We start from the raw sequence: 57052 nt of genomic DNA, 5'->3' as shown, positions 1-57052 counted from the left end.
TGAGGTGCGGGCGCCGATCGAAGAGCTGAAGAAGCGCGGCATCCTGGTCGACCGGGACGAGGACGGCTATCTGCTGCAGATCTTCACGGCCCCGGTGCAGGACCGGCCGACCGTCTTCTTCGAGCTGATCGAACGGCACGGCTCCCTCGGCTTCGGCAAGGGCAACTTCAAGGCCCTCTTCGAAGCCATCGAGCGGGAGCAGGAGCGACGCGGCAATCTGTAACACTTGAGGGTTATTCACGACCGACCTCGAGCCCCACTCAGCCGCAGGTCGACCGCTTCCTTGCCACCGTCGTGAATAATCCTCATTACCTGGTCGCCGCACTCAGAAACCGCCCAGGCCCAGGTCGCTAAGGTTCTTCCATGAGTTCGCTGCCCGCCGGTTGGTACAAGGACCCGGCCGACCCCGACACCCAGCGCTACTGGGACGGTGAAGGCTGGCTCGGCAAGGCCATCCCGGCCGACGCGACGCCGCCCGACGGCCCGCCGCCGGTCGAGGAGGAGCCCCCGCCGGCCGCAGCTGCTCCGACTTCCGTGCCGCCGCCTGGATCGCCGACCGCAGCGGGCCCGCCCCCAGTGGGCCCGCCGCCCGGTTGGCAGCAGCCCCAGGCCGGCCCGCCCCCCGGTTCGCAGCCTGGTTGGCAGCAGCCGGCCGCGGGTCAGCAGCCGGGCTGGCCGCCCGCGGGTCAGCAGCCCGGATGGCAGCAGCCTCCGGGCGGGCAGCAGCCTCCGCCGCCCGGATGGCAGCAGGTGCCGCCGCAAGGGTGGCCTCAGCAACCCGGTCCGCCGCCCCCCGGTTGGCAGCCGCCGCCGGGGTGGCAGCCACCGCCCGGGTGGGAGCGGATGCCACCCGGCATGCGCGCCTCGATGTACCCCGTACAGGCCCGCCCGCACGGCTACGCGCTGGCCGGGCTCGGCCCGCGGCTGGTCGCCCGGCTGCTCGACATCCTGGCCGTGCTGCTGCTCAACGTGGTGGTCAACGGCTGGTTCGCCTACCAGTGGGCGAAAGAGTTCGTGCCGATGTACCGCGCCACCCTCGACGAGATGGCCAACGGCGGCAGCGCCTTCGACGTGCAGGCCTCGGGCCGGATGGACGGCCTGCTCTGGGCCATGCTGATCGTGGCGACCCTGCTGTGGCTGGCCTACGAGGCGCCCGCCATCGCCGGCAGCGGGCAGACCCTCGGCAAGAAGGTCATGCGCATCAAGGTCGTGGCGGTCGAGAACACCGAGCCGCTCGGCTTCGGCCGCGCGTTCGGCCGCTGGGCGCGGCTCGGCCTCTGGACACCGGCCTGGGGCTGCGCCGGCATCGGCTTCGTGCTCCAGCTGATCGACTGCATCTCGCCGGTCTTCGACCAGCAGCTGCGGCAGGCGTTCCACGACAAGACGGCCCGTACGGTCGTGATCGCCCTGCCACCCCACGACCGCCAACCGGTCGACGCCACCACGGGCGGCTCCAACGGCGCCCCTACCAACTGATTTGAGGGACGATGACCCGCCTCACTCGCGCTGACCTCGACGGCCTGCCCGCGTACGTGCCCGGTCGTAATCTCGCCGATCTGACCCGGGAGCTCGGCATCGCCGAGGCGGTCAAGCTGGCCAGCAACGAGGTTCCGTACGGCCCCCTGCCCGGCGTGCCCGAGGCGGTGACCGAGGCGATGCTGAACGTGCACCGCTACCCCGACATGGGTGTGGTGGCGCTGCGCGACAAGCTGGCCGAGCGCCTGGGCGTGGCCGCCGACCGGATCGTGACCGGCTGCGGCTCGGTGGCCCTGGCCGAGATCCTGGTCAAGGCGACCTGCCTGCCCGGCGACGAGATCGTCTACGCCTGGCGGTCCTTCGAGGCGTACCCGATCATCTCGGCCGGTGTCGGCGCGACCAGCGTCCGCGTGCCCAACACCCCAGGGCACGCCCACGACCTGCCCGCGATGGCCGAGGCGATCACCGACCGGACCCGGCTCGTCTTCGTCTGCAACCCGAACAACCCGACCGGCAGCGCGGTGCCGAAGGCGGAGCTCGACCGTTTCCTGGCCGCCGTGCCCTCGGACGTGCTGGTGGTGCTCGACGAGGCGTACCGCGAACTGGTCACCGACCCGCAGGTGCCGGACGGCGTCGACACGTACGGCGACCGCCACAACATCGTCGTGCTGCGCACGATGTCCAAGGCGTGGGGCCTGGCCGGCCTGCGCATGGGCTACCTGGTCGCGCAGCCCGAGGTGGCCACGGCCATCCGCAAGGTCCTGACGCCCTTCTCCACCAGCCTGGTGGCTCAGGTGGCGGCGCTCGCCGCGCTCGATCAGGAGGCGGAGGTACGCCGCCGGTGCGCGCTCGTCGTCGCCGAGCGTGAGCGGGTGACCGAGGCGCTGCGCAAGCTCTCCGTCGACGTGCCGGCCAGCCAGGCCAACTTCGTGTGGTTGCCGCTGGGTGACCGCTCGGCCGCCTTCGGCCAGGCTTGCGAGAGCCGCGGCGTCATCGTCCGCCCCTTCCAGCCCGACGGCGTCCGCGTCACCATCGGCACCCCCGAGGAGAACGACCTCTTCCTGGCCGCCGCCGAAGCCGCCCTCGAAGCCTGACCCGCCCGGCGGCGTGCCCCCAGCCATGGCCGCTCCCCACCGCGGCGCCGCGCCTCACCGCGGCGCCGCTCTCCATCTCGGCGCCGCGCCTCACTGTGGCGCCGCTCCCCACCCTGACGCCGCCCCGCCCGCGGTCGGCTGTGTCGGGGAGGTGGCCGCGGCTGCGTTGGTCCGCCGGTCAGGCGGCGAGTTGGGCCTCGACGCGGTGGTGGTCTTCTTCGCTCAGGCGGGCGGGGAAGACCTCACGGCCAAGGGTGGCCACCAGCAGGACGGCGACGACGGCCAGGGCCGAGGTGACCAGGGGCAGCACGCCCAGGTGGCCGGCCCGGACCAGGCGTTCGCCGAGGAAGGCGCCGCCGCCGATGCCGATCTGGAACGCGACCACGTAGACGGCGGAGGCGGCGTCGCGGGCCCGGGGCGCAACCCGCAGCGGCGCGCTGGCCAGGAAGACCGGCAGCGTGGTGAACGCGCCGCCCCACAGCAGCGCCGCGAGCACGGTCGGCACCACCCCGAGCACCGGGGCGAGCAGCCCCGCCGAGACGGCCAGCACGATCAGCAGCCCGGCCACGATCTGACCCGGCCGCCGGTCCGAGTGCCGGCCCAGCAGGAAGTTCGCGAGCAGCCCGACCGCGCCGTAGCCCAGCAGCAGCGCGCTGAGGGCGACACCCTCGAGGCCGGCGTCTCGCCGCACGAGCGGCGCGATGTACGTGTACGCCGCGAAGTGCCCGATCACGACCACCGCGGTGATCAGGCAGAGCATGGCGACCCTGCGGTCCCGGATGATCGACACGGCCGCCCGCAGCTGCGCCCGGGGCCGCACGTTCAGGTCATGCGGCAGGGGCTGCAGCTTCGGCAACACCCGCAGGAGCAGCAGTACGCAGACCGCGCCACCGACGGCCATCGCGCCGGTCGCCACCCGCCAGCCGAGCCACTGGCCGAGCGCCGTACCGAGTGGCACGCCGAGCACGATGGCCAGCGAGTTGCCGACGAAGACCAGCGCCGTGGCCCGCCCGGCCTGCCCCGGCGGCGCCAGACGCGCGACGACCGGACCGTTCACCGACCAGAAGACGCCGTGCGCGAGCGCGCAGATCAGCCGCGACAGCGTCAGCACCAGAAAGGTCGGCGCGAACGCGGCCGCCGCCTGCGACACCACGAAGATCGCCACGGTCACCGCGATCACCGTGTGCCGGGGCACCCGCATGGTGAGCGCCGTCAGCGGAATCGTGCTCAGCGCGGCCACCACGGCGTAGCTGGTCAGCAGCAGACCGACGTCGGCCTCGCTGACCGAGAGCCCGTCGGCGATCTGCGGTAACAACCCGACCGGCAGCGTCTCCGCGGTCACGTAGAAGAAGGCGGAAGCCCCGATGACGGCCAGCGCCGGACGATTCATACTCACCGCCGCAGAATAAACTCTGGAAACGAGCAAAAGAAGGGATCCTTTGCTGTGACGACGCGCTCAGCCGAGCTGCTCCGGGTCGCCCACACCACGCCCGGCGTCACCCGGGCCGCCGCCGCCCGCCTGCTCGGCATCGGCACCGGCGCCACCACCGAGCTCGTCGCCCGCCTGGCCCAGGCCCACCTGCTGGCCGAGGCCCCCGCCGCCCCCAGCGGCGCCCGCGGCCGCCCCACCACCGTCCTGGTGCCCCACCCCGAAGGTCCTTTGGTCCTGGCCGCCGAGATCACCCACGAGTCCTGGCGCATCGACGTCGTCGAACTCGGCGGCACCACCCTGACCTCCCGCTCGGCCCACCACGAAGACCCGTCCTGGCCCGCCGTGGCCGCCGCCATCAACGCCGCCATCACCGAACTGCAAAAGGCCTACCCCTCCCGCGTCCGGGCCATGGGCGTCTCCGTCCCCGGCACCGTCTCCCGCACCCTCCACCTCGACGCCGCCAACCTCGGCTGGCACGACGTCGACCTCACCGCCCTCCGCCCCGCGCTGATCGACGCCCTCGCCTCCTCCACATCCCGCCGCGCCGCCGCCGGCCCCCTCACCCCTTCGACGCCCGGGCTGTCCGGTGGCGTCCGCGCGCGCACATCGGGCGCTCCTGAAGCGCCCGGCTCCTCGAGTGCGATCGGTGCGCGCACATCGGGCGCTCCTCAAGCACCCGGCTCCTCGAGCGCGATCGGTGCGCGCTCATCCGGCGCTCCTCAGGCGCCCGGCTCGTCCCGCACGATCGGCACCCGCGTCTCCGGCGCCCCCCATGCCACCGATGGCGGCGTCACGAGCGCCCCACACTCAGCCGGCCGAACCCCGCTTGTCTTCGTAGCCGGCAACGACGCCAGCCTGGCCGCCGCGGCCGAGTCGGCCCGGGGTGCGGCCGCCGGCGCGCAGGTCGCTCTGCACCTGCGCATCGAGGGCGGCCTCGGCGGCGCCGTCGTCGACCACGGCCACCTGATGATCGGCGCGCAGGGTGCCTCGGGCGAGTTCGGCCACATGCCCTTCGGCGACCCGGCGATCACCTGCCCCTGCGGCGCCCAGGGCTGCTGGGGCACCGCCGTCGACGGCACCGCCCTGGCCCGCCACCTGGGCCACCCACCCCCGCGCGACCCGGTGACCTACGCCCGCCGCATCATCGCCTCCGCCACCCGCCCCGAACCGGTCGAGCAGGAGGCCCGGGTCGGGGAAGTTCGGGCTGAACGCGATGCCGTGCGGGTGGTTGCTGCGGCGCTGGGAAGGGGCATAGCGGGGCTGGTCAACGCGCTTGACGCTGACCTGGTGACCCTCGGCGGGGTGGGGCCTGATCTGCTGGCCGCGGCGGAAGAGGAGATCCAGACCTCCTATCGGGCTGGGCTGATGGCCATCCGGCGGGACGACCCGCCGCCGATCCGGCCGGCGGCGCTGGGATCGGACGGGCCGATCGCCGGCGCGGCCGAGGAAGCCTGGGCCAGCCTCATCCCGCACCTCGCCTGACGGAGCCGCCTCGCTCAGAACGCCATCACCCGTCTCACCCGGTAGAGGCAAGGCGGAACCAACCGGCACCGCTGGGGCAATCAGCACGGCCGGGGCAATCGGCACAGCTAAGGCTGTCGGCCCGGCCGAGGCAATCGGCACAGCTGAGGCTGTCGGCCCGGCTGAGGCAACCGGCCCGGCTGAGGCTGTCGGCCCGGCTGAGGCAACCGGCACCGCTGAGGTAACCGGCACCGCTGAGGCAATCGGCGCGGGAGAGTCAGCTGGGTGCTGAATCAGGCGGGTGGGCTGAGCCGGGCGGGCGCTGGGTCGGGTGGGCGCGGCTGACTCGGGTCGGCACGGCCGAATGAGGTGCTGTGGCCTGGGCGGGAGGTGCTTGATCGTCGCGAGCGGGGGGAGCGGCTTCGAGGAAGGAAGGATGCTTCATGGCAGGAAGCCTGGCATGGCTCGGTCCGGTCGCGCCGAAGTAATTTGCTGCCTGTGGATAACTCGGAGCCGGCCCGATTTGTCCGGGCGCGGGGCCATCGCCGAAGGGCGTGACGAGCCCGAGCTTGGACGAATAGGCCTAGGCGGAGGAGGGCCGCCGCAGCGACGGCCAGCCGCGCCCGGGCGGCCGGCGTGGGCTTCGCCTGGGCGCGGCTGGCGTGGGCTTGGGTCGCCGCCGACGACCGGTCCGGCTAGGTGGCGGCCGACGGCTGGTCCGGCTGGCTGGCGGCCGACGGCTGGTCCGGCTGGGTCGCAGCCGACTGCGGATTCGGCTGGGTCGCAGCCGACGGCTGGTCCGGCCGGGTGGCGGCTGACGGGCTGTCCCGCTGGGGAGGCCGCGGTGGCCGGTGGCGGCTTCGGTGGGGTCAGCTGGGGCCGCAGTAGCCGGCGACGGGGCTCAGCCACTCGGTGAACTGCGGTTCGATGGTGGCGTTCAGGTCCTTCAGGGACTTGATTTTGGTGATGTATTTGCGGTCGACGGCGCTGGCGTCGACCTTGGCCGCCGAGGTCTGGCCGGCGGCCATGAACTCGGGGTCTTCCGCGGTGGCGGTGTCGGTGCGGATTTTCGCGGCGACGGCCTTCAGTTTGGCGGTGGCGGCGTCCTCGGCCCTCTTGGCCTCGGCGGGCTGCTTCGCCTCCTTGTAGGTGATCATTTTGCCCATCGCGGCGCCGAAGTCCTTGAGCTCGACCGAGTACAGCTTCTGCAGGTTGCCGCAGACCAGCTCGGTGTTGGCCGAGTAGTCCGGCTCGGGCGAGGCGCTGGGGGAGGCGCTCGGCGCGGGTGCGGCCGCCTCTCCCTCATCGGGGCTGTTCGCGTCGCAGGCGGCGCCGGTCAGCAGGGTGCCGGCGGCGATCACGGCCAGGAGGGCGCGTCGCATGAGGGGTGATCCTTCTCGTCCGGGGGTCGGTGGGCCCCGCCGACGTTACGTTCCGCTCGGCGCATCGTCCAACCGTCGGTGATCACCGAGATACCTACAGCCCGCCCGCGGCCGCCGTCGCGGGCGGGCTGTGCGGTCCCCCGTCGGGGCACTGCACGCCGCCGTACCGGGCTGGGGCGATGCGTTACATCCCCGGTACGGCGGCGAACCTCAGACTGCCGGTAGGCGCTCTTGTTTCGCTGTCGTCCCGCTCTCGACAGCCCGGTTAGGCTCGGTGCCTCGAGGAGGAGGGCGGGGGGACGGGCAATGCGGTACCGCATTCTCGGGCCACTGACCGTCACCGTGGACGGGCAGGACGTCACCATCACGGCTGGCCGTGATCGCATCGTGCTGGCCATGCTGCTGCTTCACCCTGGTCGGGTGGTGAGCGCCGGGGCGCTGGCCGACGCCGTGTGGGGCGCCGATCCGCCGGCCACGGCCCGCGGCCAGTTGCAGACCTGCGTCTCCCGCCTGCGCCGGATGCTGCCGGCCGGCACCATCCGGACCGATCCGGCCGGTTACCGCGTCGAGCTCGGGCCGGACGAGCTGGATCTCGCCGTTTTCGACCGTCTGGTGAGCGCGGCCCGGGCGGCCGGCGACGCGGCGGCGTACCGCCAAGCCCTTGATCTTTGGCGTGGCCCGGCGCTGGCCGGGGCCGAGAGTGAGGCCGTCCGCAGCGCGGGTCTGGTGCTGGACGAACGACGGGCGGCCGTCACCGAGGAGTGGGCCGAGCTGGAGCTGGCCGCCGGTCACGACCGGGAGATGGTCGGTGTGCTGACCGCGCTGGTCGAGCGCTACCCGCTGCGGGAAGGGCTGCGCGGGCAGCTCATGACGGCGCTGTACCGGGCGGGCCGGCCGGCCGACGCCCTGGCCGAGTTCCGGCGGGCCCGGCAGGTGCTGCGCGATGATCTCGGGCTCGAGCCCGGCGCCGAGCTGCAGCAGCTGCACAAGTCGATCCTGGCGGGCGATCGGCCGGGCACGGCGAAGGCGGTCCGGTGGCTGCCGCGTACGGTCGGCGACTTCACCGGCCGGGCCGCCACGGTGAGCCGGCTGGTGGCCGCGATCGAGGGCGAGGCGGGTGACCGGCCGGTCGTCGCGGTCGTCGACGGCATGGCCGGCAGCGGCAAGACGACGCTCGCCCTGCATGTGGCGGCCCTGCTCGGCGACCGCTATCCCGACGCGCATCTCTTCGTCGACCTGCGCGGGCACAGCGCCGAGCGGCCGCTCGAGCCGGCCGAGGCGCTGCTCGTGCTGCTGCGCCAGCTCGGGGTGGACGCCGGGCGGATCCCGCCCGAGCTGGTCGACCGGATCGGCCTGTGGCGCACCGAGGTGGCCAAACGCCGGGTGCTGGTGCTCTTCGACAACGCCGCCGCCAGCGCCCAGCTGGCCGAGCTGCTGCCGGCCACGCCGGGCAGCCTGGCCCTGGTCACCAGCCGGCGGCGGCTGGTCGGCCTGGACGGCGTGCACCCGGAGTCGCTGGAGGTGCTTCCGCACGCCGAGGCGGTGGCCCTGCTGGCGCGGATCGTCGGGGACCGGGTCGGCGCGGAGCCGGCGGCGGCGGCCGAGGTGGCCCGGCGCTGCGGTGGTCTGCCGCTGGCCCTGCGGATCGCCGGGGCCCGGCTGGCGCACCGCCCGCGCTGGCGGGTGGCGGATCTGGTGCGCCGGCTGTGCGAGTCGGCTCTGCCCGAGCTGGCGGCCGAGGATCGGTCGGTGGCCAGCGCTTTCGCGGTTTCTTACAGCCAGCTGCCGTACGGGGTCAAAGCAGTCTTCCGCCTCCTGGGGCTCTGTCCGGGCACCGAGTTCGACGCGCTCACCGCGGCCGCGCTGACCGGGCTCGCCCGGCCCGCCGTCCAGGACGTGCTCGACGATCTGGTCGACGTCCACCTGATCGACGAGCCCGAGCCGGGTGTCTCCCGGATGCACGATCTGCTGCGCGAGTTCGCGGCGGCGCTGGCGGCCGAACTCCCGGCCGCCGACCGGGTCGAGGCTTTACGCGGGCTGCTCGACCAGCAGTTGCACGCGGCCACGGCGACCAACCTCCGGGCGTACCGCCAAGGGGTGGAAAGGGACATCGGCCTGCTCACGCCGCTGCGGCCGGATCTGCTGGCGGCGCTGACCGATCCGGGCGCCCGTCTCGACCGGGAGCGACCCCAGCTCGGGAGGTACGTGGCGGCCGCGGCCGCCGTCCCGGAGCTGGCCGGTTACGCCTGGCGGTTGCCGCGCGCCGCCTGGCGTCACCTTTATATGGGCGCCTACCTGGACGACGTCTTCAGCCTGCACGAGCAGGCCCGCGTGATGCTCGAGGACGGCGACGACCATGCCGCCACCGCCACCATGCTGAATTATCTGGCCTCGGTGCACTGCCGCCGCTCCCGCAACGACGACGCGATCCCGCTGCTGGAGCGGTCCATCGCCCTGCGCCGGAAGGGAGGTGACCGCGATGCTTTGGCCCAGGCCATGTCGAACCTGGCCGTGGTCTACCACGAGATCGGGCGATGGGAGAAGAGCATCGAGCTGGCCCGGGAGGTACGCCGGCTGACCGCGGCCCGGCACGGCCGCGACGAGATCAACACGCTGGCCAACAACTACCGGCGACTCGGCCGGTACCGGGAGGCGCTGCGGTGCTACCGGTTGCGCCTGCTGGCGCAGATCGAGAACGACGATCCCACCCGGATCGGGGCCAGCCTGGTCTACATCGCCGTGGTCAAGCATCAGCTCGGTGACGTGAGCACGGCTGCGGCCATCCGCCAGGTCCGGGCGGCCCTGCGGCTGATCCAGCGGGCTGGCTATCTGCACGGCGAGGCCGACGCGCGGGACCAGCTGGCCCTGCTGCTGGCCGCCGACGGGCGGCTCGACGAGGCGGTCGCCGTGCACCGGCTGGCCGTCGAGACGGCCGAGCAGGTGCGCAACAAGGAGCAGGAGTCCCGGTTCTGCCTCGGCCTGGGCGCGACGTTGCGGCGGGCCGGCGACGGCGCGGGCGCCCGGGCCATGGTCGAACGATCGCTGCGGCTGGCCCGGCAGGCCCGGATGCCCTACCGGATCGCCGTGGCCCAGGCCGCCTTGGGCGAGTGCCTGGCCGGCGAGGACCCGGTCGAGGCCCGGCGGCTGCTCGGCCTGGCCCGCGCCGAGCTGGCCGTCCTCAAAGCGGCCGAGCTGCCCGCCGTCGAGAAGCTGATCGCGCGACTCGGTGGCGAGGATCATCTGCGCACCGGCGCTGTGGGAGAGACGATAAGGGCGTGACTACTGACGAGAGCGGTTACCGGGTCGAGAAGGACACGATGGGCGAGGTCCGGGTGCCGGCCGACGCCCTGTGGCGGGCGCAGACGCAGCGGGCGGTGGAGAACTTCCCCATCTCCGGCCGCGGGCTGGAGCCGGCCCACATCAAGGCACTGGCCCAGATCAAGGGTGCGGCGGCGCAGGTCAACGCGGCGCTGGGCGTGCTCGAGGAGGATCTGGCCAAGGCCATCGCGACGGCCGCGGCCCACGTGGCCGAGGGCGGCTACGACGACCAGTTCCCGATCGACGTCTTCCAGACCGGGTCGGGCACCTCGTCCAACATGAACGCCAACGAGGTCATCGCCACCCTCGCGTCGCGCGAGCTGGGCCGCGCGGTGCACCCGAACGACCACGTCAACGCGTCGCAGTCGAGCAACGACGTCTTCCCGTCCTCGATCCACCTGGCCGCCACCGAGGCCGTGACCGCGACCCTGATCCCGGCCCTGGAGCACCTGCACACGGCCTTGCGGGCCAAGGCCGAGGACTGGGACGACGTGGTCAAGAGCGGCCGCACCCACCTCATGGACGCCACGCCGGTCACCCTGGGCCAGGAATTCTCCGGCTACGCCCAGCAGGTGGCCAACGGCATCGAACGGTTGCGGTCGACGCTGCCGCGTCTGGCCGAGCTTCCGCTCGGAGGCACAGCGGTCGGTACGGGGGTGAACACCCCGCCCGGCTTCGCGCCCAAGGTGATCGACCGCCTGCGCGAGATCACCGGCCTGCCGCTGAGCGAGGCGCGCGACCACTTCGAGGCCCAGGGCGCCCGCGACGGCCTGGTCGAGGCGTCGGGCCAGCTCCGGACGATCGCCGTCGGGCTCTACAAGATCGTCAACGACATCCGCTGGATGGGCTCGGGCCCGCGGGCCGGCCTGCGCGAGCTGCGCCTGCCCGACCTGCAGCCGGGCTCGTCGATCATGCCGGGCAAGGTCAACCCCGTGGTGCCCGAGGCCGTACGCCAGGTCGCCGCGCAGGTGATCGGCAACGACGCGACCGTCGCCTTCGCCGGCACCCAGGGCGACTTCGAGCTCAACGTGATGCTGCCGGTGATGGCCCGCAACATCCTCGAGTCCATCCGCCTGCTGGCCAACGCGTCCCGTCTGCTGGCCGACCGCTGCATCGACGGCCTTCTCCCCAACACCGACGTCGCGCTGGCCTACGCCGAGGGATCGCCCTCGATCGTCACCCCGCTCAACCGTTTCCTGGGATACGACGAGGCCGCCGCGATCGCCAAGCAGGCGCTGGCCACGAACCAGTCGATCCGCGACGTCGTGATCGAGCGCGGCCACCTCAAGTCCGGCAAACTGACCGAGGAGCAGCTGGACACCGCCCTCGACGTCCTGCGGATGACCCGCCCGTAGCGCGTTGTGGACAACCTGTGGATAACCGCCCCGTCCGGTCCCTCGGGCGGGGCGGGAATCGGCTTGGCGGGGCCGGTACCCTTGTCAGGTGAGTTTGCGCTTGTATGACACCGCGACCCGATCCGTCCGGGATTTCGTCCCGAAGACGCCCGGTCAGGTCGGGATCTACCTGTGTGGTCTCACCGTGCAGTCGGTGCCGCACATCGGTCACCTGCGCTCGGCCGTCAACTACGACGTCCTGCGCCGCTGGCTGCTGCACACCAACTACGAGGTCACCTTCGTCCGCAACGTCACCGACGTGGACGACAAGATCCTCGACAAGGCGCAGGCCCAGGGCCGGCCGTTCTGGTCGATCGCCTTCGCCAACAAGCTGGTGCTCGACGCCAACTACCGCGACCTCAACGTGCTCCCGCCGACCTACGAGCCACTGGCCACCGCGCACATCCCCGAGATGCACGAGCTCATCTCGACCTTGATCGAGCGCGACCGGGCCTACCCGGCGCCCGGCGGCAACGGCGACGTCTACTTCGACATCACCTCGTACAAGGAGTACGGCGCGCTCTCCGGCCAGAACCCGGACGACATGCGCCCGCCGTCCGACGGCGGCGAGCCCGACAAACGCGACTACCGCGACTTCGCCCTCTGGAAGGGCGTCAAGGCCGACGAGCCGTCCGACGCGTCGTGGCCGTCGCCGTGGGGCCGCGGCCGTCCCGGCTGGCACATCGAGTGCTCGGCGATGGCGCGGCGCTACCTCGGCGACGAGTTCGACATCCACGGCGGCGGCGTCGACCTGACCTTCCCCCACCACGAGAACGAGATCGCCCAGTCCCGCTCGGCCGGCCTGCCGTTCGCGCGCTACTGGGTGCACCACGCGCTGCTCAACCTCGGCGAGGCCAAGATGAGCAAGTCGCTGGGCAATGTGATCGACCTCGACGCCGTCCGGGCGATGGGCATCCGCGAGGTCGAGGTGCGCTACTACCTCGCCTCGCCGCACTACCGCTCGCGCATCGACTACTCGGACGACGCTCTGCGGGAGGCTGCCACCGCGTACCGCCGGATCGAGGGTTTCGTGCAGCGCGCGGCCGAGATCGTCGGCCCCGGCCGGCCGAAGGACGTGCCCCCGGCCTTCGCCGCGGCCATGAACGACGACCTCAACACGTCGGCCGCGCTGGCCGTCGTGCACGATTGCATCCGGGAGGGCAACAACGCCCTCACGGCCAACGACGAAGCCGGCATCCGCGGGGCGCTCACCGCCGTCCGCGCGATGCTGGGTGTGCTCGGCCTCGACCCGCTCGACGAGAAATGGACCGGTGGCGCCGCGCAGAGCGACCTCAAGCCGGTCGTCGACGCGCTGGTCAAGCTGGCGCTCGAGCAGCGCGCGCAGGCCCGGGCAAGGAAGGACTGGGCGGCCGCCGACTCGGTGCGCGACCAGCTCAAGAACGCGGGAATTCAGGTGGAGGACACTCCGGCCGGGCCGCGATGGACGGTAGGAGAGCACTGATGCCGGGAAACTCCCAGAACGCGAGCAAGCGGGCCACCGCCAAAAAGGGCGCCGCGGTCGGGTCGGGCGGTAAGAACCGCTCCGGCCTCAAGGGCAAGGGCCGCACCCTGCCCGCCGACGAACGGCCGTGGCACAAGGGCTACTCGGGCACCGAGAAACTCCCCGACAAGACCGCCCGCAAGCAGGAGAAAGAGCGCCGGGCAGCGGCCGCCGAGGGCCGCGCGCCCAAGATCGGCATCCCCGGCACGAAGGACACCACCTGGGGCCGGGGCGGCGGTCGCGGCGTGCCCCAACGCGGCAAGTTCACCCCGCGCGGTGGCCCCCGGGTCGCCCCCGGCCGGCGCTCCAACCCCACCAAGGAAGGCCCCGAGCTGCTGCTCGGCCGCAACCCGGTGGTCGAGGCGCTGCGGGCCGCGGTGCCGGCCACGGCGCTCTACGTCGCCCAGGGCATCGACATCGACGAGCGGGTCACCGAGATCGTCCGCACCGCCGGCGACCGCGGCATCCCGATCCTCGAGATCGGCCGCAACGAACTCGACCGGATGACCGGCGGCGTCCTCCACCAAGGCATCGGCCTGCAGGTCCCGCCGTTCGCCTACGAGAACTTCGACGACCTGGTCGCCGCCGCCCTCGAACAGCCGGCCCCGCTGCTGGTCGCCCTCGACGGCATTACCGACCCGCGCAACCTGGGCGCGGTCATCCGATCCGTGGCGGCCTTCGGCGGCCACGGCGTCTTCATGACCGAGCGTCGCGCGGCCGGCATCACCGCGACCGCCTGGCGCACCAGCGCCGGCGCGGCCGCCCGCGTGCCGGTCTCGCAGGTGGTCAACCTGACCCGCGCCATCAAGGCCGCGCAGAAGGAAGGCTTCACCGCGATCGGCCTCGACGCCGACGGCGAGACAGACCTCTACCAGCTCGAAGCGGCCGTCGGCCCGCTGCTCGTGGTCGTCGGATCGGAAGGCCGCGGCCTGTCCCGCCTCGTCGGCGAGACCTGCGACCTGCGCGTCAGCATCCCGATGGCCTCGGACGTGGAGTCGCTGAACGCCAGCGTGGCCGCCGCAGTGACCTTGGCCGAGGTGACCCGGCGCCGCTCCTACGGCCAGTGACAGGCCGTTAGTCTTCATGGACCCACCCGCCCGTGATCACGGGCGGGTGGTCGTCTTTGGCGGGCACGTTCACCTTCAGCGCGTAGGAGCGGGTGCCGCCAGAGTCGTTGTTCAAAGGGGCGGCGGCTGCTGGAGTGGGGACCATGACCAGGGCGGTCACCGCGGCGTACAACTTGATCTTCACGGAGTGATCAACGAGGGGGAGGATCTTGGGGCGTTGTCCCGGGATCTTGGGGCGCTGCTCCGGAGCACGGTCGTGCGGATCGGGAAGACCCGTCAGGCACCGGTCGTGCGGATGGGGAAGACCCTGGGGCGCTGCCCCAGACCCCGGTCATCGCTGCTGGGATCGGAGTGAGGGGCGGAAGGGCGGGGCTTGGGTGATCCCGTTGCGGCGCCGAGCGAGGGAATCGCGCTTGGGTGGGGTGCGCAACCACACCCCGGTTGCACACCCCACCCAAGCGCGATCAACCCCACACGTCGTCGCAACGGGATCACCCAAGCCAGAACCAACCAGGTCGTGGGCGCTGCCCCACCTGAGAAATGCGGGCGCCACCCGGCCCAGAAGACGCGGGTGCCGCTCCGCCTAGCCGGCCGCGCACTCGCGCCTCCGACTGACCCGCTTGCGCGCCACGCGCCCTTCCTCCGCTGCCCACTCCGAGAGCCGCAGACGCTGCCAAGTCCCAACGCGCCCGGCGGATGTAGGGCCACTGCCTGACCTCCCACCGCCTGGTGGTGGAGGTGGCGGCGCTGCTTGGCGTTGGTCGCGCCTTGGTGGGCGGGGCGGCGCTGCTTGGCGTTGGTCGCGCCTTGGTGGGCGGGGCGGCGCTGCTTGGCGTCGGTCCCGCCCTGGTGGATGTGGCGGCGCTGCCTGGCGTCGGTCCCGCCCTGGTGGATGTGGCGGCGCTGCCTGGCGTCGGTCCCGCCCTGGTGGATGTGGCGACGCTGCCTGGCGTCGGTCCCGCCTGGCGGACCTGTGATCGCCGAAGGCGCCAGATCCGCCCCCACCCCACCGCGAGCGGCCCCCTCACCGCAACCACCGCACCGTGGGGGTCTGGGGGCTCGGCCCCCAGGTAGATACGCGAGATGGCAAGGCGTGCGCTTCTTGCAAGCAGACTCCTCCGCCAGCGAGCCCCCGGTCGGGATCGAACCGACGACCTCCCGTTTACAAGACGGGTGCTCTGGCCATCTGAGCTACAGGGGCGGGTGGTGCGGGGCCCAGCATATCTGCTGTGGGCTTATGGGCCGCCCTTGGCATGACGTGTAAAAAGCTTTACGTTTACGGGGCTGTTTCCACTCGGATCGTCCGGCACGTTCCTGCCGGTGGAAAGGAAGTCGCTGCACCATGGCTACGGTTACCTATGACAAGGCCTCTCGTATTTACCCGGGGGCTGAGCGTCCCGCGGTGAACGAGTTGGATCTCGAGATCGGTGACGGGGAGTTCCTCGTTCTGGTCGGCCCTTCCGGTTGTGGCAAGTCGACCTCGCTGCGCATGCTGGCGGGGCTCGAGGATGTCGACCGGGGTCGGATCCTCATCGAGGGCAAGGACGTCACGAATCTTCCTCCGAAGTCGCGCGACATCGCGATGGTCTTCCAGAACTACGCTCTGTACCCGCACATGTCGGTGTACGAGAACATGGCCTTCGCGCTGAAGCTGCGGAAGACCTCGAAGGCGGAGATCGACCGCCGGGTCAAGGAGGCCGCGGCTCTCCTGCAGCTCGACGAGTACCTGTCCCGCAAGCCGAAGGCGCTTTCCGGTGGTCAGCGCCAGCGTGTCGCCATGGGCCGCGCGATCGTGCGTGAGCCGCAGGTGTTCCTCATGGACGAGCCGTTGTCGAACCTTGACGCCAAGCTGCGTGTCCAGACGCGTTCGCAGATCGCCACGCTGCAGGCCAAGCTGGGCGTCACCACCGTGTATGTGACGCACGACCAGGTCGAGGCCATGACGATGGGTCACCGGGTGGCTGTCATGCTCGACGGTGTGCTGCAGCAGGTGGACACCCCGCGTGCGCTGTACGACACGCCCGGCAACGTCTTCGTGGCCGGCTTCATGGGCTCCCCGGCCATGAACATCAAGACTGTTCCGCTGACTGAGGCCGGTGGCCACTTCGGCACGCTGGCGGTTCCGCTGACCCGCGAGCAGACCGCGGCCGCGCAGAGCGGCGGCGGCAAGGTCACGATCGGTTTCCGTCCGGAGGCGGCTGACCTGGTGTCGGAGAACGATGGCGGCTTCCCGATCGTCGTCGACCTGGTCGAGGACCTCGGCTCGGACGCCAACGTGTACGGCCACGCCGAGCTGGAGGGTGGTTCGGAGCGCTTCACGGTCCGTACCGACCGGCGCCACATGCCCAACATGGGTGAGACGGTGTACGTGAAGCCGCAGACGAACGCTCTGCACGTGTTCAACGCTGAGTCCGGCGTCCGCATCTGACGTCCTGACCCAGCTGAGAGGCGGCCCCCGGTGGGGGGCCGCCTTTTTCATTCGGCGAAACGGGTCACGATGAAGTCTTTGTCGGCGACGCAGGCCAGCACCGACGTGTTCCAGGCGCACGTGCTGGTGCGCACGCCTTGCAGCGGGCCCAGCTGCACCGGGTCGTCGCCCAGGTGGCGGCCGGCCACGGCCGGGTCGTCGACGTAGCCGACGAGGGGCTTGCTGAACTCGAGGATGTTGGCGGCGTCGAGGCGTACGGCATCGAACTTGCCCGTGCCGACCTGCTCGCCCGCCGCGTCGATCAGGGTGGTTTCGGGGGTGGTGGAGCGGGCCAGGACAGCCTCGCCGACCGGGACGAGGGTCTCGGCCTTGGCCGCCTTGCGGGACCAGAGCTTCCCACCCTTGGCCACGTCGAGCGCGATCACGGTGGCGTTCTCGTCGCCGTAGCCGGTCGATTCGATGGCGCAGACCCGGTCGTCGCCGCAGGGCGTGAGGCCGCCCAGCTTGGCGGTGGCGGTCGGGGCGGTGTACGTGACGTCGGGCTCGCCGAGCTGGTCGAGCTGGTAGGTGACGATCCGGTCGGCGTCCTCGTCCTCGCGGACGATCAGGCGGCCGTTGTGGGCGACCACGTCGTCGTCGGTGTCGGCCACGTTGGCCCGGGAGGCGATGATCTTGCCGGAGTTCGCGTTCAGGACCCGGACCGAGTGGTCGGGGGTGATCTGGACCAGGCGCGGGTCGTCGCCCGGGTCGGCGTCGAAGGGCCGGCCGGTCAGGCCGGCCGGGCCGTCCAGATCGGCCGGGGTGGTGACCAGGTGGACGGCGGTGGGCGAGGTGGACTCGCCGGGGTCGGGCTGGGCCCAGGCCTCGCTGCCGTCGTCGAGCTTCAGGCCGAGCAAGCGGCGGCCTTGCCGGTCCGCGACGATGGCGCGGTCCCCGGCGAAGTAGACGACATCGTCGCGGCCGAGGGTGCGCTGCCAGCGTTTGTCGCCCCGGCCGGCGTCGAGGATGACCAGTTCGCTGGTGCCTTTGCTGGAGTCGGTGTCGCTGAACAGGGCGACGCCGTCGGGGAGGGCGACCATCTCCTGCCAGCGTTGGGCGACGCCGGTCTCCCGGTGGCTCCAGGCGGCGGATTTTTCTCCGGCGTCCAGTGCAACGACTCCGAGGTCTCCGTTGTCGTAGTTGGTGCTGGCGAAATAGACCCGGTCGCCTCGGACGGCGGCGTCGGACCAGGCCGAGCCGATCTCGACGACGGGCGGCACGTGCTGCAGCTCGGAGAGGGGGTGGTAGTCGAGAGAGGGGTGGCGCGGCCAGAGGGTCCAGGCGAGGGCGCTGCCGCCGGCCAGCAGGAGGGCCAGGGCGGCGGCACCGGCGATGGTCCACGTTCGGCGGCGGCTCTTGGCGGCGGGATCGGGGGAGGCTGCGGGTGGTGGCGTGGGCGGCTGCCAGGGCGCTTCGGGAGCCGGCTCGGGGGAGCCGGGCGCCGCGGCCGAGGACGTCGGTGAGCCCGGCTGCGTGCCCGCCGGCGAACCGGGTGCCGGGGCCGACGAGGTGGGCGAGCCGGGCGCGAGGTGGCCGGCGGCGATCGCAGCGGCTTCTCCGGCGGCCCACGGGTCGACGGCCTCGACGTACTCGCGCTCGTCCGTTTTGTCGGCCGCAGAGAGAGGGCTGGCCCAGGGAGAAGGGGCGGCTTGGGCGGAGGGTCCTGAGTGGGCGGAGCCTGCGGGTGAGGGGGAGGAAGGCGAGCCGGCTGGGGAGGGCGCGGTGGCGGGGTCGGTTGGCGACGTGGCGTGGGTGTCGGTGAGCGGGGGTGGGGTGGCTGTGGTGGGGGCGTGGCGGAGGGTGGCGCCCTCGGCTACGGGGAGTTCGGGTTGTTCGAGGACGGTGGGGGCGATGCCGAGCTCGCTGTGCAGCAGGCGGGCGACCAGGGGGACGCGGGACGAGCCGCCGACCAGGAAGAGGCCGGCCAGGTCGGCGGGGGTGAGGCCGGCGGCGGCGATCACGGTGGCGGCTTCGGCGACGGCGCGGCGGATCAGCGGGTCGGCGGCGGCCTCGAGCTCGTCGCGGGTCAGGTGGACGGCCTGCTCGACGCCGGGGACCGGGACGGGGGCGAAGGAGCTGCGGGACAGCATCTCCTTGGCGCCGCGGACGTCCTCCCAGAACTGGCGGCGCGCGCGCCACTGGGCCAGGGTGACCGGCTCGGTCAGCGCCTGCCAGGCGGCGGGCTCGGCGCCGCTGAGCGACTTGCCGAGATGCTCGACCAGGGCCGCGTCGATGTCGAGGCGGCCCAGGTCGTCGGCGCCGCCGGAGGCCGCCACGGCGAACGTGGTGGCGTCGCGGCGGACGACGGCTATGTCCAGGGTGCCGGCGCCGAAGTCGAAGACGGCCAGGGCGGACTTGTCGGGCAGGGGGCGGCGCAGGACCTCGGCGAAGTAGCGGGCGGCGGCGACCGGCTCAGGGACCAGGGCTGTGTCGGACGGCTGACCGAGGGTGTCCGGAGGCCAGCCGGCCTTGTCGAGGGCGTGGGTCAGCACGGCCCGGCGGCGGGCGCCCCAGGCGGCGGGGTAGGTGATCACGGCCGGGGGCAGGAAGCCGGCGGTGGCCACGGCCTCGCGGGCGACCGCTTCGAGCAGGGCGGCCAGGAGATCGGCGACGCCGACGGTGGCGCCGTCGCCGAGCATCACCGTGTCCTGGTCGACGTGGCGTTTCGGGTGCGGCTCGAGGCGGCCGGGGTCGGCCTGGCCGAGGCGCAGCGCGTCGGCGCCGACGTGCAGGCGGCCGGTGGGGTCGAGGAAGACCGCCGAGGGCAGCAGCGGGCGGCCGTCGAACAGCAGCGGCCGGGTGCGCCCGTCGGGCCGGCGCAGCATCGCCACCGTGTGCGAGGTGCCGAGATCCACACCGAGCACGTAGCCGTCGGTCATGCGCGTCATGCTACGACCTGGGTACGACGCGATCAGCCACCTATGGTGGTCGCCATGCGCATCGAACGGGTCGAGAAAGCCGAGGCGGTCGAGGCCGCAGCCGGCTTGTTCGACGGGCCGCCGCTGCCGGCCGCGACCGAGCGTTTCCTCGCGTCGCCGGGCCATCACCTGCTTCTGGCCTACGACGACGAAGGCGTACCGGTCGGGATGGTCTCAGGGGTCGAGATGACCCACCCGGACAAGGGGACCGAGATGTTCATCTACGAGCTGGGTGTGACCGAGGGCGCCCGCCGTCACGGAGTGGCCACCCGCCTGGTCGAAGAGCTGGCGGGGATCGCCCGCCGCAACGGCTGCTACGGCATGTGGGTCGGCACGGAGCCGGGGAACGTCGCCGCCCGCGCCACGTACCGGCGGGCCGGCGCCTCCGAGGAGGCGCCGTTCACGCTTCTCAACTGGGATTTCATAGACGGAGAGCACGCATGACGAGCCCGACCCGCACCTTCCTGACGCCGATGCGCGCGCGTTCGGCCGACGAGCCGCACCGCGTCTCGACGCCGCTGGAGCTCTTCTTCGATCTCTGCTTCGTGGTCGCGGTGGCCCAGGCCGCCCTGCCGCTGCACCACAGCATCGCCGAGCACCACGTGGGCCATGGCCTTTACGGCTACCTGACCGTGTTCTTCGCGATCTGGTGGGCGTGGATGAACTTCACCTGGTTCGCGTCGGCCTACGACACCGACGACGACGTCTACCGGATCACCACGCTGGTCCAGATCGCCGGCGCGCTGGTGCTGGCGGCCGGCGTCGAGGCGGCCTTCGAGCGCACCGACTTCCTGCTGATCACCATCGGGTACGTCATCATGCGGCTGGCCCTGGTGTCGCAGTGGCTGCGCGCGGCCCGGTCCGACCCGCAGCGCCGGGCGACCGCGTACCGGTATGCGATCGGCGTGACCGCGGTGCAGGTGCTGTGGCTGCTGCGCCTGCTGATCCCGCACGACTCGCCGTGGATCGCGCCCGCCTTCATCGCGCTGGCGTTGCTGGAGCTGGCCGTGCCGGTGTGGGCCGAGGCGGCGCCGGGCGGCCCGACGACCTACCACCCGCATCACATCTCGGAGCGGTACGGCCTGTTCACCATCATCGTGCTGGGTGAGGCGGTGCTGTCGGCGACGGTGGCGTTCCAGAGCGCCTTCGAGGAGGGCGAGGGCAAGTACCAGACCGAGCTGATCAGCTTGGCCGTCTCCGGGATCGTGATCGTCTTCGCGTTGTGGTGGCTCTACTTCGACCGGTCGGCCCACAACCTGATCACACGGCTGCGCACGTCGCTGATGTGGGGTTACGGCCACTACTTCATCTTCGCGGCGGCGGCCGCGGTCGGGGCCGGTCTCGGGGTGAACGTCGACTACGTGACCCATCACGCGGAGATCTCACGGACGATGGCCGGGTACGCGATCGCGGTGCCGGTCGCGGTCTACCTGCTCTTCGTCTACCTGCTGCACATCCGGCCGCACCTGAGCGGCCCGCTGCTGCTGATCTTCCCGGTCTTCGGGGTCCTGTGCCTGCTGACGCCGCTGGTCGCGGGCTCGATCGAGATCCTGGCCGGGCTGCTGGTGGTGCTGGTCGCGGTCAACTCGGTGCTGGGCCGGCGCCGCCCGGACCGGATCGGCTGAGCCCGCGCAGCACGATGTCGAGACCGCCGGCGAACTCGCGGTCGGCCGAGACCGCCCGGGCCGCCCGGGCGGTCTCGGCCATCATCGGGAAGTCGCTCTGGGCCGCGATGACCTCGGTGCCGGGGCCGGCCAGCGCGCCCAGTTGGCCTTGAAGCAGGGCGCCGTTGAGGTAGCCGACCAGGCCGCGCAGGGCGATCACCCGGTTGGCCCCGGTGAAGCCGGCCGCGGCCAGCACGGTCACCACCGACTCGGACCAGCGCAGCAGGATGCGGCTGCGCTGCCGGTTGGCGATCAGCAGCGGGATCGCCTGCGGATGGGGGCCGACCTGGTCGCGTACGCGCAGGGCCAAGGTCTTGATCTGGTCCGTCCAGTGCGGATCGCCGGGTGGTGACGTGTCCAGGTCGCGCAGGCACCAGTCGGTGACGAGCAGCTCGAGCTCGGCGCGGTCGGCGACGTAGCGGTAGAGCGCCATGGTGCTCATGCCGAGCTCGGTGGCGACGGCGCGCATGGTCAGCCCGGGCAGGCCGTCGCGGTCGATGACGGCGAGCGCGGCCGCGGCCAGGCGGTCGGGGTGCAGGGAACGGGCACGGGGCACGGGTTGACAGCGTACGCGGTACGCCTACACGCTTAAGCGTACGACGTACGCCTACGAGGGAGCCGTCATGCGCGAATTGATCGCCGTCGACGGGGCGGCGGTGACCGTCCCCGACCCCGAGCGCCTCATCCACCTGCAGTTCCGGCGTTTTGCCGGCTGCCCGATCTGCAATCTGCACCTTCGGTCGATCGTCCAGCGGCACGCCGAGATCGAGGCGGCCGGGATCCGTGAAGTTGTCGTGTTCCATTCGCCGGCCGAGGAGCTACGGGAGTACGACCTGCCGTTCGCCGTGATCCCCGATCCGGAGAAGAGGCTTTATGCCGAGTACGGGGTGCAAGCGTCGCCGCGGTCGCTGCTGCATCCGCGGGCGTGGGGGCCGGTGATCCGGGCGGTCGCCCGGAGCAGCGTGATGATCGGCCGGCGAAGGGAGGCCGGGCCGGCTGGGAGGCAGCGGCAGGGGCGGCTCGGGCTGCCGGCCGATTTCCTGATCGCGCCGGGCGGGCGCACGGTGGCGAGCAAGTTCGGGCATCACGCCTACGACCAATGGTCGGTCGACGAGGTGCTGCGGCTGGCCGCCGGGTCGGGCAATTGGCTTCGCATGGGCTGATTTCGATGGGACCCATAGTGGGTGTTTTCGCTGGTAACCGCATGGAAATCTGGACGTTTCCATGCGTCGAACGGAATGTCACGGCCTCGTCACGACGTCATCGACCGTAGTGACTTCTATGGAGATCGATCGGAAGATTCGGGAGATGCGCTCAGTCGACCCCCGCTGAGCGCCTTCCTTCCGGAGGACCCGTACGTGAGACAACAATCCACATGGGGCCGTCGAACGTTCATCTCGGTGCTGGCGGCCGGCCTGGCCACCGGCGCGGCGACGATGACCGGCTCGCTCCCGGCCGCGGCGGAACCCGGCGCGGGCCTGCTGCCCGCCGCTGAGCAGAAGGCGTCCGACACGCCCAAGGAGTCGCCGGCCGACACGCTCGGCTCGCACGACGCCGAGTTGCTGGCCCAGGCCGAGGCGGCCAAGAAGAAGAACGTCACGGTCATCATCGCGGCCGAGCAGGGCAAATCGGCCGAGGTCGCCGCGAAGATCAAGAGCCTGGGCGGCGTCGTCGCGCAGCGCTTCGACGAGATCGGCTACGTGCTGGCCTCGGTGCCGACCAGCAAGGTGGTCGCCGCCGCGAAGCTCGCCGGCATCCAGGCGGTCGACCTGGACGAGACGATCAAGCTGCCGGAGACCGACCTGTCGGCCAAGCAGTCGTCGAAGCCGTCGGCCACTCTCGCGCCGCCCGGGCCCAAGACGCCCGCCGCGAACCCGTACCTGCCGACCGACGAGACCGGCTCGGTGGACTTCAAGAAGAAGAACCCGAAGTACGACGGCCGCGGCATCACGATCGGCATCATGGACTCCGGTGTGGACCTCGCGCACCCGGCCCTGCAGAAGACCACCACCGGCGAGCGTAAAATCGTCGACTGGGTCACCGCCACCGATCCGCTGCTGGAGGGTGACGGCTCGTGGCGGGCCATGCTGACCGCGGTCGCCGGCCCCAGCTTCACGTACGCGGGCGCGACCTGGAAGGCGCCGGCGGGCAACTACCGCGTCAACCGTTTCAGTGAGTCGATCACGGCCGCCAGCGACGCGGCGGGCGACGTCAACCGCGACGGTGACACCAACGACACGTGGGGTGTGCTCTACAACCCCGAGACGCACGACATCCGCGTCGACGTGAACCAGAACTTCGACTTCACCGACGACGCCGTGATGCGGCCGTACAAGGAGAAGTACGACGTCGGGTACTTCGGCCAGGACAACCCGGCCACCGCGGTCGTCGAGCGCATGCCGTTCGTCGTCGAGTACCGCGAGGACGTCGACCTCGAGCCGGCCGGCTACCCGGCGGGCACCGTCGGCGACTTCGTCAACATCGGCATTCCGGAGAGCCTGCACGCCTCGCACGTGGCCGGCATCGCCGCGGGCAACGACCTGTTCGGCAACAAGGACTTCGACGGGCAGGCGCCCGGCGCGAAGATCGTGTCGTCGCGGGCCTGCTCGTGGGGCGGCGGCTGCACCGCGGCCGCGCTGACCACCGGCATGGCCGATCTGGTGATCAACCGGCACGTCGACGTGATCAACATGTCGATCGGCGGTCTGCCGGCGCTGAACGACGGCAACAACGCGCGGGCCCAGCTCTACAACGACCTGATCCGCAAGTACGGCGTGCAGATGTTCATCTCGGCCGGCAACAGCGGCCCGGGTGTCAACACGATCGGCGACCCGTCCGTGGCGACCGACGTGGTCAGCGTCGCGGCGAGCATCACCAAGGAGACCTGGCTCGCCAACTACGGCGCCACCACGCGCAAGAGCCAGCAGCTCATCCCGTTCTCGTCGCGCGGCCCGCGTGAGGACGGCGGTTTCAAGCCGAACATCGCGGCCCCGGGCTCGGCCATCTCGCTGAACCCGACCTGGGAGACCGTGGCCGGCCTGGCCACCGTCCCGTACACGCTGCCGATCGGCTACTCGATGCAGAACGGCACCTCGATGGCCTCCCCGCAGGCCGCCGGTGGCGCCGCGCTGCTGCTCTCGGCGGCCAAGCAGAACGGCATCAAGGTCACCCCGGCCCAGCTGCGCCGCTCGATCTACTCGACCGCCGACGCCGTCCCCGGCGAGCAGGTCAACGAGCAGGGCTACGGCCAGCTCGACGTGCCCAGCGCGTGGAACACGCTGAAGCGCAAGCCGGTCACCCGCGACTACACGTCGTCGGCGCCGGTCTGCACCCCGCTCGACGACCTGCTGGCCACCGACGGCCAGGGCGTGGGCATCTACAACCGGTGCGCGGCCTCGGCCGGCGGCTTCAAGGCCGGTCAGACCAAGGTCGTCAACGTCAAGCTCACCCGTACGTCGGGCCCGAGCTACCCGGTGCTGCACAAGCTGTCGTTCAAGGGTGACCGGGCCAACTTCTTCACGACCCCGCTGGTGGCGCTGCCGCTGAAGAAGACGGTCACCGTGCCGGTCGTGGTGCGCGCCAACAGCGGCGTCACCAGCGCCCTGCTGCAGGTGGACGACCCGAGCACCCCGGTGATCGACTTCGAGGTGCTGAACACGGTCGTCACCGGCGTCGAGTCGGTCAAGCCGGCCTACGTCAACACCTTCAAGGGCGCGGTCGACCGCAGCTCGACGACGTCGTTCTACATCAACGTGCCCGTCGGCACGAAGGCGCTGCAGGTCGACCTGTCCGGCCTGACCGCCGGCTCGCAGACCCGCTGGATCGGCATCAACCCGTACGGCGTTCCGGTCGAGGACACGGCGTCGACGGCCTGCTACAGCAACTACAGCGACGAGGCGGCCTGCAAGCCGAGCGAGCGGGCGTACGAGAACCCGATCCCCGGCATCTGGGAGCTCGAGGTCGAGTCCCGGCGGACCACGCCGGTGCTCAGCAACCCGTTCACGCTGACCGCCAAGGTGCAGGGTGTCACGGTGACGCCCGAGACCACGACGCTGTCGAACGTGACGGTGGGCGCGGCCAACCCGGTCACCTGGACCGTGAAGAACAACTTCGGCCCGGTGACGGTCACGCCGCAGGGCGGCTCGCTCGGCAGCGCCAACCGGCAGCGGCCGACGATCGCCGACGGCGCGAGCCAGGAGTTCACCTTCACGCTGCCGGCCGGTTCGACGGCGCTGAACGTGGCGATCGGCAACCCGGCCGACGCCGCGGCCGACCTCGACCTGAGCCTCTACCGGGGGGAGACCCTCGTCGGCTCGGACGCGGACGGCGACTCGGAGGAGTCGATCTCGCTGGCCAACCCGGCCGCGGGCGACTACCGGGTCGTGGTGGACGGCTACTCGGTGCCCGCGGGCTCGACGGCCTACGACTACCTGGACGTCTACTACAGCCCCGCGCTGGGCTCGGTCACCGTGCCGGGCACGGCGGTCACCCTGGCCAACGGGGCCAGCACCACGGTCAGCGGCACGGTCACCGTGGCCGCGGCGCCCGCGCAGGGGCGGCAGCTCTTCGGTGACCTGGCCATCGTGACGAACGAGGGCGCGGTCGTCGGCCGGGCCACGGTCGTCGTGGGGTCGGTCGCCGGCTAGCACGGCAACGTAGAAGGCCCGTCCCTCGTCGAGGGGCGGGCCTTCTCGTCGTCTATCGGTACTGCTTGTCGATCCCGGCGATCGGCCGGCCCTCGGCCGAGAACGGCCGGTGCTCGTCGATCGGCTCCTCGTGCAGGCGCGGGTCCTCGGGCGCGGCGGCGGGCTTGAGCTTGCCGGGTTTCGGCGCCGCGGTCGCGGCCGGGATGACGGCCATGCCGCCGGCCGGGAGGCCGCTGGTGTCCGGGGTGTCCGGGTGGGTGCTGCGGGCCGACCGGGCGATCGGCCGGTCGAGAGCCGGCGCCGGCTGGCCGTCCGGCATCAGCAGGCCGCCGACCACCGGCAGGCCGCCGGAGTTGCCCAGCAGCGGCAGGTTGCGGATCGGCAGCTGCCGCAGCGGGAGCTGCTGCAGGGGGAGGCCCTGCCCGGTCGGAGGCACGTCCCGCAGCGGCTTCTCGAGCACCTGACCGTTGCGGGTGCGCTGCAGCGTGCCGCCGACCACGTCGGCCGCGGGGAGCTGCGGCTTGGGCTCGTTGGCGGCGTTGCCGGGCAGCAGCGGGTTGAGGTCCGGCGTGCTGGTCCGCGGCGCCTTGAACTGCAGGACCGGGTTGTCGGTGACCGGGTTGCCGTTGAGCGAGCTGTAGCGCAGCGGATTCTCCACATTGACGCCGTTGCTCTGACCGAGCAGGTCGGCGAGTCGCTCGTCGAGCTGCTGCTCGGCGGTGCCGGTGCCGGTGCCCGGCAGCAGATCGGCCTGGGCGGGAGTGGCCCCGAACAGGAAGATTCCTCCGGCGAGCACTGCTCCGGCGACGATGGACTTGCGCACTGAACTCCTCCTGGCGACTGGGGGATATTGACCAATAGCCCTAATTCGGACTAAAGGCTCGGATGGGGCAACGAGCGGCCCCGGCGGCGGGTTCCGGCTGACTACGATCGCGACGTGGCAACCGATCAAGGCAGGTCCCTCATGGCGCGGCTGCGCGACCGCACGGGTGACACCCGCCCGCACCTGGTCGTGTGCGGATCGGACGCCCTGGTCTACACGCTGGCCGAGGAGCTCGCGGGGTCCGGGCACCGGATCCGGCTCACCGTGATCACCCCGCCCGAGCTCAAGACGTCGGTGCCCGACCTGACGGTGTTACGGGCGCGGGGCGTACGGGTAATCACCGCGACCCGGCTCGACGAGCGCACCTTCCGCGACGCCGGGCTGGCCGGCGCCCAGGCGCTGGCCCTGGTGATGCCGGACGACATGGTCAACCTGCACGCGGCCCTGTGCGCGCGGGCCGTCGAGGGCGACCTGCGGCTGGTCATCCGCATGTTCAACACCGGCCTGGCCTACGGCGTGCGGCGGCTGTTCGCCGATTGCGCGGTGCTCTCCGACGCCACGATGGCCGCCCCCGCCTTCGTCGCCGCCGCGCTGGGCGAGGCCGCGCCGACCCACTTCCGGCATGCGGCGCGCACGATGAGCGTCGCCCAGCGGGAGGACGTGCCGGAGCGGGCGGTCGTGCTGACGCTGGCCACCTCGGACGGCAACGGGAAGATGACCGTGCTGCCGCCCGAGGGCGAGCCCAAACCCGCCGATCTGGTCCTGGCCGAGGCCGGTCGCCGGCCGGCCGCGCAGACCGTGACGGCCCGCCGGCTGGCCCGGGAGGGGCGGCGCCGGCGGCCGTGGCTGTCGATCGGACGGGCGATCCGGGTCGGGCTGAGCCGCAAGCTCGGCATCGCCGTGCTGATCGCGCTCGGGCTGACCGTGGTCTCGGGGGCGTTCCTGACCCATTTCACCGGCGTGCAGGGGTTCTGGCGGGCGATCTACGTGACGCTGCTGACCATGGTCGGGTCCTCCGATGTGGAGGAGAACAACGCTCCCACCGCTCAGGCCGCCCAGCTCGTGCTGACCCTGGCCGGGGTGGCGCTGCTGCCGCTGGTCACCGCGGCCGTGGTGGACGGCGTGGTCCGGACCCGCCTGGCCCTCAACCGCGGCGAGATTCTCAAGGTCCACACGGGACACATCGTGCTGGTCGGGCTGGGCAATGTCGGCACCCGGGTGCTGCGTCAGCTGATCGATCTGGGGCTGGACGTGGTGGCGATCGACCGCAATCCGGAGGCGCGCGGGGTGAAGGTGGCCGAACAGCTCGGCGTCCCGGTCATCGTCGGCGACGCGTCGCTGGAGGAGACGCTGCGCTCGGCCTCGATCGCGAGTTGCCAGGCCCTGGTCGTGGTCTCCACCGACGACGCGGTCAACCTGCAGGCGGCCCTGCACGCGCGGCAGGCCCGCGACGGCATCCGGGTCGTGTTGCGGCTGTTCGACGACGATTTCGCGCGTCGGGTGCAGGACGCGTTCAACATCGACATCTCGCGCAGCGTGTCGCGGCTCTGCGCGCCGGCGTTCGCCGCGGCGATGCTGGAGCGCGAGGTGCTGGCCACCATCCCGGTCGAGCGGCACGCGCTGCTGGTGGCCGCGGTCAAGGTGATGCCCGGCTCGGAGCTGGACGGCGCGGTTCTTCAGGACGCCGACCGCCCGGAGAGCGCCCGGGTGATAGGGATGACCGCGGCCGGCTCCGAATGGGTCGACTGGGAGCCGGACGCCCGCCGCGTGCTCGCCGGCGGCGACGAGCTCGTGGTGGTGGCCCGCCGGGCCGGTCTGCGGGTGCTGCTCGGGCAGGCCGCGCGGCCGCTGGCGGGCGAGTCAGAGACCGGCGGCCAGTGAGCTGACCTCGACACCGAGCACGGCCTGCTCGTCAGGTTTCTTGGCCAGGATGTCCTTGAGGTAGGACTGGACGGCGGCGGCCATGCCGACGTCGCGCCCGGCCTGCTCGGAGAGCAGCCACTTGTGCTGGATGACCTGGGTGAAGATCTCCTGCGGCTCCAGCTTGCGGCGCTGGTCGGGTGGCACGGCCCGGACCACCGGCTCGAAGACCTCGGTGAGCCAGCGGTGCGCGGCCTGCTGCTCGTCGGTCAGCAGGCTTTCCGCGCGGTAGGTGTCGAGGTCGTTGAGCAGTTGGCGGGCCTGATTCTCCTCGGCGTCGAGGCCGGTCAGGCGCAGCAGGCGGCGGGTGTGGTAGCCGGCGTCGACCACCTTGGGACGGACCCGGTAGCCACCGTCCGTGGTGGACATGGCGACCTCGGCCACGTCGAAGCCGAGCTCGTTGAGCCGGCGGATGCGGCCCTCGATGTCGTGCCGGGCGTCGTCCCGCGGCACTTTCTGCTCATAGGTCACTTCGTGCCACAGCCGTTCGTAGCGGGCCACGATGTCGTCGACCACGGACTCGGGGTCGATCGACTCGTGCAGCAGCTCGGCCGCTTCCAGATCGAGGAGCTCGCCGAAGATGTTCAGCCGCAGGATCTCGACGTCCTCGCTGCGCTGGCCCTCGGACAGCTTCGGGTAGAGGTTGCCGGTCTCGGCGTCGACCAGGTAGGCCGCGAAGGCGCCGGCGTCGCGCCGGAAGAGCGTGTTGGACAGCGAGCAGTCGCCCCAGGAGAAGCCGGTGAGGTGCATCCGCACCACCAGCGCGGCCAGGGCGTCGAGCAGGCGGTTGAGCGTGTTCGGCCGCAGGACGTGCGAGAACAGCGCACGGTAGGGCAGCGAGAACTGCAGGTGCCGGGTGATCAGCACGCTTTCCAGGGGCTCGCCGGTGGCGGCGTCCTCCCGGTCGGTGACGATGCCGACCGCCTCGACGGACGGGAAGTCGATGCGCTCGAGCGCGCGCAGCAGGTCGTACTCCTTCTCGGCGATCCGCTCGCGGGTCTCCTTCAACGCGTAGACCACGTCGTTGAGTTTGACGAAGCGCACGATGTGCCGCGAGATGCCCTGGGGCAGGGCGACCAGGTGATCCGCGGGCCACTCCTCCAGCGGAATGCCCCACGGCAGCTCCAGCAGCGCTGGGTCGACGACGGCGGAGGTGATTCGCACCGAACCAGTGTGCACGGTCTCCCCGCCACGTCGCTGCCGCAGGTGGCTCGTTACACACATGCGAGAACGCCTGATTAGCACATATGTCCCTGATATGACGTGAATGGCGGGTTGACTTAAATGCGACGTAAGGCAGGCATGGCCGTCGCGGCCTGCGCGGCCCTGACCCTGGCCGGCGCGGCCGGCGCCACCGCCTGGCGGGCCGGGGAGACCGACGGACGACCCGTCGGCACCTGGCAGAAGGCGACCGACCCGGTGGAGCGTACGCCCGTCGCAGCGGAACAAGCGGCACCCAGCGCGCCCACCGGCGGGTCTTCCGAGGCGCCGGCCCCGGCCGTCATCGCCCCGCAAACGGCGGCGGAGCCGGCAGCCGAGACGACGGAGAAGAAAGCGGCCGAAGAACAGGCGCTGCCGGATCAGGAGGGGCGGCACGAGTCGGCCACCGTGACCGGCGAGGGCGGCCGGCAGAAGGTCGGCGAGCTGGTCAACGTCCGCAAGCTGCTCGGCTACCTGGGCGGCAAGCCGAAGAAGGAGACGTTCCGCTACCCGGGGGCCTCCTATGTGAAGCTGCACTTCTCGCGGATGGAGATGCTGCCCGGCGACTACGTGACCGTCTCCAACGCCGACGGCACCGAGTCCTACCGGTACGACGCGCCCGAGCTGGCCGAGCACGACAGTGACCGCTGGGCCATGTCGGTCACCGGTGACACCGCGGTGCTGGAGATGCACCGGGGGCCGGCCGACCCGCTGCGGCTGGGCGATCTGCTCGGCACGCTGGGCGTCGACGTGGACCGGGTGGCCCGCGGGTTCAGCCGATCCGAGCAGCAGAAGCAGCCCGAGAAGCAGCTCGAGGCGCCCGGCGCGACCGGCAAGGAGGAATCGGTCTGCGGCGGCGACACCTCGGCCGACGCGGTCTGCTACCGATCGTCCGACCCGGTCGCCTACACCAAGTCGAAGGCGATCGCCCGGCTCCTGATCAACGGGACCGAACTGTGCACCGGCTGGCGGATCGGCGCCCAGAACCGCATGCTCACCAACAACCACTGCTTCACCAGCACGGCCGAGGCGAACGACACCGAGGTCTGGTTCAACTACCAGTGCGCGCAGTGCGGCGGCTACGACGTCTACAAGCCGACCAAGGTGTGGGGCGCCGGCGTGCTCACGACCGACAAGGTCTACGACTACACGCTCTTCTCGGTCTCGAACTTCGCGGCCGTGCAGAAGTTCGGCTACCTCACTCTCGACACGGCGAGACCGGTCAAGAACCAGGAGCTGTACGTGCCGCAGCACCCGGCCGGGGAGCCGACGCGGATCGCCGGCTCGCTGGGCGAGAAGGCCGGCAACTGCTCGGTGGTCAACCCCGGGTACACGGGTTATGCCACCCAGTCGGATGTGGCGTACTACTGCGACACCGAGGGTGGGTCGTCCGGATCGCCGGTGCTGTCGCGCAAGACGAACAAGGTCGTGGCCCTGCACCACTTCGGCGGCTGCCCCAACTCGGGCGTCCGCGGTGACCTGCTGGCCGCGAAGCTGGGCAAGTACCTCTAGTTTTGAGGGCGTGCGCAGACCCAAGACCTGGTGGCCCGACCTCGCCTTCGTGGCGGGGTTCGTCGCGCTCACCGTCGCCTTGATCAACGGCCACCTGCTGACCCTCGACCAGCGGGTGGCCGAGTGGGCGTTCGCGCATCAACCGGGCCCGGTCTACTGGACGGCCCGGGTGCTGAACTACTTCGGGCAGGGCGGCCAGGTGCTGATGCCGGTCGCGCTGATCCTGACCGGGGTGCTGCTGGGGCGGAGCCGGTCGGTGCGGGCGGCGCTGCCGTTCGTGGCCGGGTTCGTGCTGACGTACGTGACGATCGGGCCGCTCAAGATCTGGGCCGACCGGGCCGCGCCGCGCTTCGACGGGCCGGAGAAGACGGTCATGCACAATCCGTACGCGTCCGGGGCCGAGGCGATGAGTTATCCGTCCGGGCATCTCGGGAATTCGCTGGTCTGGTACGCGGTGCTGGCTTTTCTGATCGCGGCGCTGCTACGCCGGCCGCTGAGCCGGCGGGAAACGATCTTGATCAGGGTGGTCCCGGTGGCGATCGTCTTCTGTACGACCGTTTACACCGGGTTCCACTGGCTGACCGACTCGGTGGCCGGGTTGCTGCTCGGCGTGGTGCTGGCGCGGCTTCTTGAAAGGATCAGGTGGGACGCCATCTGGTTGCCGCGCCTCGGGGGCTGGGAGCGGCCGCTAGATCCACACCCCGCGCCGCATGACGCGCTTAAGCGTTAAGTCCGGATTTAGAACGACGAGGTCGGCGCTGAGGCCGGCTTCCAGGGCGCCGGTCCGGTCGGCGAGGCCGAGGACGCGGGCCGGGGTGGTGCTGGCCATCATGACGGCGTCCTCGAGCGCGATGCCGGCCGCGACCGCGTTGCGCAGCGCCACGTCCATGGTCAGGGTGCTGCCGGCGATCGAGTCGTTGCGGGTCAGCCGGGCCACCCCGTCGGCCACCGTCACCTCCTGGCCGCCCAGGTCGTAGAGGCCGTCGGCCATGCCGGCGGCGTCCATCGCGTCGGTGATCAGCGCGGCCTTGTCCGGGCCGGCGGTCCGGGCCGCGAAGGCGAGCATCCCCGGGTGCAGGTGGATGTTGTCGGCGATCAGCTCGCACACCACCGGCGACGACAGCAGTCCGACCACCGGGCCGGGCTCGCGGTGGTGCGGCGGCCGCATGCCGTTGAACAGGTGCGTGCCCACGGTGGCGCCGGCCTGGACACTGGCGAGGGTCTGCTCGTACGTGGCGTCGGTGTGCCCGACCGCGACCGCGACGCCGTTCTCACGCAGGAAGCCGATCGCGGCCAGGGCGCCCGGAAGCTCGGGGGCGATCGTCACCAGGCGTACGGCCTCGGTCTTGGTCAGATCTTGCAGTTCGTCGATCGACGGGTCCCGCAGGAACGCCGGGTTCTGCGCGCCGCAGCGCACCCCCGAGAGGTACGGGCCCTCGTAGTGCACGCCCGCGATGACGCCGTCGGAGATCAACGGAAGGTAGGCCGCCGTGGCGTCGCGCATCAACTCGAACGGGGAGCTGACCAGGCTGGCCAGCATGGTGGTGGTGCCGTGACCGAGGTGAAAGGCGGCCGCGGCCCGGGCCGAATCGGCGTCGCCGGTGGTGAACGTGTGCCCGCCGCCGCCGTGGCAGTGCAGGTCGACGAAGCCGGGCACGATCACGTCGTCGCTCTCGGTCGTAGCCGCGCCGACCTCGAGGATCGTCGGGCCGTCGACCTCGACGTAGCCCTCGACTACGGCGCCGGGACGGACGATGCGGCCGCTGATGCGGGTCACGATTGCTCCCAATGGCTCAGGGACTCCAGGTGGTCCAGGGCGAGCAGGGCCGCACCGAGACAGCCGGCCTCGTCGCCGAGCTCCGCCCGCACGATCTCAGGGGCCCGGTGGAAGGTGATCCGCGCGGTGAAGGCTTCGCGCAACGGGGTGAGCAGCGCCTCGCCCGCCTCGGCGAGCCCGCCGCCGAGCACGAGCACGTCGACGTCGTACAGGGCTTGGGCGATGACCAGGCCGTCGGCCAGCACGTCGACCGCCTCACGCCAGACCGTGCGGGCCAGTTCGTCGGTATCGAGCCGGTTGACCACGTCGAACGCTGTGGCGCCGGGCTCGCCGGCCAGCTCCGCATAGCGACGGCCGACCGCCCGGGCCGACGTGTAGGCCTCCAGGCAGCCGGCCTGGCCGCAGGCGCACGCGGTGCCACCGGGGCGGACCACGATGTGGCCGAGCTCGCCGGCCGCGCCGTGCGCGCCGCCGTAGCCGGCGCCGTCGACGACCAGGGCGGCCGCGATGCCGGTGCCGATGGCCACGAAGAGCACGTGGCCGCGACCCTGCCCGGCCCCGACCCGGGCCTCGGCGATGCCACCGACGCGGACGTCGTGACCCAGGGCGGCCGGCAGGCCCAGACGTTTTTGCAGCGGCTCGACCACGGGGACGTCGCGGAAGCCGATGTTGGAGGACCAGACGGCGACGCCGTTGGCCTCGTCGACCACGCCCGGGACGGCGATGCCGGTGGCGATCGGGGTCAGGTCGCTGGCCCGGGCCGTCGCCGCGAGCCCGTCGGCGATGTCGACGATGTTGTCGAGGACGGCTTGCGGGCCGCGCTCGGCCAGAGTGGGGTGGCGCTCGGAGTGGTGGACCGTGCCGTCGGTGCCGACCAGCGCGCACTTCATGCCGGTGCCCCCGACATCGAGGGCGACGACTACGTCGGTCATCGCGTGCGTTCCATGATCGACTTCACGCCAGGATCACGGAGCGGGTCAGGTTGCGGGGGCGGTCGGGGTCGAGGCCCTGGCTGGTGGCGAGCAGGACGGCCACACGCTGGGCGACGACCAGGTCGGCCATCGGGTCGAGCGGGGCCCGGCCGCCGCACCAGCTGCCCAGCGCGGCGTAGCCGCCGTGGTGGCGGCTGTGCACGAAGGAGGCGCCGGTGGCCTCCACGTCGTCGGCCAGACCGGCCGGGATCTCGCCGAAGGCCCAGACCACGCGGCGCGGGGCCGCGATGGCGATCGGGCCGTGCCGGTAGTCCATCGCCGGGTAGGCCTCGGCCCAGTAGCCGGCGGCCTCGCGGCACTTGAGGGCGGCCTCCTCGGCCAGGCCGACGGTCCAGCCGCGGCCCAGGAAGGTGATCTGCTCGGCCAGGGCCGGGTGCACCGGCAGGGGCAGGCGGATCGCGACCTCGGCGTCGGCCGCGACCGGGTCCATGTCCTCGCCGAGGTGGGCCCGGAGCAGGGCCAGGGCGCTGGTGGCGAAGCGGGTCTGCACGACCGACTGCTCGTCGGCGAAGTCGAGCAGGATCGCGTTTTTCTCCTGGGCCACCGCTTGGCGGCCGTCCGCCGTGATCACCGTGACGTTGTCCCGGCCCTTGATCAGGTCGAGGACCTCGGTCGTCGTGCCCGAGCGGGTGATGGCGACAATTCGGTCGTACTTGCGGCCTGGCGGGAACTCGGACGCCTGGAACGCGTCGGTCTCGCCGTGGCCGGCCCGCTCGCGCAACGACGCGTACGCCTTGGCCATGAACCACGACGTGCCGCAACCGACGACGGCGACCCGCTCGCCGCTGCGCGGGAGCCCCGGGGCGTCGGCCCGCTCGGCGGCCTTGCGCCAGCACTCGGGCTGACTCGCGATCTCCACCTTGACGTAGCTCATGGGACACCCTTCACACCGTTGTCGCTGCGCATATGCGCTCGGTTGCAGGCACTTTCGAGCGCCATTCTGCGTGGAGGGCCGCCCTGGACGCAACCGTTGTTTGGCTGACCACCTGACGTACCGCGCAGGCGTGAGGTTTGCTTCCCGGGCTTTCGCTCACTAATGTGCACACTCTTATCATGGAACGCTCATCGGGGAGTCTCGGTGGACCGGTACGCGCGGTGGAATGCCCTACTCGAGTTACTCGCCGAGAGCGGCCGGGTCAGCGTGGAGGACGCGGCTGAACGCCTGGACGTCTCCCAGGCCACCATCCGGCGCGACTTCGACCAGCTCGCCCAGCAACAGATGATCACCCGCACTCGGGGCGGGGCCGTGGCCAACGGCGTCTCCTACGACCTGCCGCTGCGCTACAAGAGCGCCAAGCATTCCGCCGAGAAGCAGCGCATCGGCGAGGCGGCGGCCCGGCTGGTCACGCCGGGCGCGGTGGTCGGGCTCAACGGCGGGACCACCATGACCGAGGTGGCCCGGGCCCTGGCCGTACGCCCGGATCTGAACGCGGGTGGCGAAGGCGCTCAGCTGACGGTGGTCACGAACGCGCTGAACATCGCCAACGAGCTGCTCGTCCGCTCCCGCATGAAAATCGTGGTGGCCGGCGGCGTGGTCCGGCCGCAGTCCTTCGAGCTGGTCGGGCCGCTGGGCGGGGCGCTGCTCAAAGAGGTGACGCTCGACATCGTCCTGCTCGGCGTGGACGCGCTGGACGTGGAGCTGGGGGCGGCCGCCCACCACGAAGGCGAAGCGGCCATGAACAGCCTGATGGTGGCCCGGGCCAAACGCGTCGTCGTCATCGCCGACTCGTCCAAACTGGGCGGGCACGCCTTCGCCCGGATCGCCCCCATCACCAAGGTCGAGACCCTGGTGACCGACTCCGGCGCCTCGGCCGACATCGTGGCCGCCCTCGAGGACGCCGGAGTCCACGTCATCTGCGCCTAAAGCTGCTGCTCGATCGCGCCGACCAGGCTCTCGTCCTCCGGGGTGACCTGAGGCGAGAAACGGCCGACGACCGCGCCGTCCCGCGAGATCAGGAACTTCTCGAAGTTCCACTGCACATCCGTGCCGTCGGTCAGGGCGGCGTAGAGCGGGTGCTGCTCCTCGCCCTTCACCGAGATCTTCGAGAACATCGGGAACTGCACGTCGAACGTGCTCCGGCAGAACTCGGCGATCTCCTCATCGGTCCCCGGCTCCTGCCCCATGAAATCGTTGGCCGGGAAGCCGAGCACACTGAAACCCTCGTCCCGGAACCGCTCGTGCAGCTTCTCCAGCCCGTCGTACTGCGGCGTCAGCCCACACTTCGACGCCACGTTCACCACGAGAAGCACCTGCCCGCCGTAGGCGCCGAGCGTGGTTTCCCCGCCCTCGATGGTCCGCAGCGGGATGTCCTGAATCGCTGTCATGCCTCGTGCCTCCGGGATCTCTGCTCACGCCTTCGCCCGCAAGTCTGCCTCAGACCACTAGATCGCGGGGGCGGTGCTGAGCAGCCAGGCCAGGGGCTGGGCGCCCTCAGGCGCCGGCTGGTACTCGCCGGTGACCTCGTCGAGCAGGTAGCGATGGACAGTGGTGACCCCGTCCCGTTCGACGACCCAGTAGTGCGGGATCCCGGCCCGGGCATACTCGATCTTCTTGACGACCCGGTCGACGACCTCGGAACCCTTGGACACGACCTCGACCGCCAGCAGCAGACCGGCCGTGCCCGCGTAGCTCGACCGCGCCGGCCGGGGCGGCTGACCTTTGGCCCACACGGACAGATCGGGCTGGCGACCGCCACCGCCGACATCGATGCCACAGTCCGTGACCACTTGCTCCGGCCCATAGCCGTTGGTCACGAACCAAACAAAGATCCGCGAGACCAGCAACGCGTGTTCGGGATCGGCGGGGGGCACGACCGACAACACTCCCTCGGGGCTTAGCTCGTAGCGGTGGTTTTCATCAACCGCCGCCATCGCAGCAAGGTCATCCAACGTCACCTGCGTCGGCATCCCGGCACCCACGGCCTCGGCGCTCATCATGCCTCCCTCTGCAGCGTGCGATCCCGCCCCGTCTACCTACCCCAACGTACCGGTTGCGGTCGCTCGGAGGCTGCGCTCCGGTCGCCCTCGGTCGGGTTGGCCTGGGGAAAAGCGAGCAAGCTGGGAAGGCGGGAACCGGCCGAAGCGCCCGCACCGGGCATGGAGCGTAATGAAGATCTGCGCTGATCGACATCAATGTCACCCGGCTGGGTGAGGGTCTTGTCGGCGGCCCGCCCTGAGGCTAAACCCTTGAGCGGGTCGCGGCTCTTGCTGCGGTTGCTTGTTTGCTTCCTTGGCAGACATCCTCCAAGTCGAGGTGATGAGCGTGGCTTTGATCGAAGTCGACGAGGACACGAAGCAGACCGTGGTCTTCGCGGCCCGGATGGCAAACCTTTCCGAGAGCGCCATCGTTCGACGCCTGATCGCCGCCAGCCCCCTCGCGCTCGATATCGGCTCCGGGGCGCGGAGATCACTACAGTCGATCCGGCCCGGCGCTGTCCGGTCCGGGCGAGGATCTCTGCGGGGCAGGCTCGTCGCTGCCGACGACTGGGACTGCCCTGAGGCGAACGAGAGCGGCCTTTGAGCTATCGGCTGCCGTGGCTGCCTGGTTCAGCGCCGTTTGGTGCATCACTGGCGCGACCACTGCTCAGGAGGTCACGTCCTTGCGGGTGAAGCGCCAGAAGGCCAGCGACCAGCAAAGCGTGGCGTAGCAGATGGCGGCGATGGCGCCCTTGACCAGGTCGTCGATCTGGGCGGGGGTGGAGAGCAGGCCCATCCAGGCGTCGCTGTAGTGGGTGGGCAGGACGTTGCGGATGCCGCCGAGGGCGGTGATCTGGTCGAGGATGCTGGAGAGGATCCAGATCATCACGGCGCCGCCGACGGCCGCCAAGGGGGCGTCGGTGAGGACGGTCAGCAGGAAGGCGATGCCGGCGACGATCAGCATGGTGACGGAGAGGTAGCCGGCCACGCCGAGGATGCGCAGCAGGCCCTGACCGGGTGGGATCTCGGCGGCGACGGCGCTGCCCAGGGGGTGCCAGCCGTAGCGGAGAGTGCCGGCGATCAGGGCGGTCACGGTCAGGATGGCCATGGCGAGCAGCGAGTAGAGCAGGGCGACGATCAGCTTGGCCGCGAGCAGGCGGGCCCGCGGGACGGGGATGGCCAGCAGGTAGCGCAGGCTGCCCCAGCCGGCCTCGCTGGCCACCGGGTCGCCGCAGAACAGGGCGACGACCACGACCAGCAGGAAGCCGGCCGAGACGGCCAGGCAGAACAGGGCGAAGTTGAGGCCGCCGGAGGTGGCCAGGTCGACCAGGCTGCCGAAGGCGCTGCCCTCGGACTCCTCGTCGCCGCCACCGCCGAAGGCGAACGCCACGAGGACGATCAGCGGCAGCAGGAACATGAAGCCCAGCGCGCCCTGGGTGCGGCGGCGGGAGGCCTGCCGCCGGATCTCGGCCCAGATCGGGAGAGTGCGAGAGGGGCGGTAGCCGGCCGCGCCGGCCTGGGACAGAACGCTCATCGGTCACCGCTTCCAGCCGAGCTTTCCCCGACCAGGGCGAGGAAAGCGTCTTCGAGCCGCCGGCGCGGCACCACCCGGTCCACGTCCACCCCGGCCCGGACCAGCGAGGCCACCACCTCGGAGCGGGGGGTGCCGTTCATGTCGACGATCAGGCCGCTCGGCCCGTCCGGGGTCACCGAGCGCACGCCCAGGTCGCTGAGGACGCGGGACGCGGCGGGCACGTCGGACACCTCGATCTGCACCGATGGGGACTCGCCGACGATCTCCTCGACCGGGCCGGAGGCGACGATCCGGCCCTTGTTGACCACCACCGCGTGGGTGCAGGTCTGCTCGACCTCGGCCAGCAGGTGGCTGGAGACGAGCACGGCCCGGCCGTCGGTGGCGTAGCGCTTGAGCACGCGGCGCATCTCGGCGATCTGCGGCGGGTCGAGCCCGTCGGTCGGTTCGTCGAGCACCAGCAGCTCGGGCAGGCCGAGCATGGCCTGGGCGATGGCGAGCCGCTGGCGCATGCCGTGGCTGTACTTGCGGGTGCGCCGGTGCACCGACGAGCCCAGCCCGGCGATCTCCAGCGCTTCTTCGAAGCGGGCGTCCTCGAGCGGGCGGCCGGTGGCCTTCCAGTACGCCTGCAGGTTCTCCCAGCCGGTCATGTGCGGCATGAAGCCGGGGCCCTCGACCAACGCGCCGACCCGGGACAGCACCGGGGCGCCGGGGACCAGCTTGTGACCGAAGACCAGCGCCTCGCCCGCGGTCGGCATGGTCAGGCCCATCAGCACGCGCAGCGTGGTCGTCTTGCCGGCGCCGTTGGGGCCGAGCAGACCGACGACCTGCCCCCGTTCGACGGTGAAGCTGATCTCCTCGACGGCCACGAACCCGTCCCCGTACGCCTTGCGCAGGCCCCGGACGACCAGCGGCGTGTCCGCGTACTCGGGGAGGGTGGGGGTGTGCTGCCGCCGGAGCCGGCTGCGGCGCACGAGAAGCACCACGGCGAGACCGAGGGCGATCAGCACGAGCAGCCCGGCCAGGACGTAGCGCCACACGGTCTGCGGGTTGGCGATCGGCTCGCCGACCACGGTGGGCAGGGTCAGCGTGGGCTCGACCGCGACCGTGTAGGTGGCAGGCCCGGTCGGCGAGAGGAACGCCTGGTCGGTGGTGGCGACCACGACGCGTACGGCATGGCCTTGGTCGATCTGACGAACGATCGCCGGGAGCGTGACCGTCACGGGCTGGGCCGCGGAGATGGACGAAGGCAGCCCGGTGAGCCGGACCGGGGCGATCAGGCCGGCGCTCAGCGTCTCGGCACCCTGCTGGTCGACGTCGTAGAGCTTGACGAACAGCGTCGCCTCACCGGTCGGGGACGCCGCCCGCAGACGGATGGTGGGCGCACCGGCGACGTCGACGGCCTTCGCGACGGGCGCGGACTGGAAGGCGGCGAACTGGCCGGGGATGTCGGCCGCGACGCCAGCGAGCAGCGTGCTGAGCCGTCCACCGGTGCCGGGCAGCGAGGACAGCGCGCCCGGGTTCCCGTTCGGCGGGTTGGCGATCGGCTGCGCCGGGCCTTGCAGGGAGATCTGGGTGCTTCCGGTCCCGCTGAGGCCGGGGTACGCCTCGGTGGAGTACCCGTTGGTGACCAGGCCCCGGTCGAGCGCGCTGAAACCGGCCACCCGTGAATAGGTGAAGTCGTCGGAGGGCTTGTCGCCGTCGCCCTTCACATAGTGGTCGAGCCATTGGAGGGTCAGGTATTTCACCCTGTCCTGATCGGTCTGCGGGCCGGCCCCGCCGTCGTGGCCGCCGGTGAACCAGGCGACCCGCACGGGCGTGCCGGTGGCGGCGATGCCCTTGGCGTTGGCGTCGGCCTCCGACAGCGGGAAGAGGGTGTCGACCTCGCCCTGCACGAGCAGGGTGGGCGCCTTGATCTTGCTGAGGAGGGGGGCCGGGCTCGACTGGCGGAGGCGGTCGAGGGTCGGCTGACTCGGCACGCCGGTGGTGGCGACCTGGAGGTACGCGGCGCAGATGTCGGCCGCGAAACGTCCGCAGGCGGGGTTCGGTGTGGTGGCCGGGGCGGGCGCATCCGAGGATTCGAGCGAGCCGCCGTTGCCGAAGAAGACGCCAGCCCAGCCCTTCTTGAAGACGCCGGTGGTCTCGGTCGCTGCGTTCTGCTGCAGGAAGACGTGGCCCAGGTCGTTCCAGGTGATCGACGGGACGATCGCGTCGACCCGCTGATCCTGCGCGGCGAGCATCAGGGCCAGGGCCCCGCCGTACGAGCCGCCGACCACCCCGACCCGCGGGTCGCCGGCCGCGTCGGTGCGGATCTCGGGCCGCTTGGCCAGCCAGTCGAGCAGGCCCTGAGCGTCGCGGACCTCGTAGTCGGGGCTGTCCAGGTGGATCTGCCCGCCGCTACGGCCGAAGCCCTGCGCGGTCCACGTCAGCACCGCGTACCCCCGGTCGGCCAGGGACTCGGCGTCGTCTCGTACGGAGTCCTTGGAACCACCGAAACCATGCGCGAGCAGCACCGCCGGGACCTTGCCGTCGTGGTCTTCCGGCAGGTAGAACCGGGTGTCCAGGGCGACCGACTCCCGGCCGCCGGGCCCGGTCGGCACGGTGATCATCTGGTCCTGGGTGGTCCAGCTCTTGCTCTCCGGCCAGGCGGCCCAGCCCACCAGCGCCGCCACGAGCACGAGGACCACAGCGCCGGCGATGACGCGGCTGCGGGTGAGCCGGGGCAGCCGTGATGACCAAGACATGGGAGAAACGCTATCCGGCCGGGTCTGAGCGACTGCTGTGAAACCTCTCAGGAGCCTCCGGACGATAGCGTTGGCCCGGTGGACGAAGAACTCACGCTGACGGCGACCCTCCGGCTGGCCGGTCTCGACAACCGCCGCGGCGTCGTGCGGCTGCACCCGGCGGTCATGACCGCGCTGACGATCAACCCCGGGGACCCGGTACGCCTGAGCGGCACCCGTACGACCGCCGCGCTGGCCGCCAAGGCCGAGCCGTCGGCCGGCCGCGAGTTCCTCTACGCCGACGACCTCACGCTGGGCAATCTCGGCATCCGCGACGGGGCCCGGGTCACCGTGGCCAAGCTGCCGGCGGTGGCCGCCCAGCGGGTCACCCTCTCCGGCCCGTCCGACGTGGTCGCCCTGGTCTCGCCCGAGATCCTGCGCCTGGCCCTGCTGGGCAAGGTGCTCAGCGAGGGCGACAACGTCTCGCTCTACCCGCAGGACGTGCCGCTGCGCGAGGGCCAGCGCATGCCGGTGCAGGACATCGGCCGCAACCTGCGCAACCGCCTCGGCTACCAGTGGACGACGGCGCTGCTGACCGTGGTCGCGGTCGAGGGGGCGGCCTCGGCCGTCGTCACCATGGACACCGTGGTCGGCTGGCAGGACGGGCAGACCTCGTCGCCGGTGCCCGGGCCGGCCGCGCAGCCGCAGGCGCCCGCCTCGACCGACCCCGAGGTGCCGCCGCCCAGCATCGACGACCTGCCCGGCCTGCGGGCCCAGGCCAAGGAGCTGGAGGAGCTGCTCGACCTCGGCTTCCACCACGGCGAGGTGCTGGCCCGGCTCAACACGAAGGTCTCGCTGGGCGTGCTGATCTCCGGGCCGGCCGGGTCGGGCAAGTCCGCGCTCGTCCGGGCCGTGGCCGCGCAGGTCGGCGCGCAGGTGGTGCAGGTGTGGGCGCCGGAGCTGGCCGCGCTGGCCGCCGATTCGGCCGCCGCGCGCCTCCGGGAGCTGGCGCGTCAGGCGCGTACAGCCGGTCCTAAGGTCTTGTTGTTCTCGGATGTGGAGGCGCTCGCGCCCCGGGACGAGCCCAAGCCGATCGCCACGGTCTTCCGCCAGATCCTCGAAGAGGTCGTGCGGGCGGGCGCGGCCGTGGTCGGCACGACGAGCCGGCCCGAGTCGGTCGACCCGTCGCTGCGCGCGCCCGACCTGCTCGCCGTGCAACTGGCGGTGCCCCTGCCCGACCAGGCTCTGCGCCGCGAGCAGCTCGGCGTGCTGACCAGGGGCATGCCCCTGGCCGAGGACGTACGCCTGGACGAGATCGCCGGCCGTACCCCGGGGTTCGTCGCGGCCGACCTGGGCGCGCTGGCCCGCGAGGCCGGTGTGCGGGCGGCCCTGCGGCAGAAGGAGGCCGAGGCGCCGACGGTGACCATGGCCGACTTCGAGGCCGCGCTCGACGTCGTCCGGCCCACCTCGATGGCCGACTCGACCCTCGAGGTGGCCGCGGTGACCCTGGACGACGTGGGCGACCTGGCCGACGTCAAGCAGGTGCTGACCGAGTCGGTGCTGTGGCCGCTGACCTATCCGGACACGTTCGCCCGGCTCGGCGTCTCCCCGCCGCGGGGGGTGCTGCTCTACGGCCCGCCCGGCTGCGGCAAGACGTACCTGGTCAAGGCGATCGCCGGCACCGGCAAAGCCAACGTGCTGTCGGTCAAGGGCGCGGAACTGCTGAGCAAGTGGGTCGGCGACAGCGAGCGGGCCGTCCGCGAGTTGTTCCGCCGGGCCCGCGAGGCGGCCCCGACGCTGGTCTTCCTGGACGAGGTGGACGCGCTCGCGCCGACCCGCGGGCAGGCGACCGACGGCGGCACGGCCGACCGGGTGGTGGCGGCCCTGCTGACCGAGCTCGACGGGGTCGAGGACCTGCGCAACGTCGTCGTGATCGGGGCGACCAACCGGCCCGATCTGATCGACCCGGCCCTGCTGCGGCCGGGGCGGCTCGAGCGGCTCGTCTACGTGCCGCCGCCGGACGCGGACGCGCGGGCCGCGATCCTGGAGGCCTCGGCCAAGGCGGTGCCGCTGGACGAGGCGGTCGACCTGAAGACCCTCGGGGCCGAGCTGGAGGGCTTCTCGGCGGCCGACTGCGCGGCCCTGATCCGCGAGGCGGCGCTGGCCGCCATGCGGGACTCGCTCGAGGCGACGACGGTCACCGCCGGCAACGTGGCGGCCGCCCGCCGCCGGGTGCGGGCGTCACTGGACCCGACGCAGGTCGCCTGGCTGGAGGCGTACGCCGAGACCCACCAGCCCTGATCTTTTATCGCCGGCGTGTCCGCGCTCTCGTCGAGCGGAGACGCCGGAGGCGGCCCACCAGCACGGGGTCGTGCTCGAGGGCCGCCGGGTTGTCCAGCAGGCCGTTGAGGACCTGGTAGTAGCGGGTCGAGGAGAGGGCGAAGGTGTCCCGGATCGCCTGCTCCTTCGACCCGGCGTGTTTCCACCAGCGGGCCTCGAACGCGAGGATCTCGCGCTCCCGCTCGGATAATTCGGACTTATCCGGTTCGCGGGGCGCCGGAATGGGCGGCTGCTCATCGGACATGAGCGTCAGCATAAGCTCTTACGTCACGTGATGTCTCGACTACGCATCGTCCACATCGCAGCGCCGGTGATGACCACGAAGAGCCCGCCGAGAATCGCGCCCGCCATCGGCCAGGTCAGCGTCAGCTCGGCCGGCTGGCAGCCGTTGACCGAGGAGAAGTCGCACGAGTTGTAGTCCTGGATGGTGATCTCCTTGTTCATCCAGGCGGTGATCCAGGCCGGGATCAGGTACGCCTGCACGAACTTCACCTTGGCCAGCTCGAGCACCACACCCAGTCCGAACTGGAAGACGATCAGGGCGCCGATCGTCGCGCCCAGCGCCATCGCCGTGTGCCGCCCCAGCGAGGCCAGCCCGAAGCCGACCGCGCCCGCGACCAGCACCAGGGCCAGACCGCGCACCTCCATGATCGCCACTGACTGCCAGGCGCCCGAGGTCATGGTGTCGGTGCTGCCGCGGGCCTCCGCGATCAGATAGAAGATGCCGGTCCAGATGGCCGAGAGCACGACGGTGATCACGGTGAAGCTGACCAGCACGGTGGCCAGTTTGGTGCCGAGCACCTTGAGGCGTTGGGGCCGCCACAGCAGCAGGTTCATCATGCCGCCGCTGCTCCACTCGGCGCCCACGAAGGACGCGCCGATGATGAAGGCGGCCAGCGCGAGCAGCGCGGCCAGCGTCGTCGCCATGTCCGGGAAGCTCTCCCGGAAGATGAACGTCGGCGGCATGTACCACTCGTAGTTGTAGTTCTCCTGGCTCGGCGGGGTCAGCTGGTTGCAGTCCGGCGGCCACTGGTTGGCCTGCGCGGTGCCCTTCGCCGCCTCGCAGGACGCCTTGTCCTTCTCGGTCTGCTGCGAATCCCGCTCGAACTGGGCCTGCGCCTCGGCCTTGGCCGCGGCGATCTGCTGCGGCCCGACCGCCTGGTTCGAGAAGAAGATCGACACGGCGACGGCGATGAGCACGACCACCGCCCCCAGCAGGAACAGCTTGGTGAAGCGGCGCTTGAACAGCCGCCGGGTCTCGGCCTTGTAGAGGCTCACTGTCCCCACCCTCCGACGGTCGCGGTCTGATCCACCTGACGGTTCTGCCCCTCGACCGGCGCTGTGCCGGTCAGCTCCAGGAAGACGCTCTCCAGGTCGGCCGAGACCGGGGTCAGCTCGCTCACGTAGATCTGCCGCTCGGCCAGGATCCGGGTGATCTGCGCCGGGTTACCGGCATTGCCGACGGCGAAGTGATCGGCCTCGACGGTCACCTGCGCCCCGTTCGCCCGCAGCAACTCCACCGCGGCCCGCATGTCCACGCCCGGCTCCAACCGCACCTTGACCGTCGAACTAGTGTGCGTGGCCAGCACACTCTGGACCGAGCCGGCGGCCACCCGCCGCCCGGCCGAGATGATGGTGACCTCGTCGCAGATCAGCTGGATCTCGCCGAGAATGTGGCTCGACAGCACCACGGTCATGCCCGACTCGGCCAGGTTGCGCATCAACGACCGCATCTCGCGGATGCCGCCCGGGTCCAGACCGTTCGCCGGCTCGTCCAGGATCAGCAGCTTCGGCTCCTTCAACAGCGCCGAGGCCACCGCCAGCCGCTGCTTCATGCCCAGCGAGTACGTCTTGACCCGGTCCTTGGCCCGATCCCGCAGGCCGACCAGCTCCAGCACCTCGGTCACCCGCTGCCTTCGGACGCCGCCCGCGTCGGCCAGCAGGGAAAGCGTGTCCTGGGCGCTGAAGTTGCCGAAGAACTGCGGGCTTTCCACGATCGCCCCGACCAGCCCCGCCGTCTCCGGCAGATGCTCCGGCACCTCCCGGCCGAGGATCGCCATGCGGCCGCCGTTGGGCTTGATCAGGCCCAGGAGCGTCCGCAACGTGGTCGTCTTGCCCGAACCGTTCGGCCCGAGAAAGCCGTGCACCTGACCCGCCTCGACAACCATGTCGAACCCGTCGAGCGCCTTCCGCGGCCCTTTACGGCTGCGATACGTCTTCTGCAGCCCGGCAATCTCCAATACGGCAGTCACCCGCGAGACTCTAAACACTCACGTCAATGTCCCGACGCGGTCACTTTGAGCCCTTCGGCGATCACTTTCCGCAGCTGGTCACCGTACTCATCCGCCGGGAGAACCGCGACGTGCTCGGCCGCCCGCTCGAAAGCCGCCCGGGCCGCGGCCGGATCACCCAGCCGCTCGTGCGCCATGGCCACACTGACGTAAAGCGACGGATAGAAAGCCGCGACCCGCTCATCACCCACCGCGTCGGCGTGTTTCAACGCTTCGGTGTTCCACCGCAGAATCTCCGCCGGCTCGGCCTGCGCCCGAGCCAGATAATGCGCCGCCACGCAGGCCTCATAGTCGTCTGTGCGAGCCGCCCACGCTTCCGCGAAGAAAGCCCGCGCCGCGTCGGCGCGCCCTTCCGCCTCCGCCCGCATCCCATCCTGACAAAGCCGAAGCACCCGATTCCCGAGATCCATCCCCCCACCCTGACCCCTCAACCAACTGGAGGGTCCAGCCGACGCCGGCTCAACCGCCGCTAGGTTGTCGATCATCGATAGCGGCGAAGGGGCTGGGACAGTGAATGCGTTCGACGACCACGAGCGGTCGCAATGGGCCGGACGGGCCACGGCGTACGAGGGCAGCTTCGCCGCCCTGTGCGCTCATCCCGCCGGCGCGCTCCTGGACGCCGCGGACGTCAGGCCGGGCAGCCGTGTGCTCGACGTCGGGACCGGCACGGGCACCGTCGCGTCGCTGGCCTGCGACCGAAGCGCGCACGTGGTCGCCGTCGACGCCGAACCGACCATGCTGGACCTGGCCCGGGGCCGGGTCCCGGCGGCCGAATTCCACCACGCGGTCCTGCCGCGGCTGCCGTTCGTCGACGATTCCTTCGACGCGGCCGTGGCCAACTTCGTCCTCAACCACGTCGGTGACCCCGCCGCCGCCCTCCGCGAGTTGCAGCGGGTCGTGCGGCCGGGCGGGCGCGTCGCCGTGACCATCTGGCCCTATCCCACCCCACCGGCCCAGCAGCTCTGGGCCACCGTCTTCGACGCGGCCGGCGCCGAACGCCCCACCGACATGCCCCGGCTCTCCCCGGACAAAGACTTCCCCCGCACACCGGAGGGCCTCGCGAACCTTCTGCAGCGGGCCGGCCTGGCCGGCGTCAGCTGCGACACCCTCGCCTGGACGCACCGCACGGATCCGGAGTCGTGGTGGAGCGGGCCGGCCAACGGCATCGGCACACCCGGCCTGGTGATGCAACGCCAGGACACCCGCACTCTCGAGCGCGTCCGGGCGGAGTACGACCGGCACACGGCGGCCTACCGCGACGACGACGGCCGGCTCGCCCTGCCCACCGCCGCCCTGCTGGGCGTCGGGGTGGTCACTTCCTGAACGCTTCGATCTCGGCTCGCGTCTCCCGGTCGAGGTCGTCGAGGTCGACCGCGTCGGTGACTGCTCGCAGGCGGGTGGCCTGGTCGGAGTGGCGCTGCCAGTAGCTGTGGGGCACGCGCAGCACCGAGGCGAGCAGATCGCCGGGGTAGAAGTCACCCTCGGCGAGGGGGTCGCGCTCCAGTTCGTCCAGCGCGAGCGGAACCAGAGTTTCAAGGCCTTCCTTCTGGCCGATCAGCACGCGCAGACCCTCGATGCCGAGGGTGCCGACCGGCCGGCGGCGCAGGGCGTACACCGTGGCGACGAGCCGCGAGGCATCGGCGGGTGGGTCGCCCCAGGCCTTGCCCTCGATTTCTTCCAACGACTGCTGCACGTTGGTCTCCTGTCCCACGGCTGCGACGGGCCGCGCCGAGGTTTCGGTCAGGCGCGGCGGTCCACTTAGGTTCCGCGTAGGTTCGCTCGTGGTCGAGGCGGGGGCCCGGTGGGCCTCCGCCTTTAACAGGTGGCGTCGGCGTGTTGGCGGGCGCGAGGATCTGGGCATGGATGCTGATCTTTGGCCGCCGTTCGGGCTTCGGGTGGTGGGGGCGCGGGTGGAGTTGCGGCTGCCCGGCGAGGGGGAGCTGGCGGAGCTGGCGCGGCTGGCCGGTAGAGGCGTGCACGGGCCTGGGGAGCGGCCGTTTCTGACGCCGTGGGCTGAGGGGAGTGCGGAGGATCGGGCGCGGGCGGTGCTGCGGGGGCATTGGGGTGCGCTGGGCTCGTGGCGGGTGGATGACTGGGATCTCGGGTTCGGCGTGTTCCGCGGGGGCGAGCCGATCGGGATGGTGTCGCTGCGGGCGCGCGACTTCGCGGTGGTGCGCGAGGTCAAGACCTCGTCGTGGCTGGGGATCGGGCATCAGGGGCGGGGGTACGGAACCGAAGCGCGGGTCGGCCTGTTGACGCTGGCGTTCGATCACTTGGGGGCGACGGCGGCGCTGAGCGAGGTGTTCCGGGACAACCATCCGTCGCAGCGGGTGTCGCGCAAGCTCGGCTACGAGCCGGACGGGATCTCGGTCGACGCGCGGGACGGGGAAGCGCTGGTCTCCGATCGGCTGCGGCTGACCCGTGCGGGGTGGGGCAGGCAGGAGCGGGCCCCGGTCGCGGTGGAAGGGGTCGCGGCCTGCCTGCCTCTGATCATCGGGTGAGCAGTTCGCGGAGCTCCTTGACGACCAGGCCGGGGTCCTCCTCGGCCATGAAGTGGCCGCTGGTGACGGGTACGTGGCGCAGGTCGGGGGCCCAGGCGCGCCAGAGCGCGGCGGCGTCGAAGCCGAGCATCGAGCCCCAGTCCTGCTGCAGCACGGTGACCGGCATGGTCAGGGTGCGGCCGGCGGCCCGGTCGGCCCGGTCGTGGTCGATGTCGATGCCGGCCGAGGCGCGGTAGTCGGCCACGATCGACGGGATGGCGTTGCGGCTGGCGGCCAGGTAGGCGGAGCGTACGTCCGGGGGGATGGCCTGAGGGTCTTTGGTCCAGAGGTCGAGGAAGTGGCCGAAGAACTCGTCGGCCGCGCCGGCGATCATCTTCTCGGGCAGGCCGGGCGGCTGGGCCATCAGGTAGAGGTGGAAGCCGACCTGGGCGCTGACGCCGTGCATGACGTCCCACATGTCGAGGGTGGGCAGGACGTCGAGCGAGGCCAGGTGGGTGATGTGGGCCGGGTGGTCGAGGCCGGCCCGGATGGCGACCAGGGCGCCCCGGTCGTGGCCGGCCAGGGCGAAGCGGTCGTGGCCGAGCCGGCGGGCCAGCTCGACGACGTCGGCGGCCATGGTGCGCTTGCTGTACGTGTCGGGGCCGTTCTCCGCCGGCTTGTCGCTGGCGCCGTAGCCGCGCAGGTCGGGGCAGATCACGGTGTGGTCGGCGGCCAGGTCGGCCGCGACGCGCCGCCACATCAGGTGGGTCTGCGGGAAGCCGTGCAGCAGCACGATCGGGCGGCCCGACCCGGCGACGGCGGCGCTGAGCTCGACGTCCTCGGCGACCCGGACACGGACGTACTCGGTGTTGGTCATGGGTCGAAGGCTCACGGGCGCCGATGAGCAGCGAATGAGCGCTGTGGCTCACACCTCGGGATGCTGTGCGCAGGATCGCGGAATTTCGACGTAAGGTGTGGGAAACAACTGAATACCTCATCCAGAGGGGCAGAGGGAACGGCCCGATGAAGCCCCGGCAACCACCACGCAGTCTCGAAGAAGAGGCCGAGCGCGGCAGGTGCTAATTCCGTCCCCGGCCGGCAGGTCGCCGCGGGGAAAGATGAGAGGGAAGGCCTCGATGACGTCTACCGTCAGTGCACCCAGCGCTACCACCACCACTTCGCCGGCCAAGGGCCTCGTCTGCCGTGCGTGCGGCGCCGAATACCCGCTGGTCGCCCAGCATGCCTGTTATGAGTGTTTCGGCCCGCTCGAGGTCGCGTACGACCAGGCGGCTCTCGCGCGGGTGACCCGGGCCGACATCGAGTCGGGCCCGCAGAACATCTGGCGGTACGCGGCGCTGCTGCCCGCCGGTCAGGACCCGTCGACCCGGGTGACCCTCGACCCGGGCCTCACGCCCCTGGTCAGCGCGCCGGCCCTGGCCGCCGCGGTCGGCCTGCGGGCCCCGCTGTTCGTCAAGGACGACTCGGCCAACCCGACCCACTCGTTCAAGGACCGGGTCGTCTCGGTCGCGCTGACCGCGGCCCGCGGGCTCGGCTTCACCCGTTTCGCCTGCGCCTCGACCGGCAACCTGGCCAACTCGGTCGCGGCCCACGCCGCCCGGGCCGGTGCCCCGAGCATCGTCTTCATCCCGCACGACCTGGAGCAAGGCAAGATCATCACCACCGCGGTGTACGGGGGTGAGCTGGTGGCCATCGAGGGGTCGTACGACGACGTCAACCGGCTCTGCGGTGAGCTGGTCGAGACCGACGAGTTCGAGGACACGGCGTTCGTCAACGTCAACGTGCGCCCGTTCTACGCCGAGGGCTCCAAGACGCTGGGTTACGAGGTGGCCGAGCAGCTCGGGTGGCGCATCCCGGCCCAGGTCGTCATCCCGATGGCCTCGGGCGAGCTGCTGACCAAGGTGGACAAGGCGTTCAGCGAGCTGGTCGAGATCGGCCTGGCCGAGGCCCCCGAGGGCGGCTGGACGGTCTTCGGCGCGCAGTCGGCCGGCTGCAACCCGATCGCCACCGCCCTGCAGAACGGCACCGAGGAGATCGTCCCGGTCAAGCCGACCGGCATCGCCAAGTCGCTGAACATCGGCGACCCGGCCGCCGGGGCGTACGCGATCGAGGCGGTCAAGCGCACGGGCGGCTGGATGGACTACGCCGACGACGACGAGATCCGCGCCGGCATCCGCCTGCTGGCCGAGACGACCGGCATCTTCGCCGAGACCGCCGGCGGTACGACCGTGGCCGTGCTGAAGAAGCTGGTGGACAGCGGCAAGCTCGACCCGGAGAAGGAGACCGTCGTCTACAACACCGGCGAGGGGCTCAAGACGCTCGACGCGGTCGCCGGGCAGGTCGGGCCGACCCACACGATCAAGCCGTCGCTGAAGGGCGCCCGTGAGGCCGGCCTGCTCGGATGACGCTGTGTAGTCGGCAATCGGCCAGCAAGTAAGAATTCCATCCCGCGAGGACTTGCGATCCGATCTCCGGGTCGGCAGGATGCTCTCTGCGGGAGGGCGCGACGCCGTACGCGGGCCCTCACTCTCGAGCTTGGCGACAATCTCTCGAGGGACCCAACGACCCACTGCCGGAGGCGGTGTGCGTCCGTTCTCCCGACCAAAATCGTTCGCGTTCATGGCCGTCACCCGGAAGGGTGGCGGCCATGCGTGTATCGATCGAGCCTTTTGGTTCTCCGGACGCCGGCTACGCGATCCGCCGCGCCGTCCACGAACATGACACTCCGGACATTCCCTTCATGTCGGAAGCAGCGTTCCAAGCCGGGTTGCTCCATCCACCACCCGGGCTGACCTTCGAGAGATATCTGGGCCTGCTCGACGGCGAACCCGTCGGATTCCTCGAGCTCGAACTGTTCCAGCTGGACAACCTGACCAACGCCCACGTCCTGCTCGAGGTGCTGCCGCAGCACCGGCGGCACGGCGTCGGCCGGGCCCTGTACGAGGTGCTGCTCGAACGGGCCGCCGCGCACGGGCGCAAACATCTCATCGGCATGACCGCCGACCGGCATCCCGACGGCGCCGCCTTCGCCACGGCGATGGGCGCGGTCGCGGGCCAGGAGGACACCCGCAGCCGGCTCGACCTGACCCGGCTCGACCAGGCCCACCTGGACAACCTGCGCGAGCGGGCGCTGCCCCACGCCGAGGGTTACCGCACGATCGAGTGGCTCGGGGTGCCGGCCGACGAGATCATCGACGACGTCGCTTACCTCGAGAGCCGGCTGCTGGCCGACGCCCCGATGGGCGACATGGCCTGGGAGCCGGAGAAGATCGACGCCGCCCGCCTCCGCGAGGACGAGGAGGCCCGCCAACGGCGTGGCCGGCTCAGTTATTGCGCCGGGGCGTTGCGGGGCGACCGGCTCGTCGCCTGGACGGTCATCGCGGGTGAGCTCGCCCAGCCGTCCCAGGCCTGGCAGCAGACCACCCTGGTCGACCCCGATCACCGCGGCCACCGCCTCGGCATGCTGGTCAAGCTGGCCAACCTGGACAACATCCGGCGCAACCGGCCCGGCATCGAGGCGATCGACACCTTCAACGCGTCGCAGAACGAGTACATGTTGCGGATCAACCGGGACATGGGCTTCCGGGCGGTCGACGTCCACGTGGAATGGCAGCACGACCTGTGAGCGGCCGGGTGGAGATCCAGGAGTTGGGCGACGCCGTCGAGGACGCGTACGGCATCGCCCGGGCCTGTCAGGAGCACGACCAGCCGGACATCCCGTTCCCCTCGCTCGAGGGCTATCGGACCACGCTGGCCCACGGGTGGCCCGGCTACGCGTACGAGCGCGGCCTGGGCCTGCTGGACGGCCGCGCGGTGGGGTTGCTGGCCCTCGCCATGCCCCAGGACGACAACCTGGAGACGGTCGACGTCGAGCTGAAGGTCCTGCCCTCGGCCCGGCGGCAGGGCGTCGGGCGGGCGCTGTGGGAGCTCGCCGTCGATCGGGCGCGCGTGCTGGGCCGCCGCCACCTCATCGGGCCGACCATCCAGAAGCATCCGGACGGGGCCGCCTTCGCCACCGCCATGGGCGCGGCGGCCGGGCTCGAGGAGATCCGCAGCCGGCTCGACGTCCGCACCCTCGATCAGGGCCGCCTCGACGAGCTCCGGGCCGCGGCCTGGACCCGGGCGGGAGACAGCCGGCTGGTGCGGTGGATTGGGGTGCCGCCCGACGAGATCATCGACGACGTGGCTTACCTCGAGAGCCGCCTGAACACCGACGCGCCGGTGGGCGACCTCGCCTGGGGCGCCGAGAAGATCGACGCCGACCGGGTCCGCGAGGACGAGCTCAACCGCACCAAACGCGGGCGCACCAGCTACAACTGCGGCGCGCTGCGCGAGGGCCGGCTGGTGGCCCTGACCAGCGTCGTCGTCGAGAACGAGAAACCCGAACAGGCCTGGCAGAACATCACCCTGGTCGACCCTGAGCACCGCGGCCACCGATTGGGGCTCGTGGTCAAGCTGGAGAACCTCCGGCACGTCCGGGAGAAGGAACCCCGCGTCGAGGTGATCGACACCTTCAACGCGGCCACCAACGAGCACATGCTGCGGATCAACCGGGAGGTCGGTTTCCGTCCGGTGGAGTCGGTCGTCCAGTGGCAGCTGACCCTCGCCTGACGTGCCGCTTGTAGCCGCCCGCCTCCAGCCCGGCCATCCGCTCGAAGATGTTGCGCGAGCCGTAGTTGCCGGCCCGGGCGTACGAGTAACCACACGCCAGCCAGTACGCGGGCCAGAACAGCGGGCCCAAGACCGCGTACTGGGTGGCGTGGTTGCTCTCATGGCCGAACAGCGCCGCCTTCTCCGGGGAGAGGAGCCAATCGGCCGTACGCTTCGTCATGATCACGGAGCCCACCGTGAAGCAGGTCGCGGGCGGGATCGGCAGCCGGTAGCCCTCGGCGATGAGCACGCCGTTACGACCGCGCCGCAGCTTGGCCCGGCCCAGCTTGGCCACGATCAGGCCCACCGCGGTGGTGCCGTTGACCGCGGTGATCAAGGAGCGGGCCACATGCCGCCGGGCCATCAGATGCGCCTGCGCATCCGCAGCTCGGTCAGGGCCGGCAGCACCGGATGCGGCACCCGCTCACCGGTGTCCTCAAAACCGAGCTTCTCGTACGCCCGGACGGCCCGGTCGTTGCCGACGACCACCTCGAGCATCGCCCGCCGCCGCCCGGCCCGCCGCGACCAGTCGAAAACCGCCTCGGCCAGCTCGGCCAGCACCTTGCCACCCCGGTAGGCCGGCGTGATGTAGACGGCGAAGATGACCGTCTCGCCGGCCGACTCGTGCGCGATCGTGCCCCCGGCGTGACCGATCAGCTTTTTGCCCGGTCCCGGATCGGCCACGAACTGGGCCAGCTCGTCGCCGGCGGCCGCCTGGGCGATGCGCTGCCGGTAGCCCTCGTGGGAGCGGGCCGCGGCCTGCGCCAGCGTCTCCAGGAAGGCCAGCGGGGCGTCGGCCAGCATCTCCAGCCGCAAGGCGCGCATCCGGGCCGCGTCGCCGACGGTGACCCGATGCACGCTCCAGCTGTCCATGCCGTCCTGATTACCCCGAGACCATGCGTGCGGCAACCCGGTTGCCGCTAATCGGACCCCGATGACCGGCGGTTGTCCACAGGACGCCGGAGCTTGTCCACAGGGCCCGAGCACGATCATGCGACTTTCCGCCAGACTGACCAGCGGGGGCTCCCCCTGGGAGGGCGGGTCCTGGGCAGTAGCGGCTTGATCGACAGGTTGTGGCCGGTCGGCTCGGGTGGCGGGGTGGGGCCGGGCTGGGGCAAGGTGTTTCGATGGATCAGGGCGAAGGCGCGATGCGCATGGTCGAAGAGCCGGTGGTGGCGGCCGCCGACCCCTTCGATCCGGAGTCGCGGACGGCTGAGCTGCCGCGCGGGGGCGTACCCGAAACGGTGATTCCGGGGGTGCGCGACCCGCTGGTGCCGGCGCCCGGGTCGGGGCTGCGGGGGTGGGCCGGGCGCGTGGCGGCGGTGCTGGGGCGGGACGGGCTGTGGCTGCTGCCGATGATGGGGCTGGCGGCGCTGCCGATGCACTTCTTCGTGGGGCGGCTCGACGACACGGTGATCGCGGCGCCGGCGCTGTCCGACCTGGCCGGCGGGTTCGGGCTGCTGCTGCTTCCGACGATGTGGGTGGCCTATCTGACCGTGTCGGCCCTGCCGATGGTGATCTGCCTGGCCGGGGCGGTGGGGGTGGCGGTGCCGTCGGCGGCCGACGGGGTGCGGCCCCGGCTGCGTGAGGTGTGGGCTCTGGTCGCGCAGCGGCTGCGGGCGCTCTGGTTATGGTTCGCGGCGGTGGGGTTGGTGACGGGCGGGTTGTCGCTGGCGCGGAACGAGGCGGTGACGGCGGTGGCGTCCACGGCGCTGTTGACCGTCGCCGGGGTGTTCGGGTGTGGGCTGCTGATTGAACGCAGTCACGATCTGCGCCGCGCCGGGCATCTGCTGTCGCGGGGGTCGGCGCTGGGGCTGGTGGTCGCTTCGGGGCTCGCGTCGGTGCTGCCGCCGGTGGCCGATGAGCTGTTCGGGGGGCTTGCCTCGACCGCTGTGGGAGTGGTCACGGTGCAGGTGTGGGCGGTGGCGGCGCTGGTTTCGTACAGCCAAGGTCGTCGCTCTGAAGGGGTGGTCACGGCGGCGTCTTTGCGCGCTGAGCTGAACGTGCCTGAAGACTGACTTAGGGACCTCCAGGTTTCCTTGCACTCGCCACCTGAGAGTGCTAAACAAGTCATTGGCACTCGCTTGCGGTGAGTGCCAGCAGGTCGGGACGGTGGGGTCTCGGTCACGGCGTCGCCATCGGCGCCGGGGCACGGGGCCGGTCGTCGCGGGCTATCCGGCTCGGCCTGAGGACGTCACGACGCCAGGTGGTGACGTCCGCAGAGATCGCAACGGGCGGGGCCGACGAGGCCCGGCACCGCGTATGTCCAGGAGGACAAAGCCGTATGGCCAAGATCATCGCATTCGACGAGGAAGCTCGTCGCGGCCTCGAGCGGGGCATGAACCAGCTCGCCGACGCCGTAAAGGTGACGCTCGGCCCCAAGGGCCGCAACGTCGTGCTCGAGAAGAAGTGGGGCGCTCCCACCATCACCAACGATGGTGTGTCGATCGCCAAGGAGATCGAGCTCGAGGACACCTTCGAGAAGATCGGCGCCGAGCTGGTCAAGGAGGTCGCCAAGAAGACCGACGACGTTGCCGGTGACGGCACGACGACGGCCACCGTCCTCGCCCAGGCTCTGGTCCGTGAGGGTCTGCGCAACGTTGCCGCGGGCGCCAACCCGATGGCCCTGAAGCGGGGCATCGAGGCCGCCGTGGCCAGCGTCTCCGAGGGCCTGCAGCAGCTGGCCAAGGACGTGGAGACCAAGGAGCAGATCGCTTCGACCGCCTCCATCTCCGCCGGTGACTCCACGGTCGGCGAGATCATCGCCGAGGCCATGGACAAGGTCGGCAAGGAAGGCGTCATCACCGTCGAGGAGAGCAACACCTTCGGTCTCGAGCTCGAGCTCACCGAGGGCATGCGCTTCGACAAGGGCTACATCTCGGCGTACTTCATGACCGACGCCGAGCGTATGGAGGCCGTCTTCGACGACCCGTACATCCTGATCGCCAACAGCAAGATCTCCGCGGTGAAGGATCTGCTCCCGATCCTCGAGAAGGTCATGCAGGGCGGCAAGCCGCTGGTCATCATCGCCGAGGACGTCGAGGGCGAGGCCCTGGCCACCCTGGTCGTCAACAAGGTGCGCGGCACCTTCAAGTCCGTCGCCGTCAAGGCCCCGGGCTTCGGTGACCGCCGCAAGGCCATGCTCGAGGACATCGCCATCCTCACCGGTGGCGCGGTCATCAGCGAGGAGGTCGGCCTCAAGCTGGACGGCGCCGACCTGAGCCTGCTGGGCACCGCCCGCAAGGTCGTCATCACCAAGGACGAGACCACCATCGTCGACGGTGGCGGCAACGCCGAGCAGATCCAGGGCCGGGTCAACCAGATCCGGGCCGAGATCGAGAAGTCGGACTCCGACTACGACCGTGAGAAGCTGCAGGAGCGCCTGGCCAAGCTGGCCGGCGGCGTTGCGGTCATCAAGGTCGGCGCGGCCACCGAGGTCGAGCTCAAGGAGCGCAAGCACCGCATCGAGGACGCCGTTCGCAACGCGAAGGCGGCCGTCGAGGAGGGCATCGTGCCTGGTGGTGGCGTCGCCCTGGTGCAGGCCGGCAAGACCGCGTTCGACAAGCTGGACCTGGTCGGCGACGAGGCGACCGGCGCGCAGATCGTCAAGCTCGCGCTCGACGCCCCGCTGCGTCAGATCGCCGTGAACGCCGGCCTCGAGGGTGGCGTCGTGGTGGAGAAGGTGCGCAACCTCGACCCGGGTCACGGCCTCAACGCCGCGTCCGGCGAGTACGTGGACCTGCTGGCCGCGGGCATCATCGACCCGGCCAAGGTCACCCGCTCGGCGCTGCAGAACGCCGCGTCGATCGCCGCGCTGTTCCTCACCACCGAGGCCGTCGTGGCCGACAAGCCCGAGAAGAACCCGGCTCCGGCCGGCGCCCCGGGCGGCGGTGACATGGACTTCTGAGTCCAGTCTTAGAAAGGCGGGTCCGCTTCGGCGGGCCCGCCTTTCGGCATTTCCGGGGGCGGCCGCGCGGGCGCGGCGGGGCGGCGGCGGGGCGGCGGCGCGGGCAGGTCAGCGGCGGCGCTTGGTGGGGGCGGGGCGGCGGCGGGGCGGCG

At 71.3% G+C, this 57052-nt stretch carries 47 protein-coding genes, 1 tRNA gene, 1 pseudogene and 1 riboswitch (1 of these 50 cut by a window edge); of the genes and pseudogenes, 26 read left to right on the top strand and 23 right to left on the bottom strand.

The features are described from left to right. The 3 genes from hppD to hisC all read left to right on the top strand — a co-directional run. Window positions 1-223, top strand: partial view of a 4-hydroxyphenylpyruvate dioxygenase gene (gene hppD, locus AB0J66_RS46895; protein WP_364675175.1) — the 3' portion only. Its footprint begins 932 nt before the window's first position; the window shows 223 of its 1155 coding nt (coding positions 933-1155); its start codon lies beyond the left edge, outside the window; the stop codon is at window positions 221-223. Window positions 224-363: 140 nt separating this feature from the next. Next, complete coding sequence (locus AB0J66_RS46890; RefSeq protein WP_364675172.1) at window positions 364-1476, top strand: RDD family protein; 1113 nt, start codon at window positions 364-366, stop codon at window positions 1474-1476. A gap of 11 nt (window positions 1477-1487) precedes the next feature. After that, the gene (hisC, locus tag AB0J66_RS46885; RefSeq protein WP_364675169.1) at window positions 1488-2570 is read left to right on the top strand and encodes a histidinol-phosphate transaminase; all 1083 of its coding nucleotides are present in this window, start codon (window positions 1488-1490) and stop codon (window positions 2568-2570) included. Window positions 2571-2748: 178 nt separating this feature from the next. On the opposite strand, the gene AB0J66_RS46880 is transcribed toward hisC, so the two are convergent. Then, on the bottom strand, window positions 2749-3960 hold the full coding sequence (locus tag AB0J66_RS46880) for an MFS transporter (protein ID WP_364675221.1): 1212 nt from the start codon (window positions 3958-3960) through the stop codon (window positions 2749-2751). Window positions 3961-4014: 54 nt separating this feature from the next. Between AB0J66_RS46880 and AB0J66_RS46875 the strand changes: the two genes are divergently transcribed. Then, window positions 4015-5484 carry an ROK family protein gene (locus AB0J66_RS46875; protein ID WP_364675166.1) on the top strand — a complete coding sequence of 490 codons (1470 nt, stop codon included), beginning with the start codon at window positions 4015-4017 and terminating at the stop codon, window positions 5482-5484. 848 nt (window positions 5485-6332) lie between these two features. On the opposite strand, the gene AB0J66_RS46870 is transcribed toward AB0J66_RS46875, so the two are convergent. Then, window positions 6333-6845, bottom strand: a complete 513-nt coding sequence (locus AB0J66_RS46870; protein ID WP_364675164.1) for a hypothetical protein — start codon at window positions 6843-6845, stop codon at window positions 6333-6335. 306 nt (window positions 6846-7151) lie between these two features. On the opposite strand from AB0J66_RS46870, the gene AB0J66_RS46865 reads away from it, so the two are divergent. The 4 genes from AB0J66_RS46865 (at window position 7152) to rlmB (ending at window position 14125) form a co-directional block, all read left to right on the top strand. After that, a complete protein-coding gene (locus AB0J66_RS46865) occupies window positions 7152-10124 on the top strand; it encodes a BTAD domain-containing putative transcriptional regulator (RefSeq protein WP_364675161.1) in 2973 nt (990 codons plus the stop codon). Further along, complete coding sequence (locus AB0J66_RS46860) at window positions 10121-11518, top strand: class II fumarate hydratase (protein WP_364675159.1); 1398 nt, start codon at window positions 10121-10123, stop codon at window positions 11516-11518. Before AB0J66_RS46865 ends, AB0J66_RS46860 begins: the two co-directional genes overlap by 4 nt. Before the next feature lie 88 nt (window positions 11519-11606). After that, entirely contained in the window at window positions 11607-13019 is a 1413-nt protein-coding gene (gene cysS, locus AB0J66_RS46855) for a cysteine--tRNA ligase (protein WP_364675156.1), read from the top strand. Further along, window positions 13019-14125, top strand: a complete 1107-nt coding sequence (rlmB, locus tag AB0J66_RS46850) for a 23S rRNA (guanosine(2251)-2'-O)-methyltransferase RlmB (RefSeq protein WP_364675154.1) — start codon at window positions 13019-13021, stop codon at window positions 14123-14125. The genes cysS and rlmB overlap by 1 nt, the downstream gene beginning before the upstream one ends. Before the next feature lie 7 nt (window positions 14126-14132). Here rlmB and AB0J66_RS46845 read toward each other — a convergent pair whose 3' ends face one another. Together AB0J66_RS46845 and AB0J66_RS46840 are read right to left on the bottom strand one after the other, a co-directional pair. After that, window positions 14133-14309, bottom strand: a complete 177-nt coding sequence (locus AB0J66_RS46845; RefSeq protein ID WP_364675151.1) for a hypothetical protein — start codon at window positions 14307-14309, stop codon at window positions 14133-14135. A gap of 943 nt (window positions 14310-15252) precedes the next feature. After that, window positions 15253-15326, bottom strand: a tRNA-Thr gene (locus tag AB0J66_RS46840). A 141-nt stretch (window positions 15327-15467) separates the two neighbouring features. Between AB0J66_RS46840 and ugpC the strand changes: the two genes are divergently transcribed. Continuing rightward, on the top strand, window positions 15468-16553 hold the full coding sequence (ugpC, locus tag AB0J66_RS46835; protein ID WP_364675149.1) for a sn-glycerol-3-phosphate ABC transporter ATP-binding protein UgpC: 1086 nt from the start codon (window positions 15468-15470) through the stop codon (window positions 16551-16553). Between the two features lie 47 nt (window positions 16554-16600). Here the strand turns inward: ugpC and AB0J66_RS46830 are convergent, their stop codons facing one another. Continuing rightward, on the bottom strand, window positions 16601-19471 hold the full coding sequence (locus AB0J66_RS46830) for an Hsp70 family protein (protein ID WP_364675147.1): 2871 nt from the start codon (window positions 19469-19471) through the stop codon (window positions 16601-16603). A 54-nt stretch (window positions 19472-19525) separates the two neighbouring features. Here AB0J66_RS46830 and AB0J66_RS46825 point away from each other — a divergent pair, with 54 nt between their 5' ends. Next, window positions 19526-19954: a GNAT family N-acetyltransferase gene (locus tag AB0J66_RS46825; protein WP_364675144.1), complete on the top strand. Its 429-nt coding sequence runs from the start codon at window positions 19526-19528 to the stop codon at window positions 19952-19954. Next, window positions 19951-21135, top strand: a complete 1185-nt coding sequence (locus AB0J66_RS46820; RefSeq protein ID WP_364675142.1) for a low temperature requirement protein A — start codon at window positions 19951-19953, stop codon at window positions 21133-21135. Before AB0J66_RS46825 ends, AB0J66_RS46820 begins: the two co-directional genes overlap by 4 nt. Here AB0J66_RS46820 and AB0J66_RS46815 read toward each other — a convergent pair. Beyond that, the gene (locus AB0J66_RS46815) at window positions 21092-21730 is read right to left on the bottom strand and encodes a TetR/AcrR family transcriptional regulator C-terminal domain-containing protein (RefSeq protein WP_364675140.1); all 639 of its coding nucleotides are present in this window, start codon (window positions 21728-21730) and stop codon (window positions 21092-21094) included. The genes AB0J66_RS46820 and AB0J66_RS46815 overlap by 44 nt on opposite strands. A 67-nt stretch (window positions 21731-21797) precedes the next feature. Between AB0J66_RS46815 and AB0J66_RS46810 the strand changes: the two genes are divergently transcribed. Next, window positions 21798-22337 (top strand): peroxiredoxin-like family protein, encoded by a 540-nt coding sequence (locus AB0J66_RS46810; protein ID WP_364675137.1) that lies wholly within the window; start codon window positions 21798-21800, stop codon window positions 22335-22337. A gap of 273 nt (window positions 22338-22610) precedes the next feature. Beyond that, window positions 22611-25820 (top strand): S8 family serine peptidase, encoded by a 3210-nt coding sequence (locus tag AB0J66_RS46805; protein ID WP_364675218.1) that lies wholly within the window; start codon window positions 22611-22613, stop codon window positions 25818-25820. A gap of 52 nt (window positions 25821-25872) precedes the next feature. Here the strand turns inward: AB0J66_RS46805 and AB0J66_RS46800 are convergent, their stop codons facing one another. Further along, window positions 25873-26643 (bottom strand): hypothetical protein, encoded by a 771-nt coding sequence (locus tag AB0J66_RS46800; RefSeq protein WP_364675134.1) that lies wholly within the window; start codon window positions 26641-26643, stop codon window positions 25873-25875. 114 nt (window positions 26644-26757) lie between these two features. Between AB0J66_RS46800 and AB0J66_RS46795 the strand changes: the two genes are divergently transcribed. Then, window positions 26758-28524 (top strand): TrkA family potassium uptake protein, encoded by a 1767-nt coding sequence (locus AB0J66_RS46795; protein ID WP_364675131.1) that lies wholly within the window; start codon window positions 26758-26760, stop codon window positions 28522-28524. Here AB0J66_RS46795 and AB0J66_RS46790 read toward each other — a convergent pair. After that, on the bottom strand, window positions 28504-29787 hold the full coding sequence (locus AB0J66_RS46790) for a DUF4032 domain-containing protein (RefSeq protein WP_364675128.1): 1284 nt from the start codon (window positions 29785-29787) through the stop codon (window positions 28504-28506). The two genes, AB0J66_RS46795 and AB0J66_RS46790, sit on opposite strands and share 21 nt — an antisense overlap. Window positions 29788-29847: 60 nt before the next feature. Between AB0J66_RS46790 and AB0J66_RS46785 the strand changes: the two genes are divergently transcribed. Both AB0J66_RS46785 and AB0J66_RS46780 read left to right on the top strand, forming a co-directional pair. Further along, entirely contained in the window at window positions 29848-31275 is a 1428-nt protein-coding gene (locus AB0J66_RS46785; RefSeq protein ID WP_364675125.1) for a trypsin-like peptidase domain-containing protein, read from the top strand. A 10-nt stretch (window positions 31276-31285) separates the two neighbouring features. Next, complete coding sequence (locus AB0J66_RS46780) at window positions 31286-32005, top strand: phosphatase PAP2 family protein (RefSeq protein ID WP_364675122.1); 720 nt, start codon at window positions 31286-31288, stop codon at window positions 32003-32005. Here AB0J66_RS46780 and nagA read toward each other — a convergent pair. From nagA to AB0J66_RS46765, 3 genes are read right to left on the bottom strand one after another with little or no spacing between them, the layout of a single operon-like run. Next, window positions 31964-33055 carry an N-acetylglucosamine-6-phosphate deacetylase gene (gene nagA, locus AB0J66_RS46775; protein ID WP_364675215.1) on the bottom strand — a complete coding sequence of 364 codons (1092 nt, stop codon included), beginning with the start codon at window positions 33053-33055 and terminating at the stop codon, window positions 31964-31966. The genes AB0J66_RS46780 and nagA overlap by 42 nt on opposite strands. Continuing rightward, window positions 33049-33984, bottom strand: a complete 936-nt coding sequence (locus AB0J66_RS46770; protein WP_364675119.1) for an ROK family protein — start codon at window positions 33982-33984, stop codon at window positions 33049-33051. The genes nagA and AB0J66_RS46770 overlap by 7 nt, the downstream gene beginning before the upstream one ends. 22 nt (window positions 33985-34006) lie before the next feature. After that, window positions 34007-34918, bottom strand: a complete 912-nt coding sequence (locus AB0J66_RS46765) for a sugar isomerase (protein WP_364675116.1) — start codon at window positions 34916-34918, stop codon at window positions 34007-34009. A gap of 204 nt (window positions 34919-35122) precedes the next feature. Between AB0J66_RS46765 and AB0J66_RS46760 the strand changes: the two genes are divergently transcribed. Next, entirely contained in the window at window positions 35123-35908 is a 786-nt protein-coding gene (locus AB0J66_RS46760) for a DeoR/GlpR family DNA-binding transcription regulator (protein ID WP_364675113.1), read from the top strand. Here the strand turns inward: AB0J66_RS46760 and AB0J66_RS46755 are convergent. Both AB0J66_RS46755 and AB0J66_RS46750 read right to left on the bottom strand, forming a co-directional pair. After that, on the bottom strand, window positions 35905-36369 hold the full coding sequence (locus AB0J66_RS46755; protein ID WP_364675110.1) for a glutathione peroxidase: 465 nt from the start codon (window positions 36367-36369) through the stop codon (window positions 35905-35907). The genes AB0J66_RS46760 and AB0J66_RS46755 overlap by 4 nt on opposite strands. Window positions 36370-36426: 57 nt before the next feature. Continuing rightward, window positions 36427-36978, bottom strand: coding sequence for a Uma2 family endonuclease (locus tag AB0J66_RS46750; protein WP_364675107.1), 552 nt, complete (start codon window positions 36976-36978; stop codon window positions 36427-36429). Between the two features lie 328 nt (window positions 36979-37306). Here AB0J66_RS46750 and AB0J66_RS46745 point away from each other — a divergent pair, with 328 nt between their 5' ends. Then, entirely contained in the window at window positions 37307-37564 is a 258-nt protein-coding gene (locus AB0J66_RS46745) for a hypothetical protein (RefSeq protein WP_364675104.1), read from the top strand. A 63-nt stretch (window positions 37565-37627) separates the two neighbouring features. Here the strand turns inward: AB0J66_RS46745 and AB0J66_RS46740 are convergent, their stop codons facing one another. Both AB0J66_RS46740 and AB0J66_RS46735 read right to left on the bottom strand, forming a co-directional pair. Continuing rightward, entirely contained in the window at window positions 37628-38494 is an 867-nt protein-coding gene (locus AB0J66_RS46740) for an ABC transporter permease (RefSeq protein ID WP_364675101.1), read from the bottom strand. Further along, window positions 38491-41235 (bottom strand): alpha/beta fold hydrolase, encoded by a 2745-nt coding sequence (locus AB0J66_RS46735; protein WP_364675098.1) that lies wholly within the window; start codon window positions 41233-41235, stop codon window positions 38491-38493. The genes AB0J66_RS46740 and AB0J66_RS46735 overlap by 4 nt, the downstream gene beginning before the upstream one ends. 78 nt (window positions 41236-41313) lie before the next feature. Between AB0J66_RS46735 and AB0J66_RS46730 the strand changes: the two genes are divergently transcribed. After that, on the top strand, window positions 41314-43515 hold the full coding sequence (locus tag AB0J66_RS46730) for an AAA family ATPase (RefSeq protein WP_364675095.1): 2202 nt from the start codon (window positions 41314-41316) through the stop codon (window positions 43513-43515). Window positions 43516-43519: 4 nt separating this feature from the next. On the opposite strand, the pseudogene AB0J66_RS46725 reads toward AB0J66_RS46730, so the two are convergent. The 4 genes and pseudogenes from AB0J66_RS46725 to AB0J66_RS46710 all read right to left on the bottom strand — a co-directional run. Continuing rightward, a pseudogene (locus AB0J66_RS46725) lies at window positions 43520-43750 on the bottom strand (DUF3263 domain-containing protein); the annotation flags it as partial. A gap of 71 nt (window positions 43751-43821) precedes the next feature. Continuing rightward, window positions 43822-44832 (bottom strand): ABC transporter permease subunit, encoded by a 1011-nt coding sequence (locus tag AB0J66_RS46720; RefSeq protein ID WP_364675092.1) that lies wholly within the window; start codon window positions 44830-44832, stop codon window positions 43822-43824. Then, window positions 44829-45806, bottom strand: coding sequence for an ATP-binding cassette domain-containing protein (locus tag AB0J66_RS46715; protein ID WP_364675090.1), 978 nt, complete (start codon window positions 45804-45806; stop codon window positions 44829-44831). Before AB0J66_RS46715 ends, AB0J66_RS46720 begins: the two co-directional genes overlap by 4 nt. Window positions 45807-45829: 23 nt before the next feature. Next, window positions 45830-46255 carry a hypothetical protein gene (locus AB0J66_RS46710; protein WP_364675087.1) on the bottom strand — a complete coding sequence of 142 codons (426 nt, stop codon included), beginning with the start codon at window positions 46253-46255 and terminating at the stop codon, window positions 45830-45832. Between the two features lie 100 nt (window positions 46256-46355). Here AB0J66_RS46710 and AB0J66_RS46705 point away from each other — a divergent pair, with 100 nt between their 5' ends. Further along, window positions 46356-47168, top strand: a complete 813-nt coding sequence (locus tag AB0J66_RS46705; protein WP_364675085.1) for a methyltransferase domain-containing protein — start codon at window positions 46356-46358, stop codon at window positions 47166-47168. On the opposite strand, the gene AB0J66_RS46700 is transcribed toward AB0J66_RS46705, so the two are convergent. Next, a complete protein-coding gene (locus AB0J66_RS46700) occupies window positions 47158-47538 on the bottom strand; it encodes a contact-dependent growth inhibition system immunity protein (protein ID WP_364675083.1) in 381 nt (126 codons plus the stop codon). The two genes, AB0J66_RS46705 and AB0J66_RS46700, sit on opposite strands and share 11 nt — an antisense overlap. 166 nt (window positions 47539-47704) lie before the next feature. On the opposite strand from AB0J66_RS46700, the gene AB0J66_RS46695 reads away from it, so the two are divergent. Further along, window positions 47705-48346, top strand: coding sequence for a GNAT family N-acetyltransferase (locus AB0J66_RS46695; protein WP_364675082.1), 642 nt, complete (start codon window positions 47705-47707; stop codon window positions 48344-48346). Here the strand turns inward: AB0J66_RS46695 and AB0J66_RS46690 are convergent. After that, window positions 48336-49202: an alpha/beta hydrolase gene (locus AB0J66_RS46690; RefSeq protein ID WP_364675080.1), complete on the bottom strand. Its 867-nt coding sequence runs from the start codon at window positions 49200-49202 to the stop codon at window positions 48336-48338. The genes AB0J66_RS46695 and AB0J66_RS46690 overlap by 11 nt on opposite strands. Before the next feature lie 114 nt (window positions 49203-49316). Continuing rightward, a riboswitch (SAM riboswitch) is annotated at window positions 49317-49450 on the top strand. A gap of 11 nt (window positions 49451-49461) precedes the next feature. On the opposite strand from AB0J66_RS46690, the gene thrC reads away from it, so the two are divergent. The 3 genes from thrC to AB0J66_RS46675 all read left to right on the top strand — a co-directional run bounded on the left by thrC (window position 49462) and on the right by AB0J66_RS46675 (window position 52954). Then, window positions 49462-50748 carry a threonine synthase gene (gene thrC, locus AB0J66_RS46685; RefSeq protein ID WP_364675078.1) on the top strand — a complete coding sequence of 429 codons (1287 nt, stop codon included), beginning with the start codon at window positions 49462-49464 and terminating at the stop codon, window positions 50746-50748. Between the two features lie 242 nt (window positions 50749-50990). Further along, the gene (locus AB0J66_RS46680; RefSeq protein ID WP_364675075.1) at window positions 50991-51968 is read left to right on the top strand and encodes a GNAT family N-acetyltransferase; all 978 of its coding nucleotides are present in this window, start codon (window positions 50991-50993) and stop codon (window positions 51966-51968) included. After that, on the top strand, window positions 51950-52954 hold the full coding sequence (locus tag AB0J66_RS46675) for a GNAT family N-acetyltransferase (RefSeq protein ID WP_364675072.1): 1005 nt from the start codon (window positions 51950-51952) through the stop codon (window positions 52952-52954). Before AB0J66_RS46680 ends, AB0J66_RS46675 begins: the two co-directional genes overlap by 19 nt. On the opposite strand, the gene AB0J66_RS46670 is transcribed toward AB0J66_RS46675, so the two are convergent. Both AB0J66_RS46670 and AB0J66_RS46665 read right to left on the bottom strand, forming a co-directional pair. Next, window positions 52890-53357, bottom strand: a complete 468-nt coding sequence (locus AB0J66_RS46670) for a hypothetical protein (protein ID WP_364675070.1) — start codon at window positions 53355-53357, stop codon at window positions 52890-52892. The genes AB0J66_RS46675 and AB0J66_RS46670 overlap by 65 nt on opposite strands. Continuing rightward, window positions 53357-53866: a GNAT family N-acetyltransferase gene (locus tag AB0J66_RS46665; protein ID WP_364675067.1), complete on the bottom strand. Its 510-nt coding sequence runs from the start codon at window positions 53864-53866 to the stop codon at window positions 53357-53359. The genes AB0J66_RS46670 and AB0J66_RS46665 overlap by 1 nt, the downstream gene beginning before the upstream one ends. Before the next feature lie 254 nt (window positions 53867-54120). Here AB0J66_RS46665 and AB0J66_RS46660 point away from each other — a divergent pair, with 254 nt between their 5' ends. Both AB0J66_RS46660 and groL read left to right on the top strand, forming a co-directional pair. Beyond that, entirely contained in the window at window positions 54121-55011 is an 891-nt protein-coding gene (locus AB0J66_RS46660; protein WP_364675064.1) for a hypothetical protein, read from the top strand. Window positions 55012-55277: 266 nt separating this feature from the next. Continuing rightward, the gene (gene groL, locus AB0J66_RS46655) at window positions 55278-56900 is read left to right on the top strand and encodes a chaperonin GroEL (protein WP_364675061.1); all 1623 of its coding nucleotides are present in this window, start codon (window positions 55278-55280) and stop codon (window positions 56898-56900) included. Window positions 56901-57052 lie beyond the last annotated feature (152 nt).

It is taken from the genome of Actinoplanes sp. NPDC049598, from assembly GCF_040675435.1.
GTDB lineage: Bacteria > Actinomycetota > Actinomycetes > Mycobacteriales > Micromonosporaceae > Actinoplanes.
This window is presented reverse-complemented; position numbering and strand designations above follow the sequence as displayed.

What these genes read in the sequence shown, in the direction of transcription:
- AB0J66_RS46755 (WP_364675110.1), bottom strand. Translation starts at nt 36,369, where the DNA reads ATGACAGCGATTCAGGACATCCCGCTGCGGACCATCGAGGGCGGGGAA.
- AB0J66_RS46820 (WP_364675142.1), top strand. Translation starts at nt 19,951, where the DNA reads ATGACGAGCCCGACCCGCACCTTCCTGACGCCGATGCGCGCGCGTTCG.
- groL (WP_364675061.1), top strand. Translation starts at nt 55,278, where the DNA reads ATGGCCAAGATCATCGCATTCGACGAGGAAGCTCGTCGCGGCCTCGAG.
- AB0J66_RS46695 (WP_364675082.1), top strand. Translation starts at nt 47,705, where the DNA reads ATGGATGCTGATCTTTGGCCGCCGTTCGGGCTTCGGGTGGTGGGGGCG.
- AB0J66_RS46890 (WP_364675172.1), top strand. Translation starts at nt 364, where the DNA reads ATGAGTTCGCTGCCCGCCGGTTGGTACAAGGACCCGGCCGACCCCGAC.
- AB0J66_RS46680 (WP_364675075.1), top strand. Translation starts at nt 50,991, where the DNA reads ATGCGTGTATCGATCGAGCCTTTTGGTTCTCCGGACGCCGGCTACGCG.
- AB0J66_RS46765 (WP_364675116.1), bottom strand. Translation starts at nt 34,918, where the DNA reads ATGAGCTACGTCAAGGTGGAGATCGCGAGTCAGCCCGAGTGCTGGCGC.
- AB0J66_RS46865 (WP_364675161.1), top strand. Translation starts at nt 7,152, where the DNA reads ATGCGGTACCGCATTCTCGGGCCACTGACCGTCACCGTGGACGGGCAG.
- AB0J66_RS46675 (WP_364675072.1), top strand. Translation starts at nt 51,950, where the DNA reads ATGGCAGCACGACCTGTGAGCGGCCGGGTGGAGATCCAGGAGTTGGGC.
- AB0J66_RS46790 (WP_364675128.1), bottom strand. Translation starts at nt 29,787, where the DNA reads ATGTGTGTAACGAGCCACCTGCGGCAGCGACGTGGCGGGGAGACCGTG.
- thrC (WP_364675078.1), top strand. Translation starts at nt 49,462, where the DNA reads ATGACGTCTACCGTCAGTGCACCCAGCGCTACCACCACCACTTCGCCG.
- AB0J66_RS46830 (WP_364675147.1), bottom strand. Translation starts at nt 19,471, where the DNA reads ATGACCGACGGCTACGTGCTCGGTGTGGATCTCGGCACCTCGCACACG.
- AB0J66_RS46785 (WP_364675125.1), top strand. Translation starts at nt 29,848, where the DNA reads ATGCGACGTAAGGCAGGCATGGCCGTCGCGGCCTGCGCGGCCCTGACC.
- AB0J66_RS46735 (WP_364675098.1), bottom strand. Translation starts at nt 41,235, where the DNA reads ATGTCTTGGTCATCACGGCTGCCCCGGCTCACCCGCAGCCGCGTCATC.
- AB0J66_RS46665 (WP_364675067.1), bottom strand. Translation starts at nt 53,866, where the DNA reads ATGGACAGCTGGAGCGTGCATCGGGTCACCGTCGGCGACGCGGCCCGG.
- AB0J66_RS46710 (WP_364675087.1), bottom strand. Translation starts at nt 46,255, where the DNA reads ATGGATCTCGGGAATCGGGTGCTTCGGCTTTGTCAGGATGGGATGCGG.
- AB0J66_RS46660 (WP_364675064.1), top strand. Translation starts at nt 54,121, where the DNA reads ATGGATCAGGGCGAAGGCGCGATGCGCATGGTCGAAGAGCCGGTGGTG.
- AB0J66_RS46770 (WP_364675119.1), bottom strand. Translation starts at nt 33,984, where the DNA reads ATGACCGACGTAGTCGTCGCCCTCGATGTCGGGGGCACCGGCATGAAG.
- AB0J66_RS46690 (WP_364675080.1), bottom strand. Translation starts at nt 49,202, where the DNA reads ATGACCAACACCGAGTACGTCCGTGTCCGGGTCGCCGAGGACGTCGAG.
- AB0J66_RS46750 (WP_364675107.1), bottom strand. Translation starts at nt 36,978, where the DNA reads ATGAGCGCCGAGGCCGTGGGTGCCGGGATGCCGACGCAGGTGACGTTG.
- AB0J66_RS46825 (WP_364675144.1), top strand. Translation starts at nt 19,526, where the DNA reads ATGCGCATCGAACGGGTCGAGAAAGCCGAGGCGGTCGAGGCCGCAGCC.
- AB0J66_RS46740 (WP_364675101.1), bottom strand. Translation starts at nt 38,494, where the DNA reads ATGAGCGTTCTGTCCCAGGCCGGCGCGGCCGGCTACCGCCCCTCTCGC.
- AB0J66_RS46870 (WP_364675164.1), bottom strand. Translation starts at nt 6,845, where the DNA reads ATGCGACGCGCCCTCCTGGCCGTGATCGCCGCCGGCACCCTGCTGACC.
- AB0J66_RS46670 (WP_364675070.1), bottom strand. Translation starts at nt 53,357, where the DNA reads ATGGCCCGGCGGCATGTGGCCCGCTCCTTGATCACCGCGGTCAACGGC.
- ugpC (WP_364675149.1), top strand. Translation starts at nt 15,468, where the DNA reads ATGGCTACGGTTACCTATGACAAGGCCTCTCGTATTTACCCGGGGGCT.
- rlmB (WP_364675154.1), top strand. Translation starts at nt 13,019, where the DNA reads ATGCCGGGAAACTCCCAGAACGCGAGCAAGCGGGCCACCGCCAAAAAG.
- AB0J66_RS46810 (WP_364675137.1), top strand. Translation starts at nt 21,798, where the DNA reads ATGCGCGAATTGATCGCCGTCGACGGGGCGGCGGTGACCGTCCCCGAC.
- AB0J66_RS46880 (WP_364675221.1), bottom strand. Translation starts at nt 3,960, where the DNA reads ATGAATCGTCCGGCGCTGGCCGTCATCGGGGCTTCCGCCTTCTTCTAC.
- AB0J66_RS46805 (WP_364675218.1), top strand. Translation starts at nt 22,611, where the DNA reads ATGACCGGCTCGCTCCCGGCCGCGGCGGAACCCGGCGCGGGCCTGCTG.
- hisC (WP_364675169.1), top strand. Translation starts at nt 1,488, where the DNA reads ATGACCCGCCTCACTCGCGCTGACCTCGACGGCCTGCCCGCGTACGTG.